This is a genomic window from Cytobacillus sp. QJM3NY_8 (assembly GCF_056173585.1).
The window spans coordinates 1,826,193-1,883,863 of sequence record NZ_CM149681.1; the positions used below are offsets into that span (position 1 = coordinate 1,826,193).

54 protein-coding genes and 1 other annotated feature (1 of these 55 only partly in view) are annotated in these 57,671 nt (G+C 42.4%); of the genes, 51 read left to right on the plus strand and 3 right to left on the minus strand.

The annotated features are described in order from the left end of the window. Both ftsA and ftsZ read left to right on the plus strand, forming a co-directional pair. Positions 1 to 824: the 3' portion of a cell division protein FtsA gene (gene ftsA, locus AC0VZ9_RS09585; RefSeq protein ID WP_009330865.1), read on the plus strand. It extends 463 nt beyond the left edge of the window; only the last 824 of its 1,287 coding nucleotides appear in the window; its start codon lies off the left edge, out of view; it ends in the stop codon at positions 822 to 824. Positions 825 to 976: 152 nt separating this feature from the next. Next, positions 977 to 2,122: a cell division protein FtsZ gene (gene ftsZ, locus AC0VZ9_RS09590; RefSeq protein ID WP_009330863.1), complete on the plus strand. Its 1,146-nt coding sequence runs from the start codon at positions 977 to 979 to the stop codon at positions 2,120 to 2,122. Positions 2,123 to 2,235: 113 nt separating this feature from the next. Here ftsZ and hmpA read toward each other — a convergent pair whose 3' ends face one another. Further along, positions 2,236 to 3,465: an NO-inducible flavohemoprotein gene (gene hmpA, locus AC0VZ9_RS09595; RefSeq protein WP_475397300.1), complete on the minus strand. Its 1,230-nt coding sequence runs from the start codon at positions 3,463 to 3,465 to the stop codon at positions 2,236 to 2,238. Between the two features lie 394 nt (positions 3,466 to 3,859). On the opposite strand from hmpA, the gene spoIIGA reads away from it, so the two are divergent. The 24 genes from spoIIGA (at position 3,860) to pyrE (ending at position 27,768) form a co-directional block, all read left to right on the plus strand. Further along, positions 3,860 to 4,798 carry a sigma-E processing peptidase SpoIIGA gene (gene spoIIGA / locus AC0VZ9_RS09600; RefSeq protein WP_475397301.1) on the plus strand — a complete coding sequence of 313 codons (939 nt, stop codon included), beginning with the start codon at positions 3,860 to 3,862 and terminating at the stop codon, positions 4,796 to 4,798. A gap of 44 nt (positions 4,799 to 4,842) precedes the next feature. Next, positions 4,843 to 5,562: an RNA polymerase sporulation sigma factor SigE gene (sigE, locus tag AC0VZ9_RS09605; protein WP_475397302.1), complete on the plus strand. Its 720-nt coding sequence runs from the start codon at positions 4,843 to 4,845 to the stop codon at positions 5,560 to 5,562. A 167-nt stretch (positions 5,563 to 5,729) separates the two neighbouring features. After that, positions 5,730 to 6,509 carry an RNA polymerase sporulation sigma factor SigG gene (sigG, locus tag AC0VZ9_RS09610; RefSeq protein ID WP_026041699.1) on the plus strand — a complete coding sequence of 260 codons (780 nt, stop codon included), beginning with the start codon at positions 5,730 to 5,732 and terminating at the stop codon, positions 6,507 to 6,509. A gap of 94 nt (positions 6,510 to 6,603) precedes the next feature. Next, positions 6,604 to 6,873, plus strand: coding sequence for a YlmC/YmxH family sporulation protein (locus AC0VZ9_RS09615; RefSeq protein ID WP_009330854.1), 270 nt, complete (start codon positions 6,604 to 6,606; stop codon positions 6,871 to 6,873). A gap of 69 nt (positions 6,874 to 6,942) precedes the next feature. After that, positions 6,943 to 7,770 carry a peptidoglycan editing factor PgeF gene (gene pgeF, locus AC0VZ9_RS09620; protein ID WP_009330853.1) on the plus strand — a complete coding sequence of 276 codons (828 nt, stop codon included), beginning with the start codon at positions 6,943 to 6,945 and terminating at the stop codon, positions 7,768 to 7,770. Then, a complete protein-coding gene (locus AC0VZ9_RS09625) occupies positions 7,771 to 8,457 on the plus strand; it encodes a YggS family pyridoxal phosphate-dependent enzyme (protein WP_475397303.1) in 687 nt (228 codons plus the stop codon). 4 nt (positions 8,458 to 8,461) lie between these two features. Next, positions 8,462 to 8,905, plus strand: coding sequence for a cell division protein SepF (locus AC0VZ9_RS09630; RefSeq protein WP_009330849.1), 444 nt, complete (start codon positions 8,462 to 8,464; stop codon positions 8,903 to 8,905). Between the two features lie 6 nt (positions 8,906 to 8,911). Then, on the plus strand, positions 8,912 to 9,175 hold the full coding sequence (locus AC0VZ9_RS09635) for a YggT family protein (protein WP_009330847.1): 264 nt from the start codon (positions 8,912 to 8,914) through the stop codon (positions 9,173 to 9,175). 62 nt (positions 9,176 to 9,237) lie between these two features. After that, on the plus strand, positions 9,238 to 10,011 hold the full coding sequence (locus tag AC0VZ9_RS09640) for a YlmH family RNA-binding protein (protein WP_009330844.1): 774 nt from the start codon (positions 9,238 to 9,240) through the stop codon (positions 10,009 to 10,011). Between the two features lie 253 nt (positions 10,012 to 10,264). Beyond that, positions 10,265 to 10,783, plus strand: a complete 519-nt coding sequence (locus tag AC0VZ9_RS09645) for a DivIVA domain-containing protein (RefSeq protein WP_009330841.1) — start codon at positions 10,265 to 10,267, stop codon at positions 10,781 to 10,783. A 51-nt stretch (positions 10,784 to 10,834) separates the two neighbouring features. Further along, positions 10,835 to 11,097 (plus strand) — a binding site (T-box leader). 96 nt (positions 11,098 to 11,193) lie between these two features. Beyond that, entirely contained in the window at positions 11,194 to 13,965 is a 2,772-nt protein-coding gene (ileS, locus tag AC0VZ9_RS09650) for an isoleucine--tRNA ligase (RefSeq protein ID WP_009330839.1), read from the plus strand. 200 nt (positions 13,966 to 14,165) lie between these two features. Continuing rightward, complete coding sequence (locus tag AC0VZ9_RS09655; protein ID WP_009330838.1) at positions 14,166 to 14,453, plus strand: hypothetical protein; 288 nt, start codon at positions 14,166 to 14,168, stop codon at positions 14,451 to 14,453. A 79-nt stretch (positions 14,454 to 14,532) separates the two neighbouring features. Then, a complete protein-coding gene (lspA, locus tag AC0VZ9_RS09660) occupies positions 14,533 to 15,030 on the plus strand; it encodes a signal peptidase II (protein WP_009330836.1) in 498 nt (165 codons plus the stop codon). Beyond that, a complete protein-coding gene (locus AC0VZ9_RS09665) occupies positions 15,002 to 15,913 on the plus strand; it encodes an RluA family pseudouridine synthase (RefSeq protein ID WP_019381722.1) in 912 nt (303 codons plus the stop codon). The genes lspA and AC0VZ9_RS09665 overlap by 29 nt, the downstream gene beginning before the upstream one ends. Positions 15,914 to 16,122: 209 nt before the next feature. Next, on the plus strand, positions 16,123 to 16,668 hold the full coding sequence (pyrR, locus tag AC0VZ9_RS09670; protein ID WP_009330834.1) for a bifunctional pyr operon transcriptional regulator/uracil phosphoribosyltransferase PyrR: 546 nt from the start codon (positions 16,123 to 16,125) through the stop codon (positions 16,666 to 16,668). 139 nt (positions 16,669 to 16,807) lie between these two features. Further along, positions 16,808 to 18,112 carry a solute carrier family 23 protein gene (locus tag AC0VZ9_RS09675; RefSeq protein ID WP_009330833.1) on the plus strand — a complete coding sequence of 435 codons (1,305 nt, stop codon included), beginning with the start codon at positions 16,808 to 16,810 and terminating at the stop codon, positions 18,110 to 18,112. A 150-nt stretch (positions 18,113 to 18,262) separates the two neighbouring features. Then, complete coding sequence (locus tag AC0VZ9_RS09680) at positions 18,263 to 19,201, plus strand: aspartate carbamoyltransferase catalytic subunit (RefSeq protein ID WP_071156636.1); 939 nt, start codon at positions 18,263 to 18,265, stop codon at positions 19,199 to 19,201. Beyond that, positions 19,164 to 20,450 (plus strand): dihydroorotase, encoded by a 1,287-nt coding sequence (locus tag AC0VZ9_RS09685; RefSeq protein WP_251175156.1) that lies wholly within the window; start codon positions 19,164 to 19,166, stop codon positions 20,448 to 20,450. Before AC0VZ9_RS09680 ends, AC0VZ9_RS09685 begins: the two co-directional genes overlap by 38 nt. Further along, complete coding sequence (locus AC0VZ9_RS09690) at positions 20,447 to 21,553, plus strand: carbamoyl phosphate synthase small subunit (RefSeq protein ID WP_019381725.1); 1,107 nt, start codon at positions 20,447 to 20,449, stop codon at positions 21,551 to 21,553. The genes AC0VZ9_RS09685 and AC0VZ9_RS09690 overlap by 4 nt, the downstream gene beginning before the upstream one ends. After that, positions 21,532 to 24,744 (plus strand): carbamoyl-phosphate synthase large subunit, encoded by a 3,213-nt coding sequence (gene carB, locus AC0VZ9_RS09695; RefSeq protein ID WP_475397304.1) that lies wholly within the window; start codon positions 21,532 to 21,534, stop codon positions 24,742 to 24,744. The genes AC0VZ9_RS09690 and carB overlap by 22 nt, the downstream gene beginning before the upstream one ends. Then, the gene (locus AC0VZ9_RS09700) at positions 24,744 to 25,520 is read left to right on the plus strand and encodes a dihydroorotate dehydrogenase electron transfer subunit (RefSeq protein ID WP_308937094.1); all 777 of its coding nucleotides are present in this window, start codon (positions 24,744 to 24,746) and stop codon (positions 25,518 to 25,520) included. Before carB ends, AC0VZ9_RS09700 begins: the two co-directional genes overlap by 1 nt. Continuing rightward, positions 25,517 to 26,458, plus strand: a complete 942-nt coding sequence (locus AC0VZ9_RS09705) for a dihydroorotate dehydrogenase (RefSeq protein ID WP_251175159.1) — start codon at positions 25,517 to 25,519, stop codon at positions 26,456 to 26,458. The genes AC0VZ9_RS09700 and AC0VZ9_RS09705 overlap by 4 nt, the downstream gene beginning before the upstream one ends. After that, complete coding sequence (pyrF, locus tag AC0VZ9_RS09710; protein ID WP_009330826.1) at positions 26,430 to 27,146, plus strand: orotidine-5'-phosphate decarboxylase; 717 nt, start codon at positions 26,430 to 26,432, stop codon at positions 27,144 to 27,146. Before AC0VZ9_RS09705 ends, pyrF begins: the two co-directional genes overlap by 29 nt. Beyond that, positions 27,136 to 27,768 (plus strand): orotate phosphoribosyltransferase, encoded by a 633-nt coding sequence (gene pyrE, locus AC0VZ9_RS09715; RefSeq protein WP_019381728.1) that lies wholly within the window; start codon positions 27,136 to 27,138, stop codon positions 27,766 to 27,768. The genes pyrF and pyrE overlap by 11 nt, the downstream gene beginning before the upstream one ends. A gap of 54 nt (positions 27,769 to 27,822) precedes the next feature. On the opposite strand, the gene AC0VZ9_RS09720 is transcribed toward pyrE, so the two are convergent. Continuing rightward, complete coding sequence (locus tag AC0VZ9_RS09720; protein WP_019381729.1) at positions 27,823 to 29,538, minus strand: Rqc2 family fibronectin-binding protein; 1,716 nt, start codon at positions 29,536 to 29,538, stop codon at positions 27,823 to 27,825. A 587-nt stretch (positions 29,539 to 30,125) separates the two neighbouring features. Here AC0VZ9_RS09720 and AC0VZ9_RS09725 point away from each other — a divergent pair. From AC0VZ9_RS09725 to spoVM, 17 genes are all read left to right on the plus strand, one after another. Beyond that, the gene (locus AC0VZ9_RS09725) at positions 30,126 to 32,804 is read left to right on the plus strand and encodes a calcium-translocating P-type ATPase, SERCA-type (protein ID WP_019381730.1); all 2,679 of its coding nucleotides are present in this window, start codon (positions 30,126 to 30,128) and stop codon (positions 32,802 to 32,804) included. Positions 32,805 to 32,982: 178 nt separating this feature from the next. After that, positions 32,983 to 33,855, plus strand: coding sequence for a YicC/YloC family endoribonuclease (locus tag AC0VZ9_RS09730; protein WP_009330822.1), 873 nt, complete (start codon positions 32,983 to 32,985; stop codon positions 33,853 to 33,855). A 60-nt stretch (positions 33,856 to 33,915) separates the two neighbouring features. Continuing rightward, the gene (gene remA / locus AC0VZ9_RS09735) at positions 33,916 to 34,179 is read left to right on the plus strand and encodes an extracellular matrix/biofilm regulator RemA (protein ID WP_009330821.1); all 264 of its coding nucleotides are present in this window, start codon (positions 33,916 to 33,918) and stop codon (positions 34,177 to 34,179) included. 10 nt (positions 34,180 to 34,189) lie between these two features. Next, on the plus strand, positions 34,190 to 34,804 hold the full coding sequence (gene gmk, locus AC0VZ9_RS09740; protein ID WP_009330820.1) for a guanylate kinase: 615 nt from the start codon (positions 34,190 to 34,192) through the stop codon (positions 34,802 to 34,804). 2 nt (positions 34,805 to 34,806) lie between these two features. Further along, positions 34,807 to 35,028 (plus strand): DNA-directed RNA polymerase subunit omega, encoded by a 222-nt coding sequence (gene rpoZ / locus AC0VZ9_RS09745; RefSeq protein ID WP_009330819.1) that lies wholly within the window; start codon positions 34,807 to 34,809, stop codon positions 35,026 to 35,028. 196 nt (positions 35,029 to 35,224) lie between these two features. After that, positions 35,225 to 36,433 (plus strand): bifunctional phosphopantothenoylcysteine decarboxylase/phosphopantothenate--cysteine ligase CoaBC, encoded by a 1,209-nt coding sequence (gene coaBC, locus AC0VZ9_RS09750; RefSeq protein WP_009330818.1) that lies wholly within the window; start codon positions 35,225 to 35,227, stop codon positions 36,431 to 36,433. Next, a complete protein-coding gene (gene priA / locus AC0VZ9_RS09755) occupies positions 36,430 to 38,844 on the plus strand; it encodes a primosomal protein N' (RefSeq protein WP_475397305.1) in 2,415 nt (804 codons plus the stop codon). The genes coaBC and priA overlap by 4 nt, the downstream gene beginning before the upstream one ends. 187 nt (positions 38,845 to 39,031) lie before the next feature. Beyond that, positions 39,032 to 39,517, plus strand: coding sequence for a peptide deformylase (gene def, locus AC0VZ9_RS09760; RefSeq protein WP_009330816.1), 486 nt, complete (start codon positions 39,032 to 39,034; stop codon positions 39,515 to 39,517). Then, positions 39,514 to 40,464 carry a methionyl-tRNA formyltransferase gene (gene fmt, locus AC0VZ9_RS09765; RefSeq protein ID WP_019381733.1) on the plus strand — a complete coding sequence of 317 codons (951 nt, stop codon included), beginning with the start codon at positions 39,514 to 39,516 and terminating at the stop codon, positions 40,462 to 40,464. The genes def and fmt overlap by 4 nt, the downstream gene beginning before the upstream one ends. After that, positions 40,461 to 41,816, plus strand: coding sequence for a 16S rRNA (cytosine(967)-C(5))-methyltransferase RsmB (rsmB, locus tag AC0VZ9_RS09770; protein ID WP_009330814.1), 1,356 nt, complete (start codon positions 40,461 to 40,463; stop codon positions 41,814 to 41,816). Before fmt ends, rsmB begins: the two co-directional genes overlap by 4 nt. After that, positions 41,817 to 42,902, plus strand: coding sequence for a dual-specificity RNA methyltransferase RlmN (gene rlmN / locus AC0VZ9_RS09775; protein WP_019381734.1), 1,086 nt, complete (start codon positions 41,817 to 41,819; stop codon positions 42,900 to 42,902). Positions 42,903 to 42,906: 4 nt separating this feature from the next. Beyond that, positions 42,907 to 43,671, plus strand: a complete 765-nt coding sequence (locus AC0VZ9_RS09780; RefSeq protein ID WP_019381735.1) for a Stp1/IreP family PP2C-type Ser/Thr phosphatase — start codon at positions 42,907 to 42,909, stop codon at positions 43,669 to 43,671. Then, the gene (gene pknB, locus AC0VZ9_RS09785; RefSeq protein ID WP_251175181.1) at positions 43,664 to 45,658 is read left to right on the plus strand and encodes a Stk1 family PASTA domain-containing Ser/Thr kinase; all 1,995 of its coding nucleotides are present in this window, start codon (positions 43,664 to 43,666) and stop codon (positions 45,656 to 45,658) included. The genes AC0VZ9_RS09780 and pknB overlap by 8 nt, the downstream gene beginning before the upstream one ends. Positions 45,659 to 45,673: 15 nt before the next feature. After that, entirely contained in the window at positions 45,674 to 46,555 is an 882-nt protein-coding gene (rsgA, locus tag AC0VZ9_RS09790) for a ribosome small subunit-dependent GTPase A (protein WP_009330810.1), read from the plus strand. A gap of 3 nt (positions 46,556 to 46,558) precedes the next feature. Continuing rightward, positions 46,559 to 47,209 (plus strand): ribulose-phosphate 3-epimerase, encoded by a 651-nt coding sequence (gene rpe / locus AC0VZ9_RS09795; protein WP_009330809.1) that lies wholly within the window; start codon positions 46,559 to 46,561, stop codon positions 47,207 to 47,209. A 70-nt stretch (positions 47,210 to 47,279) separates the two neighbouring features. Then, positions 47,280 to 47,927 carry a thiamine diphosphokinase gene (locus AC0VZ9_RS09800; protein WP_019381738.1) on the plus strand — a complete coding sequence of 216 codons (648 nt, stop codon included), beginning with the start codon at positions 47,280 to 47,282 and terminating at the stop codon, positions 47,925 to 47,927. A gap of 177 nt (positions 47,928 to 48,104) precedes the next feature. After that, complete coding sequence (spoVM, locus tag AC0VZ9_RS09805; RefSeq protein ID WP_019381739.1) at positions 48,105 to 48,185, plus strand: stage V sporulation protein SpoVM; 81 nt, start codon at positions 48,105 to 48,107, stop codon at positions 48,183 to 48,185. Positions 48,186 to 48,331: 146 nt separating this feature from the next. On the opposite strand, the gene rpmB is transcribed toward spoVM, so the two are convergent. Further along, entirely contained in the window at positions 48,332 to 48,520 is a 189-nt protein-coding gene (rpmB, locus tag AC0VZ9_RS09810) for a 50S ribosomal protein L28 (protein WP_019381740.1), read from the minus strand. Positions 48,521 to 48,968: 448 nt separating this feature from the next. Between rpmB and AC0VZ9_RS09815 the strand changes: the two genes are divergently transcribed. The 8 genes from AC0VZ9_RS09815 (at position 48,969) to AC0VZ9_RS09850 (ending at position 57,192) form a co-directional block, all read left to right on the plus strand. Then, a complete protein-coding gene (locus AC0VZ9_RS09815) occupies positions 48,969 to 49,331 on the plus strand; it encodes an Asp23/Gls24 family envelope stress response protein (protein ID WP_009330806.1) in 363 nt (120 codons plus the stop codon). 16 nt (positions 49,332 to 49,347) lie between these two features. Continuing rightward, positions 49,348 to 51,024: a DAK2 domain-containing protein gene (locus AC0VZ9_RS09820; protein ID WP_217025454.1), complete on the plus strand. Its 1,677-nt coding sequence runs from the start codon at positions 49,348 to 49,350 to the stop codon at positions 51,022 to 51,024. 232 nt (positions 51,025 to 51,256) lie between these two features. Next, entirely contained in the window at positions 51,257 to 53,305 is a 2,049-nt protein-coding gene (gene recG / locus AC0VZ9_RS09825; RefSeq protein WP_217025453.1) for an ATP-dependent DNA helicase RecG, read from the plus strand. 263 nt (positions 53,306 to 53,568) lie between these two features. Continuing rightward, entirely contained in the window at positions 53,569 to 54,129 is a 561-nt protein-coding gene (fapR, locus tag AC0VZ9_RS09830; protein WP_019381743.1) for a transcription factor FapR, read from the plus strand. A gap of 20 nt (positions 54,130 to 54,149) precedes the next feature. Beyond that, complete coding sequence (plsX, locus tag AC0VZ9_RS09835; protein WP_019381744.1) at positions 54,150 to 55,154, plus strand: phosphate acyltransferase PlsX; 1,005 nt, start codon at positions 54,150 to 54,152, stop codon at positions 55,152 to 55,154. Positions 55,155 to 55,180: 26 nt separating this feature from the next. After that, positions 55,181 to 56,128, plus strand: a complete 948-nt coding sequence (gene fabD, locus AC0VZ9_RS09840) for an ACP S-malonyltransferase (RefSeq protein WP_019381745.1) — start codon at positions 55,181 to 55,183, stop codon at positions 56,126 to 56,128. Then, positions 56,125 to 56,868, plus strand: coding sequence for a 3-oxoacyl-[acyl-carrier-protein] reductase (fabG, locus tag AC0VZ9_RS09845; protein WP_009330800.1), 744 nt, complete (start codon positions 56,125 to 56,127; stop codon positions 56,866 to 56,868). Before fabD ends, fabG begins: the two co-directional genes overlap by 4 nt. A gap of 90 nt (positions 56,869 to 56,958) precedes the next feature. Next, a complete protein-coding gene (locus AC0VZ9_RS09850) occupies positions 56,959 to 57,192 on the plus strand; it encodes an acyl carrier protein (RefSeq protein WP_009330799.1) in 234 nt (77 codons plus the stop codon). The last annotated feature ends 479 nt before the right edge of the window (positions 57,193 to 57,671 follow it).

Below are 57,671 nucleotides of genomic sequence, written 5' to 3' on the forward strand. Positions count from 1 at the left end.
AAGGCACCATTATTACAGGATCGAAAACGATTTTACATAACACCCTGCGCTGTGTTGAACGCGCTGGCCTTGAAATCATGGATATTTCGCTTCAGCCTCTGGCAGCAGGTGCATTCGCTCTTTCAAAGGATGAGAAAAATCTGGGAGTTGCACTTGTTGATATTGGCGGCGGCTCCACAACTATTGCCATATTTGAAAATGGATCATTAAAGGCAACCAGTGTGCTTCCTGTAGGGGGAGACCATATCACAAAAGACTTATCTATCGGACTCCGCACATCTACAGAAGATGCAGAAAAAATCAAAACAAAATATGGGTACGCGTTCTATGACCATGCATCTGAAGATGAGGTATTCAGTGTTCCCATCATCGGAAGCGATCAGCATCAGCAATTTAATCAATTGGAAATTTCAGATATTATTGAAGCCCGGATGGAAGAGATTTTTGATCTTATCCAGCACGAAGTGAAACGTCTTGGAGCAAAAGATCTTCCAGGGGGCTATGTACTATCTGGAGGCGTAGCTAATACCCAGGGAATTCTTGAACTGGCACAGGATATATTCCAAAATAGAGTGCGTATCGCAATCCCTGATTATATAGGCGTGAGGGAACCGCAGTATACGACTGCTGTTGGATTGATTAAGTTCGCATATAAGAATGCTAAAATACAGGGCAGAAAAATGGAGCAGCCAGTGACTGTCCCTGAAGCTAAAGAAAAACGAGTGCAAAAACCGCAACCGCAACCGAAAACAAAGCCGGAAAAACAGCCGGAAGAAAAAATCACATCAAGAGTTAAAAAGTTCCTCGGATACTTTTTCGAATAACTTGATTTGATTCGCAAGGGTTAGGGAAACGGAAATCAAAAGCCATACGGCGGATAGAAAAAATGCACTGAAAAGCCATTTTGGGAGTGCGTATAAAAAAGCGAATCAAAAAAGGTGTTCTTAGGAATATCGACGAATTAGGAGGATTAGTCATGTTGGAATTTGATACAAATTTGGATTCATTAGCAACTATAAAAGTCATCGGCGTTGGAGGCGGCGGTAACAATGCAGTAAACAGAATGATTGAGCATGGTGTTCAAGGTGTCGAGTTTATTGCTGTTAACACGGATGCTCAGGCGCTGAACTTATCAAAAGCAGAAGTGAAAATGCAAATCGGAGGCAAACTTACAAGGGGACTTGGAGCAGGTGCCAACCCTGAGGTAGGTAAAAAAGCAGCAGAAGAAAGTAAAGAGCAGGTAGAAGAAGCACTGAAAGGTGCTGATATGGTATTCGTCACTGCTGGTATGGGTGGTGGTACAGGAACAGGAGCGGCTCCAGTTATCGCCCAGATTGCACGTGATTTAGGAGCGCTGACTGTTGGTGTTGTAACCCGCCCATTTACTTTTGAAGGCCGCAAGCGTTCCACTCAAGCAGCCGGCGGTATTGCTGCTATGAAGGAAGCGGTTGATACGCTGATCGTCATTCCTAATGACAGACTGTTGGAAATCGTTGATAAAAGCACTCCGATGCTTGAAGCATTCCGCGAAGCGGATAATGTTCTGCGCCAGGGTGTTCAAGGTATTTCCGACTTGATTGCTGTTCCAGGATTAATTAACCTCGACTTTGCAGATGTGAAGACAATCATGTCCAATAAAGGTTCTGCACTAATGGGTATTGGTGTCGCTGCAGGAGAGAACCGTGCAGCAGAAGCGGCGAAAAAGGCGATTTCATCACCTTTGCTTGAAACATCAATTGATGGTGCACAAGGCGTCTTAATGAATATTACTGGCGGATCAAATCTAAGCCTATATGAAGTACAGGAAGCAGCTGACATTGTTGCTTCAGCTTCAGATCAGGACGTGAATATGATCTTCGGTTCCGTAATTAATGAAAACCTTAAAGATGAAATTGTTGTAACGGTTATTGCAACTGGATTTAATGAAGAGGTGATCCAGCCTAAGCCTATGAGGCCAACATTCGGACAGCCTAAATCTTCCCCAGGCATGGGAACGTCTATGAAGCGTGAACCAAAGAGAGAGGAAGCTCCGCAAGAACCTGTAAGAAGCAGCCAATCTCAACAGCCGGAAGAAACTTTGGATATCCCGACGTTCTTACGCAACCGTAACCGCAGAAGATAAAATTTGATTGAAAAAACCCCTGTAATCAATTTGATTCCAGGGGTTTTTTAGAATTGTTATTGAAGGTTTTTTACACAGATAAGCATGGCTCTATGAGCCATGCAAAATTATATTTAAACCATCTGAGTTTCCTTTAGCTGCATAGAAGGTCCAAAGAATTCATATCGGATATTTTCCTTCTGAAAGCCTGCTTCAAGCAATGCCTCGTACATAGCCTGCATAAATGGTACTGGCCCGCACATATAAACCATACTATCTTTATTTGGCACTATGGTGTTTAACCAGTCTGAAGTAATATAGCCTTCTTTGCTGAAGGTCTTTTCGGCTATATCTTGTTCTGTTGGACTTTCATAGCAGAAATATGTTTTTACCAATGAATTCCTTTTTTCAATTTCATGTACTTCTCCTAAAAATGCATGTACATTCCCGTTTAGTGCAGCATGAACAAAAATAGTTTCATGATTTACTCCTGTTGCATCAAGATGACGCAGCATGCTGTGCAATGGTGTAATGCCTACTCCGCCGCTAAGCAGAACGACAGGATTATTCATTTTATCCAGAACAAAATCTCCGGCAGGAGCACTTATTTCTATATGATCGCCCTCTTTCAGATCATTGTGCAGATAGCTGGAAACCTTTCCGTCCGGTTTTTCAGAATGGCCTTCTTCTTTCTTAACAGAAATTCTGTAATATGACTTTTCCGGAGAGTCAGAAAGGCTGTATTGGCGGATATGTGTATAATCTTCTCCTGGAATATTTAATTTCACACTAATATACTGGCCAGGAAGATAACTGGAAATATTCCCCCTATCGTCAGGTGTAAAATAGAAGGAAGTAATTACATCACTTTCTTTCACCTTTTTTGCAACAGTGAATGTTCTGAAGTCATCCCAGCCTCCTGGCTTATCAGCGGCATCCTCATAAAGGCTCTTTTCTAATCCGATGAATAGATCCGCAATCACACCATAAGCTTTAGTCCATGCACCAATAATTTCTTCAGTAGCAGCCTCTTTCAGCACTTCCTTGATTGCAAGGATTAAATGCTCTCCAACAATCGGATAATGTTCAGGCTTAATGCCTAAGGATCGGTGCTTATGAGCGATTTGTGTGACAACCGGGAGAATAGCTTCCAGGTTATCGATATATTTTGCAGCAGCATATACTGAATTTGCCAGTGCTTTTTGCTGTCGTCCCTGTTTCTGATTAGCATGATTAAAGATGTTCAGCAGTTCAGGGTGATTTGTAAACATTAACTTATAAAAGGTTTTCGTAATATCTTCGCCATGTTTTTCAAGTACAGGTACAGTGCTTTTAATAATTTCAATTGTTTTTGTGTCCAGCATATCAGCAAAACTCCTTTTTATTATTTTCACTGTCATTATAGTTGATATTGAAAATAATAAATGTGATATAAATCACACCCAGTGAAAAATGAAGGAGCATTAAATAGAAAAATAATGACAAAATCCGTTGGGAATAGGGAAAATTTCTATCTTTTTGCATACAGAAAGCGACACACTTCCTTTACTGAAATGCGCTATACTTTTTTCTAACAGAATCATAGCACAATAAATATATGAGAGAATTTGACTGCTAAAGTCAATCTACCAGATGCTGATTTTGAAGAGGAAGCAAGAAGTATAACTATAATCTTTATAACTGTCTAGCTCTAGCGCCTAACCTCTCGGGGTGTCGGAGGTGGGCAAGGCGCTTGCGCTTTTCTAAGGGGGAAGATAATTGACAGTCTATTTGGATATTATCTGGGCGCTGAATTTTATGTTTGACAGCCTTCTCCTTTATCTAACAGCCATAATACTAAAAAGGGAAATCAGGCTTTGGAGGATTTTTGCAGGCGGCTTAATAGGATCGATCATCATTTTATTAGTATTTACACCATTTAATGAATTTTCAGGTCACCCAGTCACTAAATTATTATTCTCGGTTGCAATGGTATTGGCTGTTTTTGGCTTTAAGCGTTTGCGTTACTTTCTAAAAGGGCTCATGACTTTTTATTTTGCTACTTTTTTAGTTGGAGGCTCATTAATAGGCATTCATTATTTTATTAATTTTGATTTTCAGCTTTCTTCATCTGTCATGCTCGCCAGTGTTAAAGGCTTTGGTGATCCAATCAGCTGGCTGTTTGTACTTCTTGGGTTTCCTCTTGCCTGGCATTTCTCTAAGAGAAACGTTGAAGGAATTGAGATGACAAAAATACAATATGACTCTTTAATTATGGTGCGTGTTGTTATCAATGAAACAGAATTCCGTTTCAGAGGCCTGATTGACAGCGGCAACCAGTTATACGATCCCATTTCGAAAATGCCAGTGATGTTTATATCCATTAAAGACAGGCTTGACGAGTTCCCGCCTGAAATAATTAAAATGGCAGGGAACCCGGAAGATGTCATTATGGGCAGTGATTCAATTGGCGGGAATTGGGAGCATAAAATGAGGGTTATTCCATGTAAGGTTGTTGGACAAGAACACCAGTTGATTATAGGATTCAAGCCTGACCGCATTCTCCTTGAAAAAGAGAATGAAATAATAGAATCGGAGCGAGGATTAGTTTCCTTTTCCATGCAGCAGCTATCTGCGGACGATGCGTTCCAGTGCATTGTTCATCCTAAGATGCTTACAGGTACAAGTACAATGAAGCAGGATGCAAAAGTAAGTTAATATACTATACTCTGCAAAAACCTAATTTAGAAGGAGGACAAATCATGAAAAAGTTAACACTTCGCTTATCCTACTATTGGTATAAATTATTGATTAAGCTGGGGATCAAAACAGATGAAGTATATTATATAGGCGGCAGCGAAGCACTACCTCCTCCACTTAGTAAGGAAGAAGAAGAAATGCTCCTGATCAAGCTTCCGAAAGGAGATAAAGCTGCAAGATCCATTTTAATTGAAAGAAATCTGCGTCTTGTTGTATATATCGCCAGAAAGTTTGAGAATACAGGCATCAATATAGAGGACTTGATCAGCATTGGAACCATTGGGCTTATCAAAGCTGTAAATACGTTTAATCCAGAGAAAAAAATCAAGCTGGCTACATATGCATCCCGCTGTATTGAGAATGAAATTCTAATGTATTTAAGAAGGAACAATAAAATCCGTTCTGAAGTTTCCTTTGATGAACCCCTCAATATTGATTGGGATGGCAATGAACTCCTTCTTTCCGATGTGCTTGGCACTGAGGATGACATCATCACAAAAGACCTTGAAGCAAATGTTGATAAAAAGCTCCTGCTAAAGGCATTGCATCAGCTTTCAGATCGGGAAAAACAGATAATGGAGCTTAGATTTGGACTTGGATCTGGTGAAGAAAAAACTCAGAAGGACGTGGCAGATATGCTGGGTATTTCCCAGTCCTACATTTCACGTCTGGAAAAACGAATAATAAAAAGATTAAAAAAAGAATTTAATAAGATGGTTTAAAACTTTAAACAGGAATATTTTTTTACAAAATTTTGCAAGGAGAAAACCTAGTGTTTATGATGTTTTGACCGTTTCCCCATCCGGCAGTCGGATTAGCCGGTGCATATTTTTCCTTTCCAAGGAGATACTGTTTTTTGTACAGCAGCTCCTGTGAGGAGGGAAATGGATTGACTCGAAATAAAGTAGAAATTTGCGGTGTTGATACTTCAAAGCTTCCAGTTTTAAAAAACGAAGAAATGAGAGAGCTCTTCAAGCAAATGCATAAGGGGGATATAACCGCACGGGAAAAACTCGTCAACGGCAATTTGCGTCTCGTATTAAGTGTGATTCAGCGTTTTAATAACAGAGGCGAATTTGTTGATGACCTTTTCCAGGTCGGCTGTATCGGTCTAATGAAATCTATTGATAATTTTGATCTAAGTCAAAACGTTAAGTTTTCCACCTATGCAGTTCCGATGATCATTGGGGAAATACGCAGGTATCTGCGTGATAATAACCCGATCCGCGTCTCGCGTTCATTAAGGGACATTGCTTATAAAGCTCTGCAGGTAAGAGAACGTTTAATGAGCAAAACATCCAGAGAGCCTACGGCGGAAGAAATAGCAAAAGAGCTGGATGTGCCTCATGAAGAAATCGTTTTTGCATTAGATGCAATTCAGGATCCTGTCTCCTTATTTGAACCCATTTATAATGATGGCGGAGATCCGATCTATGTGATGGATCAGCTGAGTGATGAACGGAACAAAGATATTCAATGGATTGAAGAGATAGCCTTAAAAGAGGGAATGAGAAGACTGAATGAACGGGAAAAACTGATTCTTAGAAAACGCTTCTTCCAGGGCAAAACTCAAATGGAAGTGGCAGAGGAAATCGGCATTTCCCAGGCTCAAGTTTCAAGGCTTGAAAAAGCGGCAATCAAACAAATGAATAAAAATATTCAAAGCTAGCAGCCAATTTGGCTGCTTTTTATATTTACCAAACATTTTTCCTATAGGGGCAAACATATATTGAATAAGAACATAAATTGGGAGTGAAATGTCGATGGTGAAAATATCTGAATTTCAAATGAAGGATGTTGTAAATGTAGCTGACGGCAAAAAGCTTGGAAATATTGGGGATATAGATATTAATATAAATACAGGAAAAATTGAAGCCGTCATTATCGGGGGAACGGGAAAAGTGTTAGGTTTTTTTGGGAGAGATGCTGATATTGTCATACCGTGGAAAAATATTATAAAAATTGGTGAGGATGTCATACTGGTCCGCTATCAGGATGCGATTGAGCCAAAATATATTGAGGAGGAAGCATAAGAGTTGTTAATGGTGTCATCACTGCCTGCCTTGTGGTAAACTATAGAAAAATAAGATGGGGTTAATCGCATGGAACCATTTTCTTTAAAAACGGAAGAGTATTTTGTCATAAAAGAGTGGGCAGATCGTTTTCCTAATATAACTGCCGGTTTTACAACTAAAAATGGCGGCTGCAGCCGTAATGAATACAAAACGCTTAATGTAGGATTGCACGTGAACGACAGCAATGAAGCAGTCAGCCGAAATCGGCAGCATGTGGCTGACTTGCTTGGGTTTTCTCATGAAAAATGGGTTGGTGCTGAACAAACTCATGAAATAAACATAAAAAAAGTTACCAGAAAAGATAAAGGGAAAGGTGCTCTTGTTTACGAGGATTCCTTTTCTGGTACTGACGGGTTTTTCACTTATTCTAAAGGTGTCATGCTGACTCTCTGTTATGCGGATTGTGTGCCGCTTTACTTTTTGCATGAAAAGACAGGAGCCATAGGCATGGCCCATGCAGGCTGGAAAGGTACTGTCGGGGGGATTGGCAGGAAGATGGCCGAGCTATTTGCCAAAGAAGGCATTGACTTAAGTGAGGTCCAAACCGTGATTGGCCCTTCCATTTGCGGTAATTGTTATATAGTTGATGACCATGTTATTTCAAAAGTGCAAAAAATACTAGAAGATGTCGATATTAAGCCATATAATCAAATTAGTGACAATCAATTCCAGCTTGATTTGAAAGAACTAAACCGGACAATTCTGACAAATGCAGGAATTCCTCATGAAAATATTATGATTACTGATTATTGCACAAGCTGTCATGAAAACTATTTTTTCTCCCACAGAAGAGATAGGGGAAAGACGGGCAGAATGATGAGCTTTATTGGCTGGAAGGAGGAAGTCGGAAGCTAAATGAGAGTAAAAGATAATTTAAAGCAAATTGAGTCAGCTATAAAGGAAGCGTGCATAAAGGCCAACCGTAAGCCAGAAGAAATTACCCTCATTGCTGTTACTAAGTATGTATCAGCCGAACGGGCACAAGAAGCACTTGAAGCAGGAATTGTTCATTTAGGTGAAAATAGGGATGAAGGACTGCTTGCCAAGTGGGATGTGTTAAAGGACAAGCCGACATGGCATTTTATTGGAACGCTGCAAACGCGCAAAGTGAAAAATATAATTGATAAAGTTGATTATATCCATTCACTGGACAGGCTTTCCCTCGCAAAGGAAATCGACAAGCGGGCTGATCGAAAGATAAATTGTTTTGTTCAGGTTAATGTCTCAGGGGAAGAGTCGAAACAGGGAATAAATCCTGAAGAGGTAGCTGACTTTATTTCATGCCTGGCTGATTATAAAAATCTCAATGTTATCGGCCTTATGACAATGGCACCTCTTTCAGATGACGAGGAATTGCTTCGTTCCTGTTTCCGGAAGCTAAAGAACCTGCAAACAAAGGTGAAAGATCTGGGGTTTGATTTTGCTCCTTGTACTGAGCTTTCAATGGGCATGTCTAATGATTTTTCCCTGGCAATTGAAGAAGGTGCCACAATGGTGAGGATTGGTAATGCTTTAGTAGGTCAAAAGAGTCAGGAGGTTTGATAAAATGAGTATAAAATCAAAATTTAAAACATTTTTCTTCCTGGATGATGAATATGACTATAAGGAAGAGGAAATCATCGAAGAAGAAAGAGAGCCGGTGAAGCAGGTGCAGAAGCAGCAGCCAGTTCAAAAACAAAACATCGTCAGCCTCCAAAGTGTGCAGAAATCTTCTAAAGTAGTTCTTGTTGAACCGCGTGTTTATGCAGAAGCACAGGATATTGCGGATCAGCTGAAAAACAGAAGAGCTGTTGTTGTCAATCTGCAGAGAATAGAAAAAGATCAGGCAAAGCGGATTGTTGACTTCCTTAGCGGAACCGTTTATGCCATCGGCGGAGATATTCAAAAGATTGGAACTGATATTTTTCTATGTACCCCTGACAATGTTGAGGTATCAGGAAACATCTCTCAGCTGATGAAAGAACAAGAATTAGAAAATACGAGGTGGTAGCATTTAATGGAATTAGTATTTGGGATATTGTCATCTGCAATTTATTATTACTCGTGGGCACTGATTATTTATATTTTGCTGTCCTGGTTCCCTAATGCCAGGGAATCAGCTTTTGGCCAGTTTCTTGCAAGGATTTGTGAACCGTACCTTGAGCCATTCCGCAAAATCATACCTCCGCTTGGAATGATTGATATCTCTCCTATTGTGGCTATCTTAGTTTTGCGATTTGCCACTGGAGGTTTGCAGCAGCTTTTTTATTGGATTTCATAAGACTACAAACAGGGCTATCAAATGGCCCTTTTTTATTTGTGTAAAAAGGAGGTTCCTTAAAGATGACCATTTATCAGCACTTCCGGCCGGAAGAAAAAGAATTTATCGATCAGGTTCTTAACTGGAAAGACCTTGTAGAAAATACATATGCACCAAAGCTTACTGATTTTCTTGACCCAAGGGAGCAGCAAATCCTTAAAAGCGTCATAGGGCAGCATGCCGGAATCTTATTTGCTTTATTTGGCGGAACTCCAAATGCTGAGAGAAAGAGAGCCCTCATATTTCCGGATTACTATGAAAGCGATGAGGGAGATTTTCAAATTCGGCTGTTTGAACTGGAATACCCAAAAAAGTTTGTCACCATAGAACACCCGCAAGTCCTGGGCAGTCTAATGTCTCTAGGGCTAAAAAGAGGGAAATTCGGTGATATCCTTTTTGAAGACGACAGAATCCAGTTTTTTGCAGCACAAGAAATTGAAGATTACATCAGCCTGCAGCTGCAGTCAATTGGCAGAGCTTCCGTGTCCCTGAAAAAACTGCCCTTTTCAGAGGCAATCCAATCAGCAGAAGTGTGGAAAGAAAGCTCCATCACCTCTTCATCCCTGAGATTGGATACAGTCATCTCAGCCATCTACAATATCTCCAGGCAAAAATCCCAGCTCTATATCCAGCAGGGATTAGTCAAAGTCAATTGGACGCAAATAGAAAACCCCTCATTTGAATGCCAGCAAAGCGACATCATCTCAGTCAGGGGTCAAGGCCGTTCCAAAATCATAGATATAGATGGGAAAACAAAGAAGGACAAATGGAGGATTATTGCTGGGAGGCAGAGATAGCCTATATGCGAAGTATGGAGCGAGACTACTGGGGTCAGCGCACTCAGGAGGCTGCCGGAAGCCCGCCGTCGCTGAGTGCCTGCAGCGGAAGTCAACACTTAAGCAAACAGATAAAATTTTTTATAATCTTGAAGGAATTTGAAACAACCTGTCGAATAAATAATCAAAAGACTACGGAGTCTGCTATAATTAAAATGAACCAGCAGGCTCAAACCAATTTACATAAGATCAACAGACCTGGGAGGTGGCACACATGCCATTAACACCGTTAGATATTCATAACAAGGAATTCAGCAAAGGATTCCGCGGTTATGACGAAGATGAAGTAAACGAATTCCTCGACCAGATCATAAAGGACTACGAAATCCTGATCAGGGAAAAAAAGGAGCTTGAAGAAAAGCTCAATGATACAAACGAACGCATAGGCCACTTTACTACAATTGAAGAAACACTTAATAAATCTATTGTGGTTGCACAGGAAGCAGCAGAGGAAGTAAAGCGCAATGCCCATAAAGAAGCGAAGCTAATCATTAAAGAAGCTGAAAAGAATGCTGACAGAATTGTGAACGAATCCCTGTCTAAAGCGAGAAAAATCGCACTGGATATTGAAGATTTAAAGAAACAGTCCAAAGTATTCCGAACACGTTTCAAGATGCTTGTTGAAGCACAGCTGGATATGCTAAACAACGATGATTGGGATCATTTAATGGAATATAAGCTGGATTCCACTGAACTTAAGTCATTAAGAGAAGAAGAAGAATCACTGGCTTGACGAAAGCTGGAAATATCGCATATAATTTTAAAACAAAGTAAAATACGATGTTTATCAACAATGAGAGGGACAGTACAGTCTTTCAAAGCTTATGTACAGAATGGCATTCTTACTCTGTAAGCGAGCCGGGGATGGTGGAAGCCCGGGTATAAGCAAAAGCTGGAAAATCACCCTTGAGTTCCTTGCCGAACGTATAACCATCAGTAGGCCAAGGCGGTTCATTCACGTTAAGAATTCTTTGAGCGGATGAAACATAATCATTTTTCATCTACAAGGGTGGTACCGCGGGAGAATACAACCTTCTCGTCCCTTTTTGGGATGGGAAGGTTTTTTTTGTATTTTACTGTGGTTTTTATCAGCTCTCATTGGCTATCATGGTATTTAATGAGTTATAAACAGGAGGCAAAGGAATGGATTACAAAGATAGTTTATTAATGCCAAAAACCGAATTCCCAATGCGCGGCAATCTTCCAAAGCGCGAACCAGAAATTCAGGCAAAATGGGAAGAGATGAATATTTATGAGAAGGTCCAGGAACGGACCAAAGGCCGTCCAATGTTTGTTCTGCATGATGGTCCTCCATATGCGAATGGCGACATCCACATCGGCCATGCGCTGAATAAAATCTTAAAGGATTTCATCGTACGCTCTAAGTCAATGACTGGCTATAATGCTCCATATGTTCCTGGCTGGGATACACATGGTTTGCCAATTGAGCAGGCCTTGACAAACAAAGGCGTAAAGCGTAAAGAAATGAGTATTGCTGAGTTCCGCAAGCTTTGTGAAGAGTATGCATACGAGCAGATTGACAGCCAGCGCGGTCAATTTAAGCGCTTAGGCGTCCGCGGTGACTGGGAGAATCCATACATCACTCTAAAGCCTGAGTACGAAGCCCAGCAAATAAAAGTATTTGGGGAAATGGCGAAAAAAGGCTATATCTACAAAGGTAAAAAGCCTGTATATTGGTCACCATCATCTGAATCAGCTCTGGCTGAAGCTGAAATTGAGTATAAAGATAAGCGTTCACCGTCCATCTATGTTGCTTTTAAAGTAAAAGATGGCAAGAACGTATTAGATCAGGACACTCATATTGTCATCTGGACTACTACTCCATGGACTATTCCGGCAAACCTTGGAATTTCAATTCATCCGGACCTTACCTATAGTGTAGTTGAGGCAAACAGCAAAAAGTTTATGGTTGCTGAAGATTTACTGGCTTCAGTGGCTAAAGAATTTGAATGGGAAGACTATAAAGTTGTCCAATCAGTAAAAGGGACCGACCTCGAAAATGTAGTTGCCGAGCATCCCCTTTATGGCCGTGATTCCCTTGTCATGCTGGGTGAGCATGTTACAACTGATGCTGGTACTGGGTGTGTTCACACTGCTCCTGGCCATGGGGAAGACGATTTCCATGTAGGCATGAAATACGGGTTAGACGTATTATGCCCGGTTGATGATAAAGGAAACATGACTAGTGAAGCTCCTGGCTTTGAAGGTTTATTCTATGATGCAGCCAATAAGCCGATTACTGAAAAACTTGAGGAAGCCGGGGCTTTATTAAAACTTACTTTTATTACTCACTCTTATCCGCATGACTGGAGAACGAAAAAACCAGTTATTTTCCGTGCTACTGCCCAATGGTTTGCATCCATTAAAGATTTCCGCAATGAACTTCTGGAAGCTGTTAAGGAAACAAATTGGTATCCTGCATGGGGCGAGACAAGACTATTTAACATGGTCAGGGACCGCGGTGATTGGTGCATCTCCCGACAGCGTGTATGGGGCGTGCCAATTCCTGTCTTTTATGCGGAAAATGGAGAAGAAATTATCACAGATGAAACAATTGAACATGTGTCTAATCTTTTCCGTGAACATGGTTCGAACATCTGGTTCGAGAGAGAAGCGAAAGAACTGCTGCCTGAAGGATTTACACATCCAGGAAGCCCGAATGGCCAGTTTACAAAAGAAACGGATATCATGGACGTGTGGTTTGATTCCGGTTCTTCCCATCAGGCAGTTCTTTTAGAGCGCGACGATTTACAGCGTCCTGCAGATTTATACCTTGAAGGCTCTGATCAATACCGAGGCTGGTTTAACTCTTCACTTTCAACTGCTGTAGCAGTAACAGGCAAAGCTCCTTATAAAGGTGTCCTGAGCCACGGGTTCACACTTGATGGCGAAGGAAGAAAAATGAGTAAATCCATCGGAAACGTAGTTGTTCCGGCAAAAGTCATGAATCAGCTTGGTGCTGACATTCTGCGTTTATGGGTGGCGTCAGTTGATTATCAGGCAGATGTCCGGGTATCTGATGCTATTCTGAAGCAGGTTGCAGAAGTATATAGAAAGATCCGCAATACGTTCCGCTTCTTGCTTGGAAATCTGGATGATTTTAACCCGGCAACAGACTCGGTTTCATTTGAAAACCTGCGTGAAGTTGACCAGTTTATGCTTGTTAAGCTGAATAAACTGATCAAGAATGTTCGCGAGTCTTATGACCGCTATGAATTTGCCAGCATCTACCATGCTGTCAATAATTTCTGTACATTGGATCTAAGTGCATTCTATCTTGATTTTGCTAAAGATGTCCTATACATTGAAGCGAAAGATAATGCAGAACGCCGTGCTATCCAAACTGTTTTATATGAGAGCCTTATTGCTTTGACAAAACTTGTTGCACCTATCCTTTCCCATACTTCAGATGAAGTTTGGAGCTTTATTCCGAATGTGAAGGAAGTAAGTGTACAATTGACGGATATGCCTGAATATCAAGAGCTTCCGAACGCGAAACAGCTGGAAGAAAAGTGGACTGCATTTATGAAGCTTCGCAATGATGTTCTTAAAGCATTGGAGGAAGCGCGTAATGAAAAGGTGATCGGCAAATCTCTGACTGCTAAAGTGACACTTTATGTAAACGATCAAGCAAAGAGCCTGCTGGATTCAATTCAGGAAAATCTTCAGCAAATCTTTATCGTTTCTGGATTTGAGGTTGCAGGCAGCCTGTCAGATGCACCTGAAAATGCCGTGAAATTTGAAAATACTGCAATTGTGGTTTCCAAAGCAGAAGGCGAAACATGTGATCGCTGCTGGACAGTTACTCCAGAAGTTGGCCAGACAGAAGGCTATGACACTCTTTGCCCCCGCTGTGCTGAGGTTGTAAAGAATAATTATAGCCACTTGGCTTAAATACCTGCAGTCCCTCAAATATTTGGGGGACTGTTTTTTTGATAAATGACGTTCTTTTTTATCCTAAGGCGAATGCGAAATCCATTTTATAAATAATTCCACCTTCACTAAATGTTGTGCCGTTTGCTAAAAGTTTGCCCGTGTCTGAAATCCGTTCCGAGAAGATAATAAAGTAAACATTATAGAACGGAGGAAACTGCATGGATGCAAAGGCAGAAGGGCTATATACAGAACTCCGTAATACAAGACAGGAAATATTGGAAAGACTAATGGAAGGCAATAGTTCCGCTTTGATAAAACCTATTTTATTGGAAGAACTGCATGATATCGAGCAAACACTCAGCAAAATTGAAACTGGAAGCTTTGGCATATGTGAAATTTCAGGTGAGCTGCTCCCGTCAGATTTGCTTCATATGATCCCTACTTTAAAAACAATGGAGGATTGCAGCAGGCTTGGGAAATTCTACAGAAAATCTATTTTCCACTGAGTTTAGGCGTGTGCTGTGTTTTTTATTCAGTTTGTGCTAAAATGCAAAGGTAATGATATGAGATTTGGGGGTTGCCTTTGTGTTTTATTACATAATTGCATTGTTCGTGATAGCACTTGATCAGTTTACGAAATGGCTGATTGTTAAGAACTTTGAATTAGGGGAAAGTGTTAAAGTTATTGAGGACTTTCTTTATATTACATCGCACCGCAACCGTGGCGCTGCCTGGGGCATCCTGCAGGGGCAAATGTGGTTTTTCTACGTAATAACCGTTATTGTCATAATTGGTATCATTTATTACATTCAAAAAGCAGCCAAAGGCAAATTGCTTCTTGGAGTCTCTTTGGGCCTGATGCTGGGCGGAGCGATTGGAAACTTTATTGACAGGGTATTTCGAAAAGAAGTGGTGGATTTTGTAAACACTTATATTTTTGGCTATGACTTTCCCGTTTTCAATATTGCTGACTCGGCACTGGTCATTGGTGTAGGATTATTGATGATTCAGATGCTGCTTGAAGAGAGAGAAGCAAAGAAAAAGGAGAAATCTTATGGAGAAAATGGAACACATCATTCCTGATGAACAGGCAGGAGAAAGAATAGATAAAGTGTTATCCACACTGAATGCGGATTGGTCAAGAACGCAGGTTCAGCAATGGATCAAAGACGGCAATGTCCTTGTAAATGGGCAGAAGCCGAAAACCAATTACAAATGTACGGCAAATGATAAAATTGAAATATCAATTCCTGAACCTGAGGAATTAGATGTCGTGCCGGAAAAAATGGATCTGGATATTTATTATGAAGATAAAGATGTCCTGGTGGTAAACAAACCAAAAGGAATGGTGGTCCATCCGGCAGCCGGGCATGGTACTGGCACTCTTGTTAATGGACTTATGGCACATTGCACAGATCTTTCAGGAATTAATGGGGTTATGAGGCCAGGAATCGTTCATAGAATCGATAAAGATACATCAGGACTTCTTATGGTTGCTAAGAATGATATGGCACATGAAAGTCTTGTGAACCAGCTGATGAATAAAACGGTTACACGTAAGTACCGTGCCGTTGTTCATGGAGTTATTCCCCATGATTATGGTACGATTGATGCGCCTATTGCCCGCGATCCCAAAGACCGTCAAAGCATGACCGTTGTTGACAATGGAAAACATGCGGTTACTCATTTTCAGGTCCTGGAGCGTTTCAGGGATTTCACACTGGTGGAATGCCAGCTGGAAACGGGAAGAACTCATCAAATCCGTGTTCATATGAAATATATTGGCTATCCTCTGGCAGGAGATCCTAAATACGGTCCAAGAAAGACTCTTGATATTGGCGGACAGGCACTGCATGCAGGTGTTCTTGGATTTGAACATCCAAGAACAGGAGAGTACCTGGAATTTGAGGCATCTATACCTGCTTATTTCGAGGAGCTATTAGATAAACTGGCAAATAATCGTTGACAATTGTCTAATTGTGCTTTAAGATGACAATAGTTGAATAAGTCCTTTAAAACAGTCCCGTGAGGCTGGGAAGGAAACGGATTGAATAAGGAAATTTGTATCCCTTATTCTGCAGCATCAGAATCGTTTACCCTCTCGCCCGATCGGTGAGAGGGTTTTTTTATATATAACATTAACAGAAGAGAATCAGATAATAGAGGTGAGTCAGAATGCCGCAGCAAAAAGCAATTGTTTTGGATGACCAGGCAATCAGGAGAGCGCTGACAAGGATAGCTCATGAAATCATAGAGAAAAATAAAGGGATCGAACATTGCATCCTGATTGGAATCCGCACAAGGGGGATTTACCTGGCGAACCGCCTGGCCGAGCGGATCGAACAAATAGAAGGTGCCAAAATTGATGTAGGCGAACTTGATATCACTCTCTATAGAGATGATCTTACAAAAAAGACTGATAATCAGGAGCCGCTAGTCAAAGGCTCAGATGTTCCAAAAGATATAAATGATCAGAAAGTGATCTTGGTCGATGATGTTCTTTATACAGGAAGAACGGTCAGAGCCGCTCTTGATGCGCTGATTGACATCGGAAGGCCATCGCAGATTCAGCTGGCAGTACTCGTGGACCGGGGCCATAGAGAGCTTCCGATAAGAGCTGATTATGTAGGAAAAAACATTCCAACCTCCAGTTCGGAGAAAATTGTTGTTGAGCTGAAGGAAGTGGATGAAAACGATCAAGTAAGCATTTTTGAAAATTAAATAGCCCTTTTAAATGCAGTCCAGAGAGGCTGGCAAAGGGGAACTCAGCAGAAGCAGTCTGTCTTTTGCTGTGCTCTTTTACCCTCTTTGCGGATCTGGCAAGGAGGGTTTTTTAATAAAATGAAGAGGAGAGATTGGGATGCATAAGCCTATTCTAGATATAAAAGATGTTCCAAAACCAGCCCATTGGCTGACATTAAGTTTACAGCACTTATTCGCAATGTTTGGAGCCACTATACTTGTACCTTTCTTAGTAGGATTAAATCCTGCCATAGCTTTAATCTCAAGCGGACTGGCAACAATCGCTTTCCTCATCATAACAAAATGGCAGGTACCGGCATACTTAGGGTCATCTTTCGCTTTCATTGCTCCGATCATCGCAGCAAAAGCAGCTGGCGGACCAGGTGCTGCCATGATCGGAAGCTTTATGGCAGGACTAGTATATGGAGCCGTAGCATTAATCATCAAAAAAGCTGGCTACCGCTGGATTATGAATCTGCTTCCACCCATCGTGGTCGGCCCGGTTATCATCGTAATCGGTTTGGCATTAGCAGGCACAGCAGTCGGTATGGCCATGAACAACCCTGAAACGGGTGAATACAGCATGCTGCATTTTTCAGCGGCGCTCATCACTTTAGGTGCAACAATTATCTTCTCCATCTATGCAAAAGGAATGCTCAGCATGGTGCCGATTCTTGCAGGTATCATCATCGGGTATGTTTACTCACTGGCTGTGGGCCTTATAGACTTCTCACTTGTACAGCAGGCAGCCTGGTTCGAAATGCCGGAGTTCATAATTCCGTTCGCTGATTATGAAGTGAGGATAACCCTGGATCTGGCACTTCTAATGATTCCGGTGGCTGTTGTGACAATCTCTGAACATATCGGGCATCAGCTTGTCCTTGGAAAAGTAGTTGGGAGAGACTATATTAAAGAACCGGGTCTTCACCGCTCCATCCTTGCTGATGGAACAGGAACAATGATCTCGGCATTAATCGGGGGTCCGCCAAAGACAACTTACGGTGAAAACATTGGCGTACTGGCCATCACAAAAATATACAGTGTCTATGTACTGGCAGGTGCTGCAGTCATCGCCATCATCTTCGGATTCATTGGCAAGGTAACAGCACTGATCAGCTCGATCCCTACTCCAGTAATGGGCGGCGTGTCGATCCTGCTGTTCGGGATCATCGCTTCATCAGGATTAAGAATGCTTGTTGACAGCAAGGTGGATTTTGGAAACAACCGTAACCTGGTTATCGCATCCGTCATCCTTGTACTCGGAATTGGCGGAGCCCATATCGAAATTTGGGCATTCAAACTGGAAGGAATGGCTCTGGCAGCGATCAGCGGCGTTCTCCTGAACCTGATTCTCCCTGGAAGAGAAGAGGCTAAGGAAGATATGTTTGAAGCTGAAAATGAAAAAAAAAATAATGTAGCTTAACGCTTTTTAACTAAGTCCCGAGAGGCTTATAAGGGTGTTGGCGGCAAACCTGCTATACGGGGATCAGTGTATCCGTATATCTGGCTGCCTCAACTTTGCAGCACCCTGACCAAATCGGCAGGGTGCTTTTTTTGAAGAGGAGGAAAAAAATTGAAACATTTGCTCACTACCTCAGAGCTAGAGATTAAAGAAATCAATAAAATACTTAATGATGCACAATACTTTTTAAACGGCGGAACATGGACTCCTGAACAAAAGGTTTTTGTCGCCAACCTCTTTTTTGAGAATAGCACAAGGACAAAGTGCAGCTTTGAAGTTGCGGAAAGGCGGCTTGGATTGGACATAATCCCATTTGAAGTCAGTACGTCAAGTGTATCGAAGGGTGAGTCACTATACGATACGGTAAAAACACTTGAAGCAATCGGAGTGCATGCAGTAGTCATTCGCCATAGCCAGGACCGCTACTTTGACGAATTAACAGATAAAAGCGGTGTTTCTATCCTTAATGCAGGGGATGGCTGCGGCCACCATCCAACACAATCCCTGCTAGACCTGCTGACAATTAAACAGGAATTCGGTTCCTTTGAAGGATTAAAAGTAGCCATCATCGGTGATATTGCCCATAGCCGTGTCGCAAGATCCAATGCAGATGCACTTGTCCGGCTCGGTGCGAAGGTTGTTTTCTCCGGACCAAAAGAATGGTTCAATGAAGAATTGCTTGAAAATGGCATGTATGAAGATGTTGATACAGCTATTGAAACCGCTGATGCTGTCATGCTGCTGAGAATCCAGCATGAGCGGCATGAATCCAAAGCCAATCAAACGGCTGAAGAATACCACCTGGCATACGGCCTTACAGAAGAGCGTGAAACAAAAATGAAGCCAAACAGCATTATCATGCATCCGGCCCCTGTAAATCGGGGTGTGGAAATAGCAGATTGCCTGGTGGAATGTGAGCGTTCCAGAATCTTCAAACAAATGCAAAATGGTGTGTACATCCGAATGGCTGTACTAAAAAGATCGATTGAACATATTGAAGGGGGAGCTAATCATGTCAATATTAATCAAAAATGGCCAGTTGCTTACTAAAGAAGGGAACTTTGTAAAAACTGACATTTACATAAAGTCAGGAAAAATTGCCGGGATAGGTGCAGGTATCGAGGAAAAGGCACAGGAAGTGATTGATGCTGAAGGCTTATTGATTGCACCAGGCTTTATAGATCTCCATGTACACTTGCGTGAACCTGGCGGTGAAAAGAAAGAGACCATTGAAACTGGCACTAAAGCAGCAGCCAAAGGCGGTTTCACAACGGTTGCTGCCATGCCGAATACCCGGCCTGTACCTGATACGAAAGAACAGCTTGATAAATTGAACTGCCGTATTGAAGAGACTGCGTCGGTCAAGGTTTTGCCATATGCATCGATTACGATCCGTGAGCTTGGCCAGGAATTAACAGATTTTAAAGCACTGAAAGAAGCTGGAGCGTTTGCTTTTACAGATGACGGAGTTGGGGTTCAATCAGCAGCCATGATGCTGCAGGCAATGAGGAATGCCGCAGAGATAAGCATGCCGATTGTTGCGCACTGCGAAGAAAATACCCTCATTAACAAAGGTTCCGTACATGATGGAGTTTTTGCTAAAGAGAATGGTTTAAATGGTATTCCTTCCGTCTGTGAATCAGTGCAAATCGCAAGGGATGTACTCCTTGCCGAAGCTGCTGGCTGCCATTATCATGTCTGCCATATCAGCACGAAAGAGTCTGTCAGGGTGGTAAGAGATGCAAAGCGGGCAGGCATCAAGGTAACGGCCGAAGTGACACCTCATCACCTCCTTCTATGTGAAGAGGATATCCCAGGTCTGGATGCAAACTTTAAAATGAATCCTCCATTAAGAGGGGCAGATGACCGATCTGCCTTAATAGAAGGATTATTGGACGGCACGATTGATTTTATCGCGACCGACCATGCACCTCACACAGCAGCGGAAAAAGAAGAGGGGATGGAGCTGGCGCCTTTTGGGATTGTTGGACTTGAGACAGCCTTCCCGCTTCTATACACACACTTTGTCGAGAAGGGGATATTCACGCTAAAACAGGTGATTGATTATTTAACGATCAAGCCAGCAAAGGCGTTCGGCATTCAATCAGGAAAATTGGAAGCAGGTGAAATCGCTGATCTTGTCCTGCTAGATCTAAACCGCCAGGAAAAGATTGACCCTGTTCAGTTCTTATCAAAAGGGAAAAACACGCCATTTACTGGCTGGGATTGTAAAGGCTGGCCAGTCATGACAATAGCTGAAGGAAAAATTGTTTGGAACAGAGGGAGTGTAAAAGCATGAAAAAACAGCTGATTCTGGAAGACGGAACAATTTTTATTGGAAAAGGCTTTGGAAGCGATACGAATTCGATTGGAGAGGTAGTATTCAATACAGGAATGACGGGTTATCAGGAAATTCTCTCTGACCCTTCCTACTGTGGACAAATTGTAACATTGACATACCCTTTAATAGGAAATTATGGAATTAATCGAGATGATTTTGAATCCATCTCCCCTGCCATCTCCGGGTTCATTGTAAAAGAAGCAAGCGAGTTTCCATCAAACTGGAGAAATGAACAGTCAATTGCTGAATACTTTGAGATGAAAAACATCCCTGGGATCGCTGGGATTGATACTAGAAAATTAACAAGGATTATCAGGCAGCATGGTACGCTGAAAGGTGCTATTTGCAGCATAAGTGAAAACCCGGAATTAATCTTAGAAAAACTGCGGGCAACCAAGCTGCGAAACGATCAGGTTAAGCAAGTTTCAACTAAGACACCTTATCCAAGCCCCGGACGCGGCAGAAGGGTAGTCCTTGTAGATTTCGGCATGAAACACGGTATCTTAAGAGAATTAAACAAACGGGATTGTGATGTGATTGTTGTACCATATAATACAACAGCTGAAGAAATACTCAGCATGAGCCCGGATGGGGTTATGCTTTCAAATGGGCCGGGAGACCCGAAAGATGTTCCGGAAGCCATCACAATGATTAAAGGTCTGTTAGGAAACGTGCCGATTTTTGGGATTTGCCTGGGACATCAGCTTTTTGCCCTCGCATGCGGTGCCAATACAGAAAAAATGAAATTCGGCCATCGCGGTTCAAACCATCCGGTAAAAGATTTGCAAACCGGAAAAGTCGCATTAACATCTCAAAACCATGGATATTCAGTGGAAGAAAACTCCATCTCGGGTAGTCTTCTGGAAGTAACACATATTGCATTAAACGATGGAACGATTGAAGGTTTGAAACATAAAGAAGTCCCGGCGTTCACTGTGCAATATCACCCTGAGGCTTCACCGGGACCGGAGGATGCAAATGGATTATTTGAACAATTCCTGCAAATGATTGAATCACATAAAGAGGAAGGTGCTGCAGCATGCCAAAGCGTACAGATATAAAAAGCATTTTAGTTATCGGATCAGGACCAATTGTCATCGGACAGGCAGCAGAGTTTGATTATGCTGGAACACAGGCCTGCATTGCATTGAAAGAAGAAGGTTATCGTGTCATTCTAGTAAATTCCAATCCTGCTACCATCATGACAGATACTGAAATTGCTGACGCAGTATATATTGAGCCGCTTACGCTGGAATTCGTCAGCCGCATCATCCGAAAAGAACGCCCTGATGCCCTTGTACCTACTCTTGGGGGACAGACAGGATTAAACCTGGCAGTAGAACTTGCTGAATCAGGTGTGTTGGAAGAATGTGGGGTTGAAATCCTCGGTACAAAATTATCTGCTATTCAAAAAGCGGAAGACCGGGATCTTTTCAGAAATCTGATGAATGAACTAGGCGAGCCGGTGCCTGAAAGTGAAATTATCCATAATCTTGAAGAAGCCTATAAGTTTGTAAATAGGATTGGCTATCCGGTCATCGTACGCCCTGCTTTTACATTAGGGGGGACAGGCGGGGGAATCTGCCACGATGAAGAAGAGTTAATCGAAATTGTGACAAGCGGCTTGAAGAACAGCCCTGTAACACAGTGCCTGCTTGAAAAGAGCATTGCGGGCTTCAAAGAAATTGAGTATGAAGTGATGCGAGACTCCAATGACAATGCGATTGTTGTCTGCAATATGGAAAACTTCGATCCTGTAGGTGTCCACACAGGTGATTCCATTGTTGTAGCTCCAAGCCAAACTTTAAGTGATCGTGAATATCAGCTGCTTAGAAACACTTCATTAAAAATTATCCGCGCCCTTGAGATTGAAGGAGGATGCAATGTCCAGCTGGCACTTGATCCGGATAGCTTCAATTATTACATCATTGAAGTTAACCCGCGTGTCAGCCGTTCATCAGCACTTGCATCCAAGGCAACAGGATATCCGATTGCCAAACTGGCAGCCAAGATAGCGGTGGGGCTGACACTTGATGAAATGATGAATCCTGTGACAGGAAAAACATATGCCTGCTTTGAACCGGCATTGGATTATATTGTCTCTAAAATTCCACGCTGGCCGTTCGATAAATTTGAATCTGCGAACCGTTCGCTTGGGACCCAAATGAAGGCTACAGGTGAAGTGATGGCAATAGGCCGCACATTTGAAGAATCTCTTCTGAAAGCAGTCCGTTCACTTGAAGCCAACATTTATCATCTTGAGCTGAAGGATGCTGACCAAATTTCGAATGAATTGATCGAAAAGCGGATTCGAAAAGCAGGCGATGAACGTTTGTTTTATATCGGAGAAGCCATTAGAAGGGGAGTCACCATCGAGACGATCCATGAATGGAGTATGATTGATCTATTCTTCCTTCATAAGATTAAGAAAATCATAGATTTTGAGAGTGTATTAACAGAAAATCCTTTTGACCCTGAAACAGGGAAAGCTGCAAAGGAAATGGGATTTGCCGATCTGGTGATTGCCAGGCTGTGGGATTCAAGTGAAATGGAAGTATACAGCTGGAGAAAAGAACAAGATATTGTACCGGTTTATAAAATGGTTGATACATGTGCAGCAGAATTTGAATCTGAAACACCGTATTTCTATGGAACTTACGAAGATGAGAACGAATCGGATGTAACCGGCCGCAAAAGTGTTGTTGTTCTCGGCTCAGGTCCTATTCGAATTGGCCAGGGAGTGGAGTTTGACTATTCAACTGTCCACGCAGTATGGGCCATCAAGGAAGCAGGTTATGAAGCAATCATCATTAATAATAATCCGGAAACTGTTTCTACTGACTTTAGCATCTCCGATAAGCTATATTTTGAGCCGCTGACGATTGAAGATGTTATGCACATCATTGATCTTGAGAAGCCAGAAGGTGTAGTTGTGCAATTTGGCGGACAAACAGCGATTAACCTTGCAGCAGATCTGGTAAAGAGAGGCGTGAAAATTCTCGGAACTTCTCTTGAAAATGTAGACCGGGCAGAGGACCGGGATAAATTTGAGCAAGCTCTTGCAGAGCTTGGCATTCCGATGCCAAAAGGAAAGACTGCCTTATCAGTGGAGCAGGCAGTAGCGGTTGCTGGTGAAATCGGTTATCCCGTAGTTGTCCGACCATCATATGTACTTGGCGGAAGGGCCATGGAGATAGTATATAAAGAAGCCGAGCTTCTTCATTATATGGAAAACGCTGTTAAAGTAAATCCAGAGCATCCAGTATTGATCGACCGGTATCTGACTGGGAAGGAGATAGAAGTGGACGCCATTTCGGATGGAGAAAATGTGCTTATTCCAGGCATCATGGAGCATATTGAAAGAGCTGGAGTACACTCAGGAGATTCCATTGCCGTCTATCCTCCGCAAAATATATCAGAAGCAATCAAAGACAAGCTTGTTGAGTATACCGAGAAGATGGCTAAGGGCCTTGGCATTATAGGTCTCCTGAATATCCAGTATGTAGTGGCAAAAGGGGAAGTATATGTCCTGGAAGTCAACCCGCGTTCAAGCCGGACGGTTCCTTTCTTGAGCAAGATTACAAACGTGCCAATGGCCAAAATCGCCACGAAAGTTATCATGGGCCAAACATTGGCTCAGCAGGGCTGCGGATCTGGCCTCCTGCCGGAGAGAAAAGGCGTGTTTGTAAAAGTCCCAGTGTTCTCTTTTGCAAAATTAAGAAGAGTAGACATCACTTTAGGGCCTGAAATGAAGTCAACTGGAGAAGTTATGGGAAAAGATTCAACGCTTGAAAAAGCCCTTTATAAAGGCCTTGTTGCTTCCGGCATGAAAATCCAGCCGTTTGGAACCGTACTAATGACTGTCGCAGATAAGGATAAGGATGAGGCGCTGCAGCTGGCAAAGAGATTTGTATCCATCGGCTACAGGCTAATGGCAACGAGCGGAACAGCGTTATTCCTTAAATCTGCCGGCATTCCTGTAAAGGTGACTGGAAAGATCGGCTCAGAAGGGCCAAACCTTCTGGATGTCATCAGAAATGGCGAAGCGCAATTTGTTATAAATACTCTAACAAAAGGAAAGCAGCCTGCCAGAGATGGCTTCCGCATCCGCCGTGAATCGGTGGAAAATGGCGTGCCATGCCTTACTTCCCTGGATACGGCAGAAGCAATCCTTCAAGTAATCGAATCAATGAATTTCTCAGCAGATGCGATGGATAAGCCAGAACAAGTCCGGGAGGCGGTTTTAACTTGATCAGACAAGAACACTGCACTGTAATATCGCAAAATAAACTTGCCGAAAACATTTACGAGCTCACCCTTCAAGGTGAGCTTGTTCATGAAATGAAAGTGCCCGGGCAATTTGTGCATTTGAAAATATCCGGGGGTTATGACCCGATGCTAAGAAGGCCGATCAGCATTGCAGAGATTTTACCTGATGAAAGCCAGTTTAAGATGATATATCGTGCTGAAGGCAGGGGAACGGTGATGCTTTCAGAAAAAAAACCTGGCGATTACACAGATGTATTGGGGCCGCTGGGAAATGGGTTTCCTATCAGTGAAGCTGGCCGGGGGGATACAGCACTTCTTGTGGGAGGCGGAATTGGAGTCCCCCCTTTATATGAGTTGTCCAAACAGCTTGTAAGCCATGGTGTTAAGGTGATACATGTCCTTGGCTTTCAGTCAGCAAGTGCGGTTTTCTATGAAGAAAAGTTTGCTCAGCTGGGCGAGACCTATCTGGCTACAGCTGATGGAAGTGCAGGAACGAAAGGCTTTGTTACAGATGTTATTAATAAATTTAATATTAATTTCGATGTTTTATATTCATGCGGCCCAACGCCGATGCTGAAGGCGCTTGAAAATCAATACTCTCATAAAACGGTATACCTTTCATTGGAAGAACGAATGGGCTGCGGCATCGGAGCGTGCTTTGCATGCGTTTGCCATACAGGGGATGATCCTGATGGATACAGTTATAAAAAAGTCTGCAGTGACGGACCGGTCTTTAAAGCAGGGGAGGTAGTTCTATGAACTCATTAAATGTCAATCTGCCTGGACTGGAATTAAAAAATCCAATCATGCCTGCATCAGGATGCTTTGGCTTCGGAAGAGAATTCAGCCAAATGTATGATTTGAGCCAATTGGGTGCGATCATGATTAAGGCGACAACCTTTGAGCCCCGTTTTGGAAATCCAACACCAAGAGTGGCTGAGACCTCAGCAGGAATGCTGAATGCAATAGGACTGCAGAATCCAGGACTGGAAAAAGTGGTGAATGAAGAACTGATCTGGCTTGAACAATATGATGTACCGATCATTGCCAATGTAGCTGGTTCGCAGGAAGAGGATTATGTTGCGGTTGCCAAAAGAATTTCTGAAAGCCCGAATGTACATGCGCTTGAGCTCAACATCTCCTGTCCGAATGTAAAAACAGGCGGAATTGCCTTTGGGACTATACCGGAAATTGCTAAAAACCTAACGAAAAAAGTAAAAGAGGTTTCAGAGGTTCCTGTCTATGTAAAGCTTTCACCAAATGTCACAAATATTGTAGAAATGGCGAAAGCAGTGGAAGATGGCGGAGCTGACGGTTTAACAATGATCAACACGCTTGTTGGCATGAGAATCGATCTAAAAACAGGCAATCCGATTTTGGCAAATAGAACAGGGGGACTTTCAGGGCCAGCCATTAAGCCTGTCGCGCTAAGGATGATTTATGAAGTGAGCCAGCAGGTGTCCCTTCCTATAATCGGAATGGGCGGCATTGAATCTGCAGAGGATGTAATCGAATACTTCTATGCGGGTGCAAGTGCAGTAGCGGTTGGAACAGCTAACTTCGTAGATCCTTTTGTGTGTCCGAAAATTATCGATAGGCTGCCCGAACTTATTGAAAACCTTGGATATGAACATATTTCAGAATGTATAGGAAGGAGCTGGAAGAAGAATGAAAAAGCCGCTCATTATTGCTCTTGATTTTTCAGGGAAAATGGAAGTTAATCATTTTCTGAAAAACTTTGAAAATGAAAAATTATTTCTAAAGGTCGGCATGGAGTTATTTTATCAGGAGGGTCCTTCCATCGTTCACGAACTAAAAGAACAAGGGCATGAGATCTTCCTTGATCTCAAGCTTCATGATATTCCTAATACTGTTAAAAGTGCAATGAAGAGGCTTGCCGGGCTTGGCTGCGATATGGTTAATGTCCATGCCGCAGGAGGAAAAGCCATGATGGAAGCAGCACGTGAAGGACTTGAAGCCGGAAGTTCAGGGAAAAGGCCATCTTGTATTGCTGTGACGCAGCTGACAAGCACATCCGAACAGCAAATGAAATCAGAGCAGTTAATTCCTGCTTCATTAAACGAATCTGTTCTTCATTATGCCAAGCTTGCCAAAGAAGCAGGACTTGATGGGGTAGTATGTTCAAGTCTTGAGGCAAGGGAGATAAGTTCGCGAATAGGATCTTCCTTTTTGACTGTAACACCGGGAATACGACTGTTATCTGACGACTCCGGAGATCAGAAAAGAGTGGCAACACCTGAATTCGCCAGAAAGGAAGGGGCTTCCGCAATTGTAGTAGGCCGATCGATTACAAGAGCGGAAAATCCATTTGAAAAATATATTCAATGCAAGCAATCTTGGGAGGGCGTTCTAAATGAAGCGTAAAATAGCAGAAAAATTATTAGATATAAAAGCAGTTGCATTAAACCCAAACGATCCATTTATATGGTCTTCAGGATTACGTGCTCCAATCTATTGCGATAACCGTCTTACATTGTCATACCCTGAAGTTAGAAAAGAAATAGCTGCTGGCCTTAAATCAATCATTCTGGACAAATTTCCTGAAGCAGAACTAATTGCAGGTACAGCAACAGCAGGCATTCCGCATGCTGCCTGGGTAAGTGACATTATGGAACTGCCTATGTGCTATGTCCGCTCAAAGGCTAAGGGCCATGGGAAAGGCAAGCAAATTGAAGGAAAAGCTGACAAAGGCCAGAAGGTTGTTGTTGTTGAAGATCTGATTTCAACAGGAGGAAGTGCTATCACTGCTGTCAAGGCTTTAAGAGAAGCGGGCTGTGAAGTGCTGGGTGTTGCAGCTATCTTTACATACCAGCTGGAAAAAGGAAAGGAAATGCTGGACAAAGAGAAAATTGAAGCATATACCCTGACCGATATTGAAGCTCTGACAGAAGTAGCCGTTGAAAATGGCTATATTCAGGAAAAGGATATGAAGAAGCTGGTAGAATGGCGAAAAGATCCTGCAGAGTGGGGAAAAGTAACACAATAAAGCAGTTTTTGATAAATGAAAAAGCAAGCATCTGAGCTTGCTTTTTTCATTTATTTACAGACTTTGCTTTAATGACAGCACCGTTTCTTCATCAGGCGTAACGTAAACTGTCTGCTGATGGTCATATATGACAAATCCAGGTTTCGCTCCACTTGGTTTTTTAACATGCCGGACTTGGGTGAAGTCAACTGGTACTGAACTGGAATTACGGGCTTTGCTGAAGTATGCTGCGAGAGATGCAGCTTCAAGAATTGTATTTTCTGCCGGTTCCTTGCTTCGGATAACCACATGTGAACCAGGGATATCCTTTGTATGCAGCCAGATCTCATCCCTTGCGGCCAACTTGTTCGTTAAATAATCATTCTGCTTGTTGTTTTTTCCAACCAATATTTCGGTTCCGTCTGTGGAAGTATAGCGGTCAAGAACAGGCTTAAGGCTCTGCTGTTTTTTATTGCCCCGTCTTTGCCTTTCTCTAATATAACCGCCTTCAACAAGCTCTTCTCTAATTTCGGCAATGTCTCTTGTTGATGCAGTTTCTACTTGCTGCAGAAGAGAATCGAAGTATGACGCTTCCTCTTCCGCCTTCTTAATTTGCTCTTTTACGGCAATTACTGCATTTTTTGCTTTTTGGTATTTTGTAAAATATTTTTGTGCATTCTCTGAAGGAGTCTTCTGTGGATCCAGCGGAATGATAACCGCTCCGCCATTTTCATCGTAATAATTGATGACTTCCGCTTCCTTCATCCCTTTTTGGATCGCATAAATATTGGCTGTGATTAATTCTCCATATAATTGATGTTTATCGGCATTTTCTGCTTCATGGAGGGTTCTTTTTAGCTTTTCAATTTTTTTCTCATTCTTTTCTTTCTCATTTACTATAAATCGTTCAAGGTCATTGGATTGCTGTTTGACCCGGTCTCTTTCCGCTTTTCCAAAATAAAAGCGGTCCAGCATTTCGCTCAAGGAATTAAATTCCCTGCTTTCCCCTTTTATATGCTGGAGAGGCAATAAATAAAAGCTTTCCTTTTGTTCACCTGCTGTAATGGCTGGCCTTATGGAATGGTCCTTTAGGGAGCCTATTAATTGCTGGAAGCTGTTTGGAACAGTTGTTCTGTTTATAAGACCAGCTTGGTGTATGACTTCTTTTGCAAAAAGCGGTGAAATTCCAGCGAAGCTCGCTACGAGCTGTTTATCCACTTTCCCGCTGTTAAAGTCGATCTTACGAAGTATATCGTCTTTGTCTGCTTCGAAAGGATTCATTTTATCCTGGGACGGAGGGAGAATATACTCCTGTCCAGGCAAAATCGCACGATGGCTATTAACTGCATAAGATACATGTTTGACGCTATCTAGAATAATATTGCGGGATTTATCCACCAATGTAATATTACTGTGTCTGCCCATTATCTCAACAATCAGCTGTTTATAGGATGTATCACCAATCTCATTCCTGCCTTTAACTTCAAACACGATTATACGGTCAAGCCCGATTTGATGGACATCTTCAAGTATGTATCCTTCCAGATGCTTTCTTAAAAGCATGCAGAACATCGGAGGCTCTGATGGATTTTCATGTGCTTCATTGGTAAGCTGGACTCTCGCATAGCTTGGATGGGCTGACAGCAAGAGCCTGTGATTCCTCCCATTTGCCCGCACAACTAAAATAATTTCATTCTTATAAGGCTGCTGAATCTTATTGATTCTGCCGCCCTTTAAAGTATCTATAAGCTCTTTCGTCATTGCTCTTGTAAACAAACCATCAAATGACATATTGGAACATCCTCTTCTATTAAAAATAACAGCCTATCACTTGCTGCAGATATACATTATTCTTTCATTTAAATAATAAAAATCAAGTTTTAAGACTTGGCTTAATGTCTTCGCTAGGGGGTTCCGCTTTTCTATAATATCAGAATATATATCTTCGTACTTCGATAACTGTCTGGCGCAAGCAGCCTACCCCCTCGAGATACCGGGGGTGGGCAAGGCGCTTCCGCTTTTCTAATACTGTCTAGCTCCAGCGCCTACCCCCTCGAGGTCACAAGACGGACCTCCCAAAAAGGCAAAGGACGCCTTTCCGGGAGCCCCGTCTTGTGCTTGTCGGGGGTGGGCAAGGCGCTTCCGCTTTTCTTTTTAATAATAGCATTTTTTTGGACAGGGCTGAATATGCTTTCTTTAGAGTGAGATTGGACAACTCTGCTTCACTTGATTGACCAGAAGAAGCAGGACGGTCTGCCATCTGGCGGATTCTCTTAAAGTCTGGCTGTGAGTGCTGATGAATTTCTTTACTATTGTATCCCTTCTCCATGCAGCTCATGGCTTTTCTCAAACCACAAAGGAGGAAGTGTGATGTCCGGATGAAGTTCCATGAAATGAATGAAAGGGAGGTTGAGCAAGCCTTAAATACAGATATTAAGGCGGGCTTAACAGAGGATGATGTAAAAAAACGGCATAAACAATATGGTTATAATGAGTTGAAAGAGGGAGAAAAGCAGTCAGCTTTACTCTTATTTTTTAGTCAATTTAAAGATTTCATGGTTCTTGTCCTGTTAGCAGCAACCTTAATATCAGGGCTGCTTGGTGAATATATTGATGCAATTGCCATTATTGCAATTGTAGTCATAAATGGCTTTTTGGGTTTCTTTCAGGAGAGAAAAGCGGAAAAGTCTTTGCACGCACTTAAGGAATTATCAGCTCCTCAAGTTATTGCATTGCGTGATGGACAATGGAAGAAGATCCCTTCCAAAGAAGTGGTGGCAGGGGACCTATTGAAATTTGCGACAGGTGACAGAATTGGAGCAGATATGAGAATCGTAGAGTCCAATAGCCTGGAAATTGAGGAATCCGCTTTGACTGGAGAATCTCTTCCTGTCCAAAAAAGGACCGGTTCCTTGAAAACTGCTAATCTGGCTATTGGAGATATGGAGAACATGGCTTTTATGGGGACTATGGTAACCCGTGGCAATGGACTGGGCGTAGTTGTCGGAACAGGGATGAATACTGCCATGGGGCAGATTGCTGATCTTCTGCAGAATGCTGAAACAATGACGACTCCGCTTCAGAGAAGATTGGAACAGCTGGGCAAAATCCTCATTACGGCAGCGATTTTACTGACTGTCCTTGTTGTTGTGGCTGGTGTGGTGCAGGGGCAGGAATTATATACAATGTTCCTTGCCGGTGTTTCCTTGGCAGTAGCAGCCATTCCAGAAGGGCTCCCGGCCATCGTGACGGTAGCTCTGTCGCTTGGGGTACAAAGAATGATAAGAAAAAAAGCAATCGTCCGGAAGCTTCCAGCGGTTGAAACACTGGGCTGTGCATCTGTGATATGTTCAGACAAAACTGGCACTATGACTCAAAACAAAATGACAGTTACGCATCTCTGGAGCGGCGGGAAAGAGTGGAGAGTAGATGGTATCGGCTATGAGCCGCAAGGCCATTTTTATAGAAATGAGAATCAAATTGAACCGAAAAGTGATAAAGCACTCCAGCAAATGCTGATGTTTGGCATGTTATGCAACCATGCTGAAATACAGCAGAAAAATAATGAGTTTGTGATTGATGGAGATCCGACAGAAGGGGCTCTGCTAGTAGCGGCCATGAAGGCGGGCTATAACAGGAGCAGTCTGTTAAACCAATTCCAGATTATCAATGAGTTTCCGTTTGACTCAGCCCGAAAAATGATGAGTGTTGTGGTAAAGGATCATAACGGAAGGCAATTTATAGTAACCAAAGGAGCACCCGATGTATTAGTCGGAAAGAGTGAATCGGTTCTTTGGGAGGGGAAGCGTCAGATTCTTTCGAGGGAGCTCACAGGTGAAATTCAGGGAGCGATAGAAGATCTAGCTTCTCAAGCCTTGAGAACGATAGCGATTGGCTTTAAGGAAATCCCCTCAAAAAATGTCATTCTTGATGAGAAAGAGGCGGAGAAGGGATTAACATTTATCGGGCTGCAGGGGATGATTGATCCGCCAAGGCCTGAGGTAAGGGAAGCAGTCAAGGAATGCAAGGAAGCAGGAATTAAAACGATCATGATTACAGGAGATCATGTGATTACTGCACAGGCAATTGCCAAGCAGTTAGGCATTTTAACACAAGGCTCTAAAGTCCTTCAGGGCAAAGACCTGGCAGAGATGGCGGTTGAAGATCTTGAAGATGTGGTTGAGGATGTCGCAGTATTTGCCAGAGTATCACCTGAGCATAAATTGAAAATTGTAAAGGCTCTCCAGAACAGAGGCCATATTGTTGCCATGACAGGGGATGGTGTCAATGATGCCCCGGCCATTAAAGCAGCAGATATCGGAATATCGATGGGCATAACAGGGACCGATGTTGCCAAAGAGGCCTCCGCTCTGGTACTGCTCGATGACAATTTTGCTACCATAAAAGCCGCGATAAAAGAAGGAAGAAATATTTACGAGAATATTCGAAAGTTTATCAGATATCTGCTTGCATCCAATGTTGGTGAAATTCTGGTTATGCTGTTTGCTATGCTTCTTGCCCTTCCGCTGCCCTTAGTGCCAATCCAGATTCTCTGGGTGAACCTTGTAACGGATGGACTTCCTGCAATGGCTCTTGGCCTTGACCAGCCAGAGGAAAATGTGATGAAGCGGAAGCCGAGGAGTCCAAAGGAAGGTGTATTTTCAAGAGGGCTTGGCTGGAAAGTAGTTTCCAGAGGTTTTTTAATTGGCCTTGTGACATTGCTGGCGTTCATTTTTGCCTATAGGGCAAATCCGGAACATCTTGCGTATGCACAGACAGTAGCATTTGCTACATTGGTAATGGCACAGCTGATTCATGTATTTGATTGCCGCAGTGAAAAATCTGTATTCTCGAGAAATCCTTTCGGCAATAAATATTTAGTCTGGGCAGTCATCTCGTCCCTTGCTTTAGTGCTGGTTGTCATATACTATCCGCCGCTTCAGCCAATTTTTCACACCGTCCCAATTGAATTGCGCGACTGGTTTATGATCACAGGACTCTCAGCCGTACCAACATTTTTACTGGCAGGCACATTTTTGGCAAGAAAAACAAAATGAAATATGTTATAATCCTTTAGGTAGTAGAGAAGAACTCTATTACCTTTCTTTTTTGCGCAAACATATAAATCTACATCATTACTTGATTTTTATACATAACTGCACAGGCATCATGCCGCTAACTGAAAGTAATAGTGCTTTTTATAAGCTGTGCTTTTCCCAAAAGGAAGTGTGAGAAATGGCAGTAAGCATGACTGGTTATGGCAGAAGCAAGAAAGAATCCGGGCAATGTTCCATTACGGTTGAAATAAAGACTGTAAACCATCGTTTTTCCGAGTTTCAGATCAGAATGCCCAGACAGCTGATGCATATCGAAGACAAGATTAAGAAAAAGCTTAACGGGCATATCAAAAGAGGCAGAATCGAGGTTTATATCACCATTGACGGCGATGGCCTGTCCAGCAGGAAAGTTAATGTTGATTGGGAACTATTGGATGAATATTATCAATACATAACTGCAATTCAAACAAAGTACCAAATCTCAACGGATCTATCCATCGGGAATATCATACGGGAAGAACTGATTGGTATAGAAGAAAAGGAGTCCGGCAATGAAGAATTGAGCCAGCTGGTCCTTTCTGCTGCTGAAGAAGCATGCCTGCAGTTAACTGAGATGAGGAGGCTTGAGGGGGATGAGCTGGAAAAAGATCTACGAAGCCATCTTAGTCTTTTAAGCAGCAGGGTCCTCAAGCTGAGAGAGTACACTCCAAAAGTCGTGCAGCTTTACCGGGAGAGATTGGAAAAGCGTATGAGAGAATTTCTTGATGGCCAGGTGGATGAACCGAGAATTTTAACAGAGGTAGCGATGTTCGCTGATAAAGCGGATATCAGTGAAGAACTGACAAGACTTCAAAGTCATATTAGCCAATTTGAAAAGACCCTTCAGCTTTCAGAACCGGCTGGAAGAAAACTTGACTTTATTCTGCAGGAAATGAACCGGGAGGCCAATACAATCGGCTCCAAGGCAAACAGTGCAGAGATAGCTGCCGAAGTGGTTGAAATAAAGAGTTTACTGGAAAAAATGAAGGAACAAGTTCAAAATATTGAATAGCAGTTGTTTAGATTCCGGCTCTGGGGGTCAAAATAAATAACTGATGATTGGAGGACCCAAATGTCAATTAAACTGATCAATATCGGATTTGGCAATATTGTCTCTGCCAACCGGATAATATCAATAGTCAGTCCAGAATCTGCCCCGATTAAACGGATCATTCAGGACGCACGTGACCGGGGCTCTTTAATAGATGCTACATATGGAAGGCGCACCCGGGCTGTTATCGTTATGGACAGTGACCATGTCATTTTGTCTGCGGTCCAGCCGGAAACTGTTGCGCACCGATTAAATGACCGTGATGAAATTGTTGAGGAAGGGTAGGATTTTATAAATGAAAGAAAAAGGGTTATTGATTGTTCTATCCGGACCCTCAGGTGTAGGAAAAGGAACAGTAAGAAAAGAGATATTTGCTCAGCCTGATACTGCGTTTGAATACTCCATATCAATGACAACGAGATCTCCGAGAGCAGGAGAAGTCAATGGAGTTGATTATTTTTTCAAAACGCGTGAAGAGTTTGAAGAGCTGATCAGGCAGGATAAGCTGCTTGAATATGCAGAGTTCGTCGGTAACTACTACGGAACGCCAGTTGATTATGTAAGAGAAACACTGGACCGGGGCAAAGATGTTTTTCTTGAAATCGAAGTTCAGGGTGCCCGCCAAGTGCGTGAGAAATTCCCTGACGGCTTGTTCATCTTCCTGGTTCCACCTAGTTTATCCGAGCTTAAGAACCGTATCGTAACCAGGGGAACAGAGACAGAAGATATAATTAACAATCGCATGAGTGCAGCGAAAGAAGAGATCGAAATGATGAACTTATATGATTATGTTGTAGAGAATGATCAAATCGATCTTGCCTGCGAAAGAATTAAATCCATTGTAGTAGCAGAACACTGCCGCAGGGAACGTGTAGAACCTAAATACAAAAAGATGCTGGAGGTAGAATAAATATGCTTTATCCTTCTATTGATTCTCTAATGACAAAGATTGATTCCAAATATTCACTTGTTTCTGTTGCTGCCAAGCGTGCCCGTAAGCTTCAGCTTAATGCCAGACCACAGCTTGAGAGCTATAAATCACATAAAAATGTGGGAAAAGCACTTGAGGAAATCCATGCGGACCAGCTTCATTATCGGCTTGGTGAAAAGACTGCGAATGAATCATACGAGTAAAATCGCTGAATAACAACCTTTTAAAAGGTTGTTATTTTTGTTTAAAGGTTTTATTAGATGAAAATTCACTGCTCTTCTTGCATAATAAAACTATCATGAAAACTAAGCCATTAACGGCCAGTGCTGCTTATAGAAATATATAGCAGGCCGTTTTTCATAGAGATGAATTATTTTTTTAGATTGGTGGGGTCATATAATGCTGACTGGAAAGAAGATATTATTATGTGTAACCGGCGGAATTGCTGTTTATAAAGCTGCAGCCTTAACGAGCAAGCTTACTCAGGCTGGAGCGCAGGTGAAAGTTATCCTAAGTGAATCGGCTGCTAAGTTTGTAGCACCATTAACCTTTCAGGCTCTTTCAAGACATGATGTTTACACCGACACTTTCGATGAAAAAGATTCGAAAGTAATTGCTCATATCGACCTGGCTGATTGGGCCGATTTGATTCTAGTTGCTCCTGCTACAGCAAATGTAATCGGAAAGCTGGCCAATGGAATTGCAGACAATATGATCACAACAACCCTTTTGGCGGCCTCATCACCAATCTGGATTGCGCCTGCAATGAATGTACATATGTACAGCCATCCTGCTGTCCAGAAAAATATTGAAACCTTATATCGTTTTGGATGCAGATTCATAGAGCCTTCAGAAGGGTATCTTGCATGCGGCTATGTTGGAAAAGGCAGGCTGGAAGAACCAGAGAAAATTATAGATACAATTGAAGAATTTTTTAAGCCTTCCAGATTGGAGCTATCTGGCCGGAAAGTGGTCATAACTGCCGGCCCAACAAGGGAAAAAATTGATCCTGTCCGTTATATTACAAACCATTCTTCAGGTAAAATGGGCTATGCAATTGCGGAAGCAGCTGTATCTGCAGGAGCTGAAGTTGTATTGATATCCGGTCCGGTTACAATTAATGCTCCTGCTGGCTTAAAACTGATAAAGGTAGAATCTGCTGAGGAAATGTATCAAGCGGCAATAAGCGAATTTGATCATGCGGATGTTGTCATTAAGACCGCTGCAGTCTCCGATTATCGTCCAAAGGTGACTTCTGCGCAAAAAATGAAAAAACAGCCCGGGGATGAATTATTGGAACTTGAAAGAACAAAAGATATATTATTCGAATTGGGACAAAAAAAGAAGAAGCAAATCCTTATAGGGTTTGCGGCTGAAACTGAACAGGTTGATGAGTATGCACAGGGCAAGCTAAAGAGGAAAAATGCCGATCTGATCGTAGCCAATAATGTAACTGCAGAAGGAGCAGGCTTTGGAACAGACACCAATATTGTTACATTTTTTAAAAAAGATGGGTCTTCGGAAAAGCTTCCGCTTATGGCAAAAAAGGATGTTGCAGTAAAAATTCTTGAAGAAGCTGCGATCTTGCTAAAGGATGAGCATGAATGAATATTGCGAGAGTCATTGTCGATGTACCTGCCAAACAGACAGACCGGGCATTTGACTACAAAATACCCTCTCATCTGGAAGGTGTCATTCTCCCCGGCATGAGGGTTGTTGTTCCATTTGGACCTAGGAAGATCCAGGGGTTTGTAACAGCATTACAAGCAGAGTCCGATTTTCAGCAGCTTAAATCCATTTCAGAGCCGATGGACTTAAATCCAGTCCTTAATCAGGAGCTCTTGACTCTAGGTGAATGGCTGACAGAAAAAACATTATGCTACAAAATCTCTGCCTTTCAGGCAATGCTGCCTGCAGCATTGAAGGCAAAATACGAAAAGAAGCTTGTAATGGCAAAAAATGCAGATCGTAAACTGCTTCCTGAAAGAGTATCTGCTCTCTTCCAGAAAACTGAAGAAATTTTATGGGATGATGCAGTAAAGAGCGGAGCTTTGCCGCTTCTTCAAAAGGAAGCATCCAATGGAAATATCGAAATTATCTACCAAGTAAAAGAACGAGTGAAAAAGAAAAAAGTAAAGCAGGTATTCGCGGCTGCTGACCCTAATAAGCTTGCTGATTATCTTCAACAGCTTCCGGGCAACGCAACCAAGCAGAAAGAAGTGCTTGAGTATTTTCTTCATGAGGAAGGACCGGTCGATCAGAAAGAGTTATTTTCCTTGTTTGGAATAACATCGTCCACCATAAAAGGGCTTATGCAAAAAGGGCTGCTTGGGCAGAGGGACGTGGAAATTTATCGAAATCCATTTGGAGACCGTGAATTCGAAAGAACTGAACCGCTCTTTTTGACCGATGGACAGAGAAAGGCTATAATCCCGATCCTTAATTCTATTGAAAATAACCGGCATGAAACATTTTTGCTTTATGGGGTAACAGGAAGCGGAAAAACTGAGGTGTATCTGCAATCCATTCAGCGAGTGCTTGAGAATGGCAAAGAAGCCATTGTCCTTGTTCCTGAGATTTCTTTAACTCCGCAGATGGTCAAACGCTTCAAGGGCAGATTTGGCAATCAGGTTGCCGTAATGCACAGCGGCCTTTCAGCTGGAGAAAAGTATGATGAATGGAGAAAGATTCAGCGGAAGGAAGTCAAGGTTGTTGTGGGAGCGCGATCGGCTATCTTTGCCCCTTTTGAAAACCTCGGAATCATTATCATTGATGAAGAGCACGAAACCAGCTATAAGCAGGAAGAGAACCCAAGATACCATGCAAAGGATGTCGCCATCGAAAGAGCGGGAAATCATAAATGTCCTGTGGTGCTTGGAAGTGCAACTCCCTCATTGGAATCTTTTGCGCGAGCACATAAAGGAGTTTACCATCTCCTCACTCTCGAAAATAGAATGAACAATCAGGCTCTCCCTTCCGTTGATATCATTGATATGCGGGAAGAGCTGCGTGAAGGGAACCGCTCGATGTTCTCAAGGAAACTCCTCGAAAAAATTAAAGACCGTCTCGGGAAAAAAGAGCAGATCGTATTATTTTTAAATAAAAGAGGACATTCCTCATTTGTTATGTGCAGGGACTGCGGATATGTTATTAATTGTCCTCATTGTGATATATCTTTGACTTATCATCGGTATAACCAGCAGATGAAATGCCATTACTGCGGCTATGAGGCACCAGTTCCAAATGCATGTCCGGAATGCGAAAGTGAGCATATTCGTTATTTTGGAACAGGCACTCAAAAAGTGGAAGAGGAATTGGCGAAAATTTTGCCGGAAGCGAAGGTAATCCGGATGGATGTCGATACAACCAGCAGGAAGGGAGCACATGAAAAGCTCCTTGATCAATTCCAGGAAGGGCATGCAGATATTCTTCTTGGGACTCAGATGATTGCTAAGGGTCTTGATTTCCCCAATATTACCTTAGTAGGCGTACTATCGGCAGACACGATGCTGCACCTGCCTGATTTCCGATCTTCTGAAAAAACCTTTCAGCTTCTGACTCAGGTAAGCGGGCGTGCAGGGAGGCATGAATTGGAAGGGGAGGTAATTATTCAGACCTACACTCCTGAACATTATAGTATTGAACTGGCGGGGGAGCAGGATTACGATAAATTTTATGAAAGAGAAATGATGGTCCGCAAAATTCATAGATATCCCCCTTTCTACTATATATCCCTTGTCACCGTCAGCCACGAGGAATTAATGAAGGCTGTTTCGGTAACTGAGAAGATCACGCAGTATATTCAGTCAAAATTATCTGCAGAGAGTATAGTCCTTGGTCCAGTTGCATCGCCGATACCGCGGATCAATAATAGATATCGGTATCAATGTCTGATAAAATACAAGCGGGAGCCGGAACTTGGCCTGGCGCTGAAGAAAGTCCTGGATAATTATCAGCAGGATATTGCTACTGGGGGCCTATCCGTCTCAATTGACCTGAATCCTTATATTTTAATGTAATTTCTTAACCATAAGGTTAGTTTGTTTGAACTTACAGAACTGTTGGCCTTACTAAGAACGTTTTACAGCATCAAATCATACGTCTAAAAGCGTTAGCTATTTAGGAGGAGCTTCTCAGGAGCTTCTGTTTTTGTGGTTATGAATAAACTCAATTTGGTTGAAAATAGATAAAAATGGAGGAAATGTTTTGGCAGTAAAAAAAATTGTATCTTATCCGGCTGAGGTTCTGGAGGCAGAATGCGAACCCGTTAAGGTGTTTGATAAAAAACTGGGCAAGCTGTTAAATGATATGTATGATACGATGATCGAATTCGATGGTGTCGGGCTTGCTGCTCCGCAAATCGGGCTTAGCAGGCAAATTGCCATTGTTGATATAGATGATGAATTTGGAACAATTGAAATAATTAATCCGGAAATCCTTGAAACGAATGGGGAACAGACAGGCCCTGAAGGGTGCCTGAGCTTTCCTGGGTTATATGGTGAAGTAACAAGGCCTGAATATGTAAAAATCAAGGCGCAGGATCGAAAAGGGAAATATTTTACCCTCGAGGCTGAGGATTTCCTGGCAAGAGCGATCCTCCATGAAATTGATCATTTGCATGGGGTGCTATTTACCTCAAAAGTTACAAGATACTTGAACGAAGAAGAGTTGGAAGGATTGGAAGCTGAATGACAAAAATCGTATTTATGGGCACACCCGATTTTTCAGTGCCTGTACTGAAGCAAATAATAGAGGACGGATATGAAGTAATCGGAGTGGTTACTCAGCCCGACAGGCCTGTTGGAAGGAAAAAGGTTCTTACTCCCCCGCCTGTAAAAGTCGAAGCTGAAAAACAGGGCATCCCTGTGTATCAGCCCGAAAAAATCCGCCAGCCAGAAGAGCTGGAGAAAGTTCTTGCTCTTAAGCCTGACCTGGTTGTCACGGCTGCATTTGGACAAATTTTGCCGAAGGAGCTTTTGGATGCACCCAAGTTCGGCTGCATAAATGTACATGCATCATTGCTTCCTGAATTGCGCGGCGGTGCACCTATTCACTACTCCATTCTGCAGGGGAAAGAAAAAACGGGAATCACCATTATGTACATGGCTGAGAAGCTTGATGCCGGCGATATTTTAACACAAGTGGAAGTGCCGATTACGGAAAGAGATACAGTTGGCACTCTTCACGATAAACTTAGCGCTGCTGGGTCAAAGCTTTTGTCTGAAACACTGCCAAAGCTCCTGAATAGTGAACTCACTCCCATCAGGCAAAATGATGAAGAAGCCACTTTTGCTTATAACATTAAAAGAGAACAGGAAAAAATCGACTGGGGCAAAACTGGTGAAGAAATCTATAACCACATTAGAGGGTTAAATCCATGGCCGGTTGCCTATACAACTTTTGACGGCAAAGTGATTAAAATCTGGAATTCGGAGAAGGTTAAATCTGCTGAAAACAAAGAACCGGGAACAATTATCAGGCTTGAGGAAGATGGAATCGTTGTGGCAGCAGGGAATGAGACAGCCATTAAAATTACAGAACTGCAGCCTTCCGGAAAGAAAAAGATGCCAGCAGAACAATTTTTAAGAGGCTCAGGATCCCATCTAACTCCCGGCGGCCGTTTGGGAGACTCCGAATGAAAAAGCTAAAAAAGAAAAATGTAAGAGAAACTGCACTGGAACTTCTCGAAGCCATTGAAAAAAATCAGTCCTACAGCAATCTATTACTTAATAACGCCATAAAAAAGAACGAAATTGACCAGAAGGACATCGGTCTTCTTACTGAACTGACTTATGGTACCCTTCAACGCCGGATGACACTCGATTTTTACCTGCAGCCTTTTTTAGCAGGCAATAAAAAAATTGAAAGCTGGGTAAACCAGCTCTTAAGGCTTACACTGTATCAGATGGTTTTTCTTGATAAAATTCCAGATCGCGCAGCTATTTTCGAGGCAGTAGAAATAGCAAAACGATGGGGGCATAAAGGGATTTCCGGCATGGTCAATGGCGTGCTCAGGAACGTTCAAAGAAAGGGGCTTCCTGATCTTGAGCAAATTGAAGACAGTGTTGAACGCCTTTCCATTGAGACTAGTCATCCCGCGTGGCTTGTAAAAAGATGGGCCGATCAGCTTGGGTTTGAAGAAACAAAGAAAATGTGTGAAATTAACTTGACTGCTCCACTTCAGACTGCAAGGGTAAATGAGGTAAAGGCCTCGAGGGAAGAATGCTTGTCACTTCTTAAGGAAGAAGGATTTGAAGTGGAACCAAGTCAGTTTATACCAGTTGCCATTAAATGTTTAAGAGGAAACCTTGCCAATTCGCGTGTCTTCAAAGATGGCCTGATTACTATTCAGGACGAAAGCTCCATGCTCGCTGCTTATGCCCTTGGAGGAAATCCAAATGAAAAGATTCTGGATGCCTGCGCAGCACCCGGAGGAAAAACCACACATATTGCAGAAAAAATGCAAAATACTGGACAAGTCATTTCGCTGGACCTTCACGAGCATAAAGTAAAGCTGATTAATGATAATGCCGATAGACTGGGACTATCGAATATTAAGACAAATGCCCTTGACAGCAGGAAAGTGCAGGAGCATTATGAAAAAGAATCATTTGACCGTATTTTAGTGGATGCCCCATGCTCAGGCCTTGGAGTTATGAGAAGAAAGCCTGATATGAAATACACAAAAAAAGAAGATGATTTATATCATCTTCATAAGATTCAAAGAAATCTTTTGGATGCCGTTTCACCTTTGCTGAAAAAAGGTGGTATTCTTGTTTATAGTACATGTACAGTGGACAAGGAAGAGAATCAGCATGTTGTCCAGTCGTTTTTAAAGAATAATGCGGAATTTGAGGGAGATATATCAGTTCGTGAGCGAATGCCTAAAGCAATTGCTCCGTTTATAGATAATTTTGAACTGCAGATTTTACCGCAGGATATTGGTTCGGACGGGTTTTATATAGCCTGTCTGAGAAAGAAGGTGCAATAAATGGAACAAACAGCAGCAGAGAAAATAACAGAAGCAGAACAAAAACCATCCGTTTATACTTTACAGCTGAATGAGCTGAAGGATTGGCTTAAAGAAAATAATGAGAAAGCTTTCAGGGCTGAGCAAATTTTTGATTGGCTTTACACAAAAAGAATCACATCATTTGAGGATATGACGAACCTGTCAAAAGGGTTAAGAGATACGCTATCAGCAAATTTTTCGCTGACAACTCTTAAAACGATCATTCAGCAGGAGTCAGCTGATGGGACAATAAAATTTTTATTTGAACTTCATGATGGCTATTCCATTGAAACCGTACTGATGAGGCATGACTATGGTAATTCAGTATGTGTAACTACTCAAGTGGGCTGCCGAATCGGCTGTACATTCTGTGCTTCAACTTTAGGCGGATTAAAACGGAATCTTGAAGCAGGAGAAATCGTTGCTCAGGTCGTAAAAGTACAACAGGCACTAGATGAGACAGATGAACGGGTCAGCTCGGTTGTTATTATGGGGATCGGTGAGCCATTTGATAATTATGACAGTATGCTGTCATTCCTGAAGATAATCAACCATGATAAAGGGCTGAATATCGGTGCGCGCCATATCACTGTTTCGACTAGCGGAATCATCCCAAAAATCTATAAATTTGCAGATGAAAATATGCAGATCAATTTCGCGATCTCATTACATGCTCCAAACACAGAAATCAGAAGCCGCCTGATGCCAATAAATAGAGCTTATAAGCTGCCGGACCTTATGGATTCAATCAGGTACTATATAAATAAAACAGGCAGACGAGTGAGTTTCGAATATGGATTATTCGGAGGGGTCAATGACCAGGTGGAACATGCCGAAGAGCTGGCAAAGCTAATAAAAAATGTGAAGTGCCATGTTAACCTGATTCCAGTAAACTATGTGCCTGAACGAGATTATGTGAGGACACCCAAGGATCAAATTTTTGCTTTTGAAAAGACACTGAAGAACCACGGCATTAATGTAACCATTCGCAGGGAGCACGGTCATGATATAGATGCAGCATGCGGACAACTTCGTGCAAAGGAGCGAAAAGAGGAGACGAGGTGACAGAATGAAAGCTGTTTTTATGACAGATCAAGGCAAAGTCAGGCAGCATAACGAAGATAATGGCGGCATCTATGTGAACAGCAAGGGGCAGCGCCTTGCCATCGTAGCAGATGGCATGGGCGGCCACCGGGCTGGCGATGTGGCAAGCGAAATGACGCTAACAAGTTTAAAAGGATTCTGGGATCAGACAGATGACTTTCAGACTGCCGAAGAGGCGGAAGGATGGCTGCGGAAGTATATTGCAGAGGTCAACACCATTCTTTATGAACATTCGAAAGAAAATGAACAATGTGAAGGCATGGGAACAACTGTTGTGGCTGCAATCTGTACTGATCGTTTTGCGACAATTGCCAATATCGGCGACAGCAGATGTTATATCTTGAATGAATCGGGTTTTCAGCAGCTGACGGAAGATCATTCCCTAGTGAATGAACTTGTAAGGTCCGGGCAGATTACCAAGGAAGATGCTGAGCATCATCCAAGAAAAAATGTGCTCCTCCGGGCATTGGGAACTGAAGCAGCGGTTGAGATGGATATCAAAACCATAACGTTTGAAGAGGGCGATTTATTATTATTATGCTCTGACGGTTTGTCCAACAAGGTAGATGTGGCTGAAATGATTGAAATCCTCAAAAGCGGACGAACTCTGGAGGAAAAAGCCTCAGTGCTGATTGAACAGGCCAATAATAATGGCGGCGAAGACAATATTACGCTCGTGATTGCTGAGTATTTTGAAAGCAATGAGAGCGGGATGATAAATGATGATTAAGGGAAGAAGATTAAGCGGCCGCTATAAGATTCTTGATATGATTGGCGGAGGCGGCATGGCAAATGTCTACCTGGCCCATGACATGATTCTGGATCGAGATGTAGCGGTGAAAGTGCTTCGGATGGATTTTGCCGAAGATGAAGAATTTATCCGCCGTTTTCATCGTGAAGCCCAATCAGCTACCAGCTTAGCCCACCCGAACATCGTCAGTATCTATGATGTTGGCGAAGAGGATTCAATCTATTATATTGTGATGGAATATGTAGATGGACAAACGTTAAAGCAATACATACAGCAAAACAGCCCGATTCGCATAGATGATTCGCTGGAAATTATGAAACAGCTCACCTCAGCCATATCTCATGCACATCAAAACCATATCATACACCGGGATATTAAACCGCATAATATTTTGATAGATAGGCATGGTAATGTAAAGATTACTGATTTCGGAATTGCCATGGCATTAAGCGCTACCAGTATAACTCAGACCAATTCTGTTTTAGGCTCTGTTCATTATCTTTCTCCGGAACAGGCTAGGGGGGGGATGGCCAACAGAAAGTCTGATATCTACTCCCTTGGCATTGTTATGTTTGAGCTTTTGACAGGCAGGCTTCCTTTCTCAGGTGAATCCGCTGTATCAATAGCTCTCAAACATCTGCAGTCAGAGACGCCTTCCCTTAAGAGATGGAATCCTTCAATACCGCAAAGTGTTGAAAATATCGTTTTAAAAGCGACAGCTAAAGATCCTTTTCACAGGTATGATTCTGTTGAAGATATGGAAGAGGATATCAGTACAGCGCTTGAACCCGAAAGGCTTCATGAAGGAAAGTTTATGGTCCCGATTGACGATGATGCTACAAAGGCAATCCCTGTTATTACGGATGACCGCCCATACCAAAGCATGGACGAAACACTTGTACATGCTAAGGATCCAAAGGGAGACACGCAGCCTGTGGCAAAACCTCTTCCTGAAAAGAAGAAGAAGGAAAAAAAGAAAAAAAAGAAGAAAAAGAAATGGCCAATTATTCTGGTATCCGTCTTTTTGTTTCTGGCTGTGTTAGGCATCCTGGCCATAACTGTTTTACCTGATCTTATTGCGCCCAAGGATGTCCAGGTTCCTGATGTGTCAGGAAAAGAGGTGGAAGACGCAGTAGCAGAGCTTATTGCCGCTGGGTTTACGGTTAGGGATACAAAGCCGATAAGTGACCCTGATGTGGAAGAAGGTCTGGTAGTAAAAACAGATCCGAAAGCAGGCAGAACCGTAAAAGAAGGAACTTCCATTGATATCTATGAAAGCACTGGCAAGGAAAAATTTGAATTAGCTGATTACCAGGGCAGGCAATACGACGATGTAGTCCGCTTGCTTGAAAGCAAAAATTTTAAAAGCATTGAAAAAACAGAAGAAAATAATGAGAGTGAGCCGGCTGGGACAATCCTGGACCAAAACTTCTCAGAAGGCGATCTTGTCGTTCCCGAGGATACAGAATTGATTTTTACTGTCAGCAAAGGTCCGGCGCCAATTGCCTTAAAAGACCTGCGCGGCTATAACGAAAAGGGGCTGCAGGAGTACGAAGAATCGTCGGGATTAAAAGTAGAATATGGAGAAGAAGAATTTCATGAGGAAGTCCCAGAAGGACTAGTCATCAATCAGGATCCGGCACCAGGCACAAACCTGGCAAGCGGACAGAAAGTGACGGTGGTTCTTTCAAAAGGGAAAAAAGAACTTCTTCCTAAGACAGAAAATATTGAGATCAGCGTTCCCTATGAGCCTGCAGCCGAAGGTGAGCCAAATGAAGTTCAGATTATCATTAAGGATATGAATAATCCTGGTTCTGAACCAGTTCATACAGAGCTGATTTATGAAGATACGGTAATCCCAATTGATATAACAATTGCTCCCGGACAGAATGCCACTTATAAGGTTCTGCGGGATGGCCAGGTTTTTGAAGAAAAGGAAATCCCTTATCCGGAAGAAGAATCATAAGCAAGGAGTGTTGCTATGCCTGAGGGCAAAATTATTAAAGCCTTAGCCGGGTTTTATTATGTTTTTAGCGGAGATGAAATCATTCAGTGCCGAGGCCGCGGAGTTTTCCGGAAAAATAAGGTTAACCCGCTGGTCGGTGATGAAGTCGTGTTTCAGGCAGAAAGTATTACAGAAGGATACATCTTAGAAGTAAAAGAACGGAAAAATGAGTTGATCCGTCCGCCAATTGCAAATGTTGATCAGGCCATTCTAGTGTTTTCAGCTGTTGAACCGGGCTTCAGCACCTCTCTATTAGATCGTTTCCTGGTGCTGGTTGAATTCAATCGTATAAAGCCAATCATCTGCATTACTAAAATAGATCTGACAGACGAACATGGGTATAAGGAAATCCAGCAATATGCATCAGATTACCGCAAAGCCGGCTATGATGTTTTGCTGACTTCCTCCGAAACAGAAGAAGGCGTTAAAGACTTAATGCCATATCTGGAAGGCGAGATCTCCGTTTTTGCAGGACAGTCAGGTGTGGGGAAATCATCTTTGTTAAATGTATTAAGACCAGATTTAGAGCTGAAAACAAATGATATTTCTTCACATTTGGGCAGGGGAAAGCATACAACCAGGCATGTAGAACTGATAGAGGTTGGGAAAGGGCTTGTTGCTGATACCCCGGGATTCAGCTCCCTTGAATTTACAGATATCGAATTGGAGGATCTGAATTATTGCTTTCCGGAAATTCAGGAGAAAAGCGATCAATGCAAATTTAGAGGCTGCCTGCACATGGCAGAACCGAAATGCGCTGTAAAGGCCGCCAGTGAAAACGGTGAAATTCCTTCCTACAGATACGAACACTACAAAACCTTTCTGCAGGAAATAAAAGATAGAAAGCCGAGGTATTAATTCATGGTAAAAATCGCACCTTCGATTTTATCGGCAGATTTTTCCAAATTGGGAGAAGAGATTAAAGATGTAGAGCGCGGCGGAGCTGATTATATTCATGTCGATGTAATGGACGGCCATTTTGTACCGAATATTACAATTGGTCCATTAATTGTTGATGCAATCCGTCCTGTGACAAAGCTGCCCCTGGATGTTCATTTGATGATAGAAAATCCGGATAACTACATTGAGGCATTTGCTAATGCGGGGGCAGATTATATCACTGTACATGCAGAAGCATGCAAACACCTTCACAGAACGATTCATTTTATTAAATCATTCGGGGTCAAGGCAGGAGTGGTTCTTAACCCGGCTACACCAGTTAATATGATTGAGCATATTATTGATGATATTGATATGGTATTGCTTATGACTGTTAATCCTGGTTTTGGAGGACAAAAGTTCATCCCTGGCGTTCTTCCTAAGATTAAGGCGGTTAAGGAAATGGCTGACGCAAAAGGTCTAAATATTGAAATTGAAGTGGACGGCGGAGTGAATGAAGAAACAGCACAATTGTGCATTGAAGCTGGAGCGAATGTGCTTGTTGCCGGGTCGGCAATTTATAATCAGAAAGACAGAGCCGTGGCGATTGCTGCTTTAAAAGGTTCGAAATAAAAAAGAGCCAGCTTGAATAGAGCTGGCTTTTTATAATATAAGATATATATCATGATTGGAGCAATATGAAATGATTATAAATATTTTAGCTGGCGGCCCTGAGGATTTGCTGCCTGAACTGTCTTCATTCAGTAATGCCGGTGACAATTGGGTCGGGGTAGATAGAGGAGTGCTTACACTCATTCAAAATGGCATGCAGCCGAAAATGGCATTTGGCGATTTTGATTCTGTGTCAAATGAAGAACTATTAATCATTGAAGAAAAAGTAAAAGAGCTGAACAGGTTCAAGCCGGAGAAAGACGAAACCGACATGGAGCTTGCCCTGAATTGGGCACTGGAACAAAATCCTGAGAAAATCCGTCTGTTTGGCGCCACAGGCGGCCGGCTTGACCACTTATTTGCAAATATTCAGCTGTTAATAAAGCCTGTACTTGAAGGAAACTTTGTTCCTGTCGAAATTATTGACAAAAAAAATAAGATTAATATTAAAGCTCCAGGTGAATACACCATAAAGCAAAATCCAAATTTCAAATACATTTCTTTTGTCCCGATCACAATGGAAATTAAGGGCCTCACATTAAGAAATTTCAAGTATCCGCTCACAGATCGGACCGTCTCTGCCGGTTCTACTCTTTGTATCAGCAATGAACTTATTGATGATTGTGGTACTTTTTCTTTTACTGAAGGCATATTAATGGTTGTAAGAAGCAAGGATTAAGAGCCGGGCCAGTACTGCCCTGCAAGGTGCTGGGAATCTGGATATGAGTGCTGGCATGAATTGCTTTCTGATCATTTTTTGTAATCATGAGTACTCATCTTTCGTTATTTGAATAAGATGGTAAAGACGATTTAAGGACAGAATGGATGCGTAAGATCGTGAGGAGGGACACGAGTAATGAGATTTTATACAATCAAACTTCCTAAATTTTTAGGGGGCATTGTGCGTGCCATGTTAGGGACCTTCAAAAAGGGGTAAACTCCCATAAATGAAAAAGAAAATAGCATTAAAAACTGGGCACCTCTCTGGGGTGCTTTTATTTTTTGATTCAATGGGGGAGAATGAATAGTGGATTATAAAAAGGAAAATAAAAAGGACATCCTAAAAGGATGTCCCTGAGCAGATTAAACGCGCTCAACTTTACCTGATTTAAGTGCTCTTGCAGATACCCAAACACGTTTAGGTTTACCGTCTACAAGAATACGTACCTTTTGAAGGTTAGCACCCCAAGTACGCTTGTTAGCGTTCATCGCGTGAGAACGTGCGTTACCTGAAGTTGTTTTTTTACCAGTTACAACACATTTGCGTGGCATGTATGTTTCCCTCCTTACTAAAAGCATAAGCTGAAACTATTTTTCAATGCTTTCATTTGCAATAGTCAGATTCATCCATCTGAATTAATGAGGAATTCCGTTTCGGATCTCGACATTAAAAGATACTTTAATAATTTATCATACAACCCTTCTGATTGCAATAGTTTGCTTTCAAGAAAATTTCCTTGACATAGGGGTATGGAACATGAGCTATAATAGGGATGGGGAAGTATGGCTTTCAATATTACAGCCCATATAGTAAAATATCATAAGGTATGCATAAAGCTTTGGAGTTAGAAAGATCGCTGCCCAGCTGAAAAGGATGCATTCTCCTTTAACAGCAAGCTTGCCTCCATTTTACAATTAAGGGGGAACGCCAGCGTTTCCGTAAAGCGGGAGCGCTTGAAGAAGCTTTTATTAAAAGCAATTTCCAAAGGGGGAACGAACCATGTCCATCGAATTAAAAACGAATTTCGGGCAAATTGATATCTCTAATGACGTAATTGCAACAATCGCAGGCGGAGCAGCAGTTGACTGCTACGGCATCGTAGGGATGGCCTCTAAAAATCAAATTAAAGATGGCCTTACAGATATACTTCGAAAAGAGAATTTTACCCGCGGTGTTATTGTACGCCAGGAAGAAGATGAAGTACATATCGATATGTATATTATTGTAAGTTACGGAACGAAAATTTCCGAGGTTGCCCACAATGTGCAATCTAAAGTGAAATACACCCTTGATAAAACAGTTGGGCTAAGTACGGACTCGGTTAATATTTACGTTCAGGGAGTTCGTGTAACGAACCCGTAGTGAGGAGGAAAGACTTGTGTCAAAAAGAGATTTAGATGGGAAGCTTTTTGCCGAAATGGTCATACAAGGAGCGAACCATTTATCTGCTAATGCAAAATTAGTGGATGCGTTAAATGTTTTCCCTGTTCCTGATGGAGACACAGGAACGAACATGAATTTGTCAATGACTTCCGGTGCAAAGGAAGTAAAAGCTAATATTCAGGAACATATTGGGAAGGTGGGCTCTGCTCTTTCTAAAGGTTTGCTGATGGGGGCCCGCGGGAACTCTGGAGTAATTCTCTCCCAGCTGTTCCGAGGCTTCTCAAAGCATATTGAACAGAAATCTTCCATCAATGGCAAAGAGTTTGCTGATGCTTTGAATTCAGGTGTAGAAACTGCTTATAAAGCTGTTATGAAGCCGGTTGAAGGAACAATTTTAACCGTTGCTAAAGATTCCGCTAAAAAAGCGGTGCAGGCTGCAAAAAATGAAGATGATATCGTAGTGATTATGGAGGAAGTGTTAAAAGAAGCACGGGCTTCTTTAAACCGGACTCCGGATCTTCTTCCTGTCTTAAAAGAAGTTGGGGTTGTAGACAGCGGCGGGCAGGGTCTTGTTTTTGTATATGAAGGATTCCTTGCAGAGCTCAAGGGCGAAAAACTTCCTGATACACCAGCAGCCCTTCCAAAGATGGATGACCTGGTTAGCGCAGAACACCATAAAAATGTTCATAGTTTTATGAACACTGAAGATATTGAATTTGGTTATTGCACAGAGTTTATGGTCAAGTTCGAAACTGAAAAGCTATCTGCTAATCCTTTTTCAGAAGACAAGTTCCGCCAGGACTTAAGCAAATATGGCGACTCGCTTCTTGTGATTGCGGATGAACAGCTTGTAAAAGTACATATCCACTCTGAACAGCCAGGAGATTGCCTGACATACGGACAGCGCTATGGGAGCTTAATCAATATGAAGATTGAAAACATGCGCCAGCAGCACACCAATTTGATTGATGACGTTCCTACACCATTGGCAGCTGAAGCTAAGCCAAAGGAAAAGCAGGAATACGGAATCGTTACAGTATCAATGGGCAGCGGGATTGCGGATCTTTTCCGAAGCATCGGAGCACATGCAGTCATTGAGGGCGGCCAGACGATGAATCCTAGTACGGAAGATATTGTAAAGGCCATCAAAGAAGTGAATGCCAAGAAAGTAATCATTTTGCCAAACAATAAAAATATCATCATGGCTGCACAGCAGGCTGCAGAAGTGACTGAAGAAGAAGCAGTAGTTGTTCCTTCCAAGACCGTCCCTCAGGGAATGGCTGCCCTGCTTGCTTTTAATCCAAGTGCCGGACTCGCAGAAAATGAAGAAGGCATGACAGATGCCCTTCAGCATGTGAAGACAGGCCAAATTACATTTGCTGTCCGTGATACAAGCATCGATGGCCTCGAAATTGAAAAAGATGATTTTATGGGCATCTCAGATGGGAAAATTGTTGTCAAGAACAAGGATAGAGTGCAGGCTGCCAAAGATCTTCTCGATGGAATGATTGATGAAGACTCTGAGATCCTAACCGTATTAAAAGGTGAAGATGCGGCAGAAGAGGAAGTGGATTCACTTATCAGCTATATTGAAGATAAGTATGAAGATGTTGAAGTCGAAGTGCATGATGGCAAACAGCCGCTATACTCTTTTATATTTTCAATCGAATAAACAATAAAAAAAGCGAGGGCCCAGCCTTCGCTTTTGTCCATTTAAAACGATTACATTTTAGTGAACTTCGGAAATATTAATTTATTTGGTTAAAGATTGCTTACTTGCCTATTTAGATTATAGTGTGCTAGTTATAAAGCAGGCGCTGTATAAGCCTGCAGTTAAAAGTAATTGAGCAGGGAGGGGTGGCGGACTGCCTTGAGAAAATATATTTGGCAGCCGTTCAATAAACGTGAATCCAAATTATAATCAGTCTGTTACAGCTGTTAAAGGCATCGGGGAGGAAACAGCAGTATCACTTGCTGAAATGAACATAAACACTGTAAAAGATTTGCTTGAATATTTCCCATATAGATATGAGGATTACAGGCTCAAGGATCTGGAAGAGATTAAGCATGATGAAAGAGTAACTGTGGAAGGAAAGATCCACAGTGAACCTTCACTCGCCTATTATGGAAGGAAACGGTCCAGGCTGACTGTGAGAGTTCTTGTAGGCAGATATCTGATACAAGTGGTCATGTTTAATCAGCCATATTTAAAGAATAAAATTACATTGAACGAAACTGTGACAGTGACAGGCAAATGGGACCAGCACCGCCAGATCATAACAGCCAATGAATTAAAAATAGGGAGTGCCTCCAGTAACAAGGATTTTGAGCCTGTTTACGCTGTGAAAGGAAATATCACTGTCAAGGGAATCAGACGTTTTATAAAACTGGCTTTTTCACAGTATGGAAATGAGATATCAGAAACTTTGCCTGAAAAATATCTTTTGCAATATAGGCTTTTGGATAGGCGAGATGCTATGAGATCGCTCCATTTTCCTGCCAATGATCAGGAACTTAAACAGGGAAGACGGCGATTTGTTTATGAAGAATTCTTCTATTTTCAATTAAAAATGCAGGCACTAAGAAAGATTGAAAGAGAGCAGTCTAAAGGGATTGCGCAAGCTTATGATCTTTCGAGGCTGATGGAGTTTATAGACTCTCTGCCATTTGCCTTAACCAATGCCCAGAAAAGGGTGGTTAATGAGATTCTGACTGACATGAAATCGCCTTATCGGATGAACAGGCTATTACAGGGGGATGTTGGTTCCGGCAAAACGGCTGTTGCGGCGATCGCCCTATTTGCCAGCAGGACAGCAGATTTCCAGGGAGCTTTAATGGTGCCGACCGAAATCCTTGCAGAGCAGCATGCGGAATCTTTAAAAACGATGCTTGAGCCATTTGGCCTGCGATGTGAACTCCTGACAAGCTCCGTCAAAGGAAAGCGCAGAAGAGAAATTCTTCAGCATTTAAAGGATGGAGAAATTGATGTTCTTATAGGCACACATGCACTTATCCAGGAAGAAGTGGAATTTAATAAACTGGGGCTTGTTATTACTGATGAACAGCATAGATTTGGTGTCGGGCAGCGGCGCATCCTCAGGGAAAAAGGCGAGAGTCCGGATGTTCTGTTTATGACTGCCACGCCAATCCCGAGAACATTGGCCATTACTGTTTTTGGGGAAATGGATGTTTCCATCATAGATGAAATGCCGGCAGGGCGAAAAGCGATTGAAACTTATTGGGCAAAACCTGAAATGCTTGATAGAGTACTTGGTTTTATGGAAAAGGAGCTTTCAGCAGGCCAGCAAGTATATGTGATATGTCCCCTAATTGAGGAGTCGGACAAGCTGGATGTTCAAAATGCTATAGATGTCCATGCAACATTGATGCATCATTTTCATGGCCGCTATGATGTGGGCCTCATGCATGGCAGGCTTCACCCAGATGAAAAAGAAAATGTAATGAAGGCTTTTAGCCGAAATGAAACTCAAATTCTTGTTTCTACTACAGTTGTCGAGGTGGGTGTAAATGTCCCAAATGCAACGATGATGGTGATCTATGATGCTGAGCGCTTTGGACTTGCACAGCTGCACCAATTAAGGGGCAGGGTAGGGAGAGGAGATAAACAATCTTATTGTGTTCTTTTAGCAGACCCCAAATCGGAAGTTGGAAAAGAACGAATGAAAATCATGACGGAAACCAATGACGGATTTGCACTAAGTGAAAAGGACCTTGAGCTGAGGGGACCTGGGGACTTTTTCGGAAAAAAACAAAGCGGGCTCCCGGAATTTAAAGTCGCCGATATGGTCCATGATTACCGCGCTCTCGAAACCGCCAGAAACGATGCAGCTTCTCTTGTTGAATCCCATGAATTCTGGCATTCAGATGAGTACCTGCCTTTGAGAAATTATTTAAAGGAAACAGGAGTGCTGGAAGGGGAAAAACTGGACTAAAGGATCGAATGTCACACGCTGAGCTGATTGGAGTGGAGGGAGCTTGATCTTCGAAAAATGTTCTCGCATTTCCTTCGTGCGGTGCTGGCTGAGGAGGCTCCTGTTCCTCCCAGCGGAAATCAACGGACAGAATATGTAAGCTAAACAAATATTCAATCACACTTAAAGCAGATTGCAGAAAAGTTCTTCCTTGCAATCTGCTTTTTTTGATTATATACTACTATTAGTACCTAGTCTTAATATCTCGGACGGTGGGATTTTTAATGAAAAGAAATAAAAAAGAACGCCAGCATTTATTAACGGACACAATAAAAGAAAATCCATTTGTCACGGACGAGGAACTTGCAGAAAAGTTCACTGTCAGCGTCCAGACAATAAGGCTCGACCGCCTGGAATTATCTATTCCGGAATTGCGGGAAAGAATCAAGCATGTTGCTGAAAAAACTTTCGAGGATGAAGTCCGATCTTTACCCATAGAAGAAATAATCGGTGAAATAATAGATATAGAATTGGATAAAACGGCAATTTCCATTTTCGATGTAAAAAATGAACATGTATTCAAGCGGAATGGAATAGCCCGGGGGCATCACTTGTTTGCACAGGCCAACTCACTGGCAGTTGCTGTAATAAATGATGAACTGGCATTGACAGCGAAAGCCAATATTCAATTCACAAGGCCAGTGCGATTAAATGAACGTGTTATAGCTAAAGCCAAGGTCCTTACAATTGATGTTGACAGCGGGAGGACGATTGTTGAAGTCAATAGCTTTGTGAATAACGAACAGGTATTTAAGGGCGAATTCGACATGTTCAGAAAAAAATAATCACTAAAGGATGAAGCATCATGAAAATTTCCATAGACGCAATGGGAGGCGACAATGCCCCGAAGGAAATTGTCCTTGGCGCAATGAAAGCTGCCGCAGAGTTTAAGGATATACACATTACTCTTGTTGGCGATGAGTCAAAAATAAAGGAATACCTTACTTCAAACGAGCGGATTGAGATCTTACATACAGATGAAGTCATCTTGCCGGATGATGAACCAGTGAGGGCTGTGCGCAGAAAGAAAAATGCATCAATGGTGCTTGCAGCGCAGCTTGTCTCAGACGGTAAAGCGGATGCATGCATTTCTGCAGGAAACACGGGTGCTCTTATGGCAGCAGGCCTTTTTGTGGTAGGAAGGATTGATGGCATTGAACGCCCGGCATTATCACCTACGCTTCCAACGATAGGCGGGGAAGGGTTCCTTTTGCTGGATGTAGGGGCGAATGTTGACGCGAAACCTGAGCATCTTCTTCAATATGCGATCATGGGATCGATATATACAGAAAAAGTCCGGGGTGTTTCCAATCCTAGAGTGGGCCTTCTAAATATAGGAACTGAAGAGAAAAAAGGCAATGAACTGGCGAAAAATACATTTGACCTGCTGAAGAATGCTGATATCAATTTTATCGGTAATGTGGAAGCACGCGATTTGCTTGAGGGAGCTGCAGATGTTGTAGTGACAGATGGCTTTACCGGAAATATGGTCCTAAAGACAATTGAGGGTACTGCTCTTTCTGTGTTTAAAATGCTAAAAACAGCTCTGACCAGCAGCTTTAAAACGAAATTGGCAGCAGCTGCCTTAAAGCCTGATTTATACCAGCTTAAATCTAAGATGGATTATTCGGAATACGGCGGTGCTGGATTATTCGGATTAAAGGCGCCTGTTATTAAGGCTCATGGTTCCTCAGATGCGACTGCTTTATTCAGTGCAGTCAGACAGACCAGGGTTATGGTAGAAAACCATGTCGCTCAAACGATTAAGGAAGCTGTTGAAAAAGAAGCAGAAAAAACAGCCGTTAAATAAACTTATTTTATTTGGGGGGAATCACGATGGGTAAAATCGCCTTTTTATTTCCTGGGCAGGGATCACAGGCTGCGGGAATGGGAAAAGCATTAGCCGAACAGGATGAGAAAGTAAAATCATTTTTCGAGAGTGCTGATCAAAAACTTGGCTTTTCACTATCACAACTTATTTTTGAAGGGCCTCAGGAAAAATTGACGTTAACAACAAATGCACAGCCGGCATTGTTGACTACTAGCATTGCCATACTCGATTATTTTAAAAGATCTGGCGTAGCACCTGATTTTGTGGCTGGCCACAGCCTTGGAGAGTATACTGCACTCGTTGCAGCGGAAGCACTATCCTTTGAGGACGGTGTTTATGCTGTCCGTAAAAGAGGAGAGTTCATGGAAGAAGCAGTTCCTAACGGTGAGGGAACAATGGCAGCGGTACTGGGACTGGACAGGGACAAGCTTACTGCTGTCACAGAAGAGGTTACTGCAGGCGGCAATCCGGTTCAGCTCGCAAATTTGAACTGTCCTGGACAGATTGTTATTTCAGGTTCAAGGGCAGGTGTTGAACAAGCTTCTGCAAAGGCTAAAGAAGAAGGTGCCAAGCGAGTGCTTCCACTGGAGGTAAGCGGTCCTTTCCATTCTGAATTAATGAAGCCTGCTGCGGAGAAGTTCAGGCAAGTCCTGGACGATATTGAGATCAAAGATGCAGTTGTTCCTGTCATTGCAAATGTAAAAGCTTCTGAAATGACTTCTGCTGCAGAAATAAACAGCAGATTAATTGAACAGCTGTATTCACCTGTACTCTGGGAGGATTCAATCCGCAGGATGATAGAGCTAGGAGTAGATACATTTATTGAAATTGGACCAGGGAAAGTACTGTCAGGCTTAGTGAAAAAGGTAGATCGTTCCCTTAAAACGTATGCCGTTTCCGATGCTGAATCCTGCCAGGCAGTTACAGAATCCTTAAAGGAGGAATTGAGATGAAGCTAGAGGGAAAAGCCGCATTAGTAACGGGAGCTTCCCGCGGAATCGGAAGAGAAATTGCTTTGGGTCTTGCTAAGCAAGGTGCAGATATCGCGGTTAACTATTCCGGAAGTGAGGCAAGGGCGAACGAAGTCGTTGATGAAATAAAAGCATTAGGCAGAAATGCTTTTGCTATCCAATGCGATGTGTCAAATAGTGATTCCGTGGCAAGCATGGTTAAAGAAACAGTAGAAAAGTTTGGCAAGCTTGATATTTTGGTTAATAATGCTGGAATTACGAGGGACAACCTGCTTATGAGAATGAAGGAAGACGAATGGGATGATGTTATTAACATTAACCTGAAAGGTGTATTCCTTTGTACAAAAGCTGTTACAAGGCAGATGATGAAACAGCGCAGCGGCCGCATTATCAATATTTCATCCATCGTTGGTGTCAGCGGCAATCCTGGCCAGGCTAATTATGTCGCTGCCAAATCAGGTGTTATTGGCCTGACAAAGACCTCTGCAAAGGAACTTGCAACAAGAGGCATAACGGTCAATGCTATTGCACCAGGCTTTATCACAACTGATATGACTGATAAGCTGAACGAGGATGTAAAAGAGCAGATGCTTAAGCAAATTCCTTTGGCGCGTTTTGGCGACCCTGCAGATATTGCGAATGTGGCAGTATTTCTTGCTTCAGAGGACAGCCGCTATATGACAGGACAAACCCTTCATGTTGATGGCGGTATGGTCATGTAGTTTGTAACAGGCTTGTAATGCAAAATTTTTTATAAAACCTTTCAATAAAGGCTAAAAATAATCTATAATACTTGAGGGGAGGTGACAAGCATGGCAGAAGTATTAGAACGTGTAACAAAGATCATCGTGGACCGTCTTGGTGTAGAAGAGTCTGAAGTGAAATTGGAAGCTTCTTTCAAAGATGATCTGGGTGCTGATTCCCTTGACGTAGTAGAATTAGTAATGGAATTAGAAGACGAGTTCGACATGGAAATTTCTGACGATGATGCTGAAAAAATCGCAACAGTCGGTGACGCTGTAAATTACATAAAAGCTAGCCAATAATCGTTAGTTGGACCACTCTGCAGTGAGGGTATACCCCTCGCTGCAGCAATTTTTTATCAGCAGATGTTTACTGTCCGGTGTTACCTGTGGCATAGAGGACAGCATGGATAAAGCTGTCGCACGGCAGCAGGTGGCTGTGGACAGTAAATATGTTAGGCAAAAGCTCCGTTGAATAACGGGGCTTTCTTCTGTGAAGATGGCTGTATCCGAATGAAACTTAAAAGTGTTTTGTAAATAGAAATTTTTTTGCGTTTTTGATTTTTATTACGTAAACTTAGAAAAGACCATTTAAGCTTTATATGAATTTCAGTTTACTTAATTTTTGCGGGTTTTGAGCAGTTATCTATATTTACATTGAGCGATTGGAGCGGAAGATGCGAGATCTCCGAAAAGGCTACCGCATTTTCTTCGTGCGCAGTTGTTCGAGGAAGCTTTCCTGCGGGAGCAGCATACCAAGGGAGACCCGCAGACGCAGAGCG

Bases quoted from the DNA above. Each gene is read 5' to 3' on its own strand.
- rpmB (WP_019381740.1), bottom strand. From the start codon at position 48,520: ATGCCACGCAAATGTGTTGTAACTGGTAAAAAAACAACTTCAGGTAAC.
- AC0VZ9_RS09635 (WP_009330847.1), top strand. From the start codon at position 8,912: ATGGAATTAGTATTTGGGATATTGTCATCTGCAATTTATTATTACTCG.
- plsX (WP_019381744.1), top strand. From the start codon at position 54,150: ATGAAAATTTCCATAGACGCAATGGGAGGCGACAATGCCCCGAAGGAA.
- fabD (WP_019381745.1), top strand. From the start codon at position 55,181: ATGGGTAAAATCGCCTTTTTATTTCCTGGGCAGGGATCACAGGCTGCG.
- ileS (WP_009330839.1), top strand. From the start codon at position 11,194: ATGGATTACAAAGATAGTTTATTAATGCCAAAAACCGAATTCCCAATG.
- AC0VZ9_RS09800 (WP_019381738.1), top strand. From the start codon at position 47,280: ATGATTATAAATATTTTAGCTGGCGGCCCTGAGGATTTGCTGCCTGAA.
- sigE (WP_475397302.1), top strand. From the start codon at position 4,843: ATGAAAAAGTTAACACTTCGCTTATCCTACTATTGGTATAAATTATTG.
- AC0VZ9_RS09625 (WP_475397303.1), top strand. From the start codon at position 7,771: ATGAGAGTAAAAGATAATTTAAAGCAAATTGAGTCAGCTATAAAGGAA.
- pyrF (WP_009330826.1), top strand. From the start codon at position 26,430: ATGAAAAAGCCGCTCATTATTGCTCTTGATTTTTCAGGGAAAATGGAA.
- AC0VZ9_RS09655 (WP_009330838.1), top strand. From the start codon at position 14,166: ATGGATGCAAAGGCAGAAGGGCTATATACAGAACTCCGTAATACAAGA.
- fabG (WP_009330800.1), top strand. From the start codon at position 56,125: ATGAAGCTAGAGGGAAAAGCCGCATTAGTAACGGGAGCTTCCCGCGGA.
- AC0VZ9_RS09645 (WP_009330841.1), top strand. From the start codon at position 10,265: ATGCCATTAACACCGTTAGATATTCATAACAAGGAATTCAGCAAAGGA.
- rsmB (WP_009330814.1), top strand. From the start codon at position 40,461: ATGAAAAAGCTAAAAAAGAAAAATGTAAGAGAAACTGCACTGGAACTT.
- AC0VZ9_RS09640 (WP_009330844.1), top strand. From the start codon at position 9,238: ATGACCATTTATCAGCACTTCCGGCCGGAAGAAAAAGAATTTATCGAT.
- AC0VZ9_RS09780 (WP_019381735.1), top strand. From the start codon at position 42,907: ATGAAAGCTGTTTTTATGACAGATCAAGGCAAAGTCAGGCAGCATAAC.
- AC0VZ9_RS09815 (WP_009330806.1), top strand. From the start codon at position 48,969: ATGTCCATCGAATTAAAAACGAATTTCGGGCAAATTGATATCTCTAAT.
- gmk (WP_009330820.1), top strand. From the start codon at position 34,190: ATGAAAGAAAAAGGGTTATTGATTGTTCTATCCGGACCCTCAGGTGTA.
- AC0VZ9_RS09675 (WP_009330833.1), top strand. From the start codon at position 16,808: ATGCATAAGCCTATTCTAGATATAAAAGATGTTCCAAAACCAGCCCAT.
- pyrR (WP_009330834.1), top strand. From the start codon at position 16,123: ATGCCGCAGCAAAAAGCAATTGTTTTGGATGACCAGGCAATCAGGAGA.
- AC0VZ9_RS09850 (WP_009330799.1), top strand. From the start codon at position 56,959: ATGGCAGAAGTATTAGAACGTGTAACAAAGATCATCGTGGACCGTCTT.
- pyrE (WP_019381728.1), top strand. From the start codon at position 27,136: ATGAAGCGTAAAATAGCAGAAAAATTATTAGATATAAAAGCAGTTGCA.
- spoVM (WP_019381739.1), top strand. From the start codon at position 48,105: ATGAGATTTTATACAATCAAACTTCCTAAATTTTTAGGGGGCATTGTG.
- hmpA (WP_475397300.1), bottom strand. From the start codon at position 3,465: ATGCTGGACACAAAAACAATTGAAATTATTAAAAGCACTGTACCTGTA.
- carB (WP_475397304.1), top strand. From the start codon at position 21,532: ATGCCAAAGCGTACAGATATAAAAAGCATTTTAGTTATCGGATCAGGA.
- rsgA (WP_009330810.1), top strand. From the start codon at position 45,674: ATGCCTGAGGGCAAAATTATTAAAGCCTTAGCCGGGTTTTATTATGTT.
- remA (WP_009330821.1), top strand. From the start codon at position 33,916: ATGTCAATTAAACTGATCAATATCGGATTTGGCAATATTGTCTCTGCC.
- AC0VZ9_RS09730 (WP_009330822.1), top strand. From the start codon at position 32,983: ATGGCAGTAAGCATGACTGGTTATGGCAGAAGCAAGAAAGAATCCGGG.
- fapR (WP_019381743.1), top strand. From the start codon at position 53,569: ATGAAAAGAAATAAAAAAGAACGCCAGCATTTATTAACGGACACAATA.
- ftsZ (WP_009330863.1), top strand. From the start codon at position 977: ATGTTGGAATTTGATACAAATTTGGATTCATTAGCAACTATAAAAGTC.
- rpoZ (WP_009330819.1), top strand. From the start codon at position 34,807: ATGCTTTATCCTTCTATTGATTCTCTAATGACAAAGATTGATTCCAAA.
- AC0VZ9_RS09690 (WP_019381725.1), top strand. From the start codon at position 20,447: ATGAAAAAACAGCTGATTCTGGAAGACGGAACAATTTTTATTGGAAAA.
- pgeF (WP_009330853.1), top strand. From the start codon at position 6,943: ATGGAACCATTTTCTTTAAAAACGGAAGAGTATTTTGTCATAAAAGAG.
- rlmN (WP_019381734.1), top strand. From the start codon at position 41,817: ATGGAACAAACAGCAGCAGAGAAAATAACAGAAGCAGAACAAAAACCA.
- AC0VZ9_RS09630 (WP_009330849.1), top strand. From the start codon at position 8,462: ATGAGTATAAAATCAAAATTTAAAACATTTTTCTTCCTGGATGATGAA.
- priA (WP_475397305.1), top strand. From the start codon at position 36,430: ATGAATATTGCGAGAGTCATTGTCGATGTACCTGCCAAACAGACAGAC.
- AC0VZ9_RS09725 (WP_019381730.1), top strand. From the start codon at position 30,126: ATGAAGTTCCATGAAATGAATGAAAGGGAGGTTGAGCAAGCCTTAAAT.
- fmt (WP_019381733.1), top strand. From the start codon at position 39,514: ATGACAAAAATCGTATTTATGGGCACACCCGATTTTTCAGTGCCTGTA.
- AC0VZ9_RS09685 (WP_251175156.1), top strand. From the start codon at position 19,164: ATGTCAATATTAATCAAAAATGGCCAGTTGCTTACTAAAGAAGGGAAC.
- AC0VZ9_RS09720 (WP_019381729.1), bottom strand. From the start codon at position 29,538: ATGTCATTTGATGGTTTGTTTACAAGAGCAATGACGAAAGAGCTTATA.
- AC0VZ9_RS09665 (WP_019381722.1), top strand. From the start codon at position 15,002: ATGGAGAAAATGGAACACATCATTCCTGATGAACAGGCAGGAGAAAGA.
- coaBC (WP_009330818.1), top strand. From the start codon at position 35,225: ATGCTGACTGGAAAGAAGATATTATTATGTGTAACCGGCGGAATTGCT.
- AC0VZ9_RS09615 (WP_009330854.1), top strand. From the start codon at position 6,604: ATGGTGAAAATATCTGAATTTCAAATGAAGGATGTTGTAAATGTAGCT.
- pknB (WP_251175181.1), top strand. From the start codon at position 43,664: ATGATTAAGGGAAGAAGATTAAGCGGCCGCTATAAGATTCTTGATATG.
- rpe (WP_009330809.1), top strand. From the start codon at position 46,559: ATGGTAAAAATCGCACCTTCGATTTTATCGGCAGATTTTTCCAAATTG.
- AC0VZ9_RS09705 (WP_251175159.1), top strand. From the start codon at position 25,517: ATGAACTCATTAAATGTCAATCTGCCTGGACTGGAATTAAAAAATCCA.